The sequence below is a fragment of the Flavobacteriales bacterium genome, from assembly GCA_013214975.1.
Classification (GTDB): domain Bacteria; phylum Bacteroidota; class Bacteroidia; order DT-38; family DT-38; genus DT-38.
This window is the reverse complement of record JABSPR010000019.1, coordinates 1-48702: the sequence shown is the minus strand read 5'-3', so window position 1 is coordinate 48702 and position 48702 is coordinate 1. Positions and strand designations below refer to the sequence as shown.

At 35.9% G+C, this 48702-nt stretch carries 46 protein-coding genes, 1 tRNA gene and 1 pseudogene; 32 read left to right on the top strand and 16 right to left on the bottom strand.

What is annotated here, in order from left to right:
- A partial coding sequence (locus HRT72_01295) for a hypothetical protein (protein NQY66351.1) occupies positions 1-557 on the bottom strand: 557 nt, incomplete at its 3' end.
- A 97-nt stretch (positions 558-654) separates the two neighbouring features.
- On the opposite strand from HRT72_01295, the gene HRT72_01290 reads away from it, so the two are divergent.
- The gene (locus HRT72_01290) at positions 655-1665 is read left to right on the top strand and encodes an OmpA family protein (GenBank protein NQY66350.1); all 1011 of its coding nucleotides are present in this window, start codon (positions 655-657) and stop codon (positions 1663-1665) included.
- Here HRT72_01290 and radA read toward each other — a convergent pair.
- From radA to HRT72_01275, 3 genes are read right to left on the bottom strand one after another with little or no spacing between them, the layout of a single operon-like run.
- Positions 1662-3035, bottom strand: a complete 1374-nt coding sequence (gene radA, locus HRT72_01285; GenBank protein NQY66349.1) for a DNA repair protein RadA — start codon at positions 3033-3035, stop codon at positions 1662-1664. The two genes, HRT72_01290 and radA, sit on opposite strands and share 4 nt — an antisense overlap.
- The gene (locus HRT72_01280) at positions 3028-4059 is read right to left on the bottom strand and encodes a flippase-like domain-containing protein (protein ID NQY66348.1); all 1032 of its coding nucleotides are present in this window, start codon (positions 4057-4059) and stop codon (positions 3028-3030) included. Before HRT72_01280 ends, radA begins: the two co-directional genes overlap by 8 nt.
- A gap of 16 nt (positions 4060-4075) precedes the next feature.
- The gene (locus HRT72_01275) at positions 4076-4927 is read right to left on the bottom strand and encodes a pantoate--beta-alanine ligase (protein NQY66347.1); all 852 of its coding nucleotides are present in this window, start codon (positions 4925-4927) and stop codon (positions 4076-4078) included.
- A 143-nt stretch (positions 4928-5070) separates the two neighbouring features.
- Here HRT72_01275 and HRT72_01270 point away from each other — a divergent pair, with 143 nt between their 5' ends.
- The 3 genes from HRT72_01270 (at position 5071) to glmS (ending at position 9131) form a co-directional block, all read left to right on the top strand.
- Positions 5071-5892 (top strand): glycogen/starch synthase, encoded by an 822-nt coding sequence (locus HRT72_01270; protein ID NQY66346.1) that lies wholly within the window; start codon positions 5071-5073, stop codon positions 5890-5892.
- A gap of 92 nt (positions 5893-5984) precedes the next feature.
- Positions 5985-7289 (top strand): DUF4270 family protein, encoded by a 1305-nt coding sequence (locus HRT72_01265; protein ID NQY66345.1) that lies wholly within the window; start codon positions 5985-5987, stop codon positions 7287-7289.
- 3 nt (positions 7290-7292) lie between these two features.
- A complete protein-coding gene (gene glmS, locus HRT72_01260) occupies positions 7293-9131 on the top strand; it encodes a glutamine--fructose-6-phosphate transaminase (isomerizing) (protein NQY66344.1) in 1839 nt (612 codons plus the stop codon).
- 60 nt (positions 9132-9191) lie between these two features.
- Here the strand turns inward: glmS and HRT72_01255 are convergent, their stop codons facing one another.
- From HRT72_01255 to HRT72_01240, 4 genes are all read right to left on the bottom strand, one after another.
- Positions 9192-9803 (bottom strand): superoxide dismutase, encoded by a 612-nt coding sequence (locus tag HRT72_01255; protein ID NQY66343.1) that lies wholly within the window; start codon positions 9801-9803, stop codon positions 9192-9194.
- A gap of 61 nt (positions 9804-9864) precedes the next feature.
- Positions 9865-11328 (bottom strand): S41 family peptidase, encoded by a 1464-nt coding sequence (locus HRT72_01250; GenBank protein ID NQY66342.1) that lies wholly within the window; start codon positions 11326-11328, stop codon positions 9865-9867.
- A gap of 177 nt (positions 11329-11505) precedes the next feature.
- Complete coding sequence (locus HRT72_01245) at positions 11506-11949, bottom strand: dCMP deaminase family protein (protein NQY66341.1); 444 nt, start codon at positions 11947-11949, stop codon at positions 11506-11508.
- 87 nt (positions 11950-12036) lie between these two features.
- Positions 12037-12118 (bottom strand) — tRNA-Leu (locus tag HRT72_01240).
- A gap of 160 nt (positions 12119-12278) precedes the next feature.
- Here HRT72_01240 and HRT72_01235 point away from each other — a divergent pair.
- From HRT72_01235 to HRT72_01215, 5 genes are all read left to right on the top strand, one after another.
- Positions 12279-13217, top strand: a complete 939-nt coding sequence (locus tag HRT72_01235; protein ID NQY66340.1) for a ribose-phosphate pyrophosphokinase — start codon at positions 12279-12281, stop codon at positions 13215-13217.
- A 16-nt stretch (positions 13218-13233) separates the two neighbouring features.
- The gene (locus tag HRT72_01230; GenBank protein ID NQY66339.1) at positions 13234-13890 is read left to right on the top strand and encodes a 50S ribosomal protein L25/general stress protein Ctc; all 657 of its coding nucleotides are present in this window, start codon (positions 13234-13236) and stop codon (positions 13888-13890) included.
- A gap of 27 nt (positions 13891-13917) precedes the next feature.
- Entirely contained in the window at positions 13918-14481 is a 564-nt protein-coding gene (locus HRT72_01225; GenBank protein NQY66338.1) for an aminoacyl-tRNA hydrolase, read from the top strand.
- Between the two features lie 138 nt (positions 14482-14619).
- Positions 14620-15531: a T9SS type A sorting domain-containing protein gene (locus HRT72_01220; GenBank protein ID NQY66337.1), complete on the top strand. Its 912-nt coding sequence runs from the start codon at positions 14620-14622 to the stop codon at positions 15529-15531.
- 22 nt (positions 15532-15553) lie between these two features.
- A complete protein-coding gene (locus HRT72_01215; protein ID NQY66336.1) occupies positions 15554-16327 on the top strand; it encodes a methyltransferase domain-containing protein in 774 nt (257 codons plus the stop codon).
- Here HRT72_01215 and HRT72_01210 read toward each other — a convergent pair.
- Positions 16319-17854 (bottom strand): glycine--tRNA ligase, encoded by a 1536-nt coding sequence (locus HRT72_01210; protein NQY66335.1) that lies wholly within the window; start codon positions 17852-17854, stop codon positions 16319-16321. The genes HRT72_01215 and HRT72_01210 overlap by 9 nt on opposite strands.
- Before the next feature lie 45 nt (positions 17855-17899).
- Here HRT72_01210 and HRT72_01205 point away from each other — a divergent pair, with 45 nt between their 5' ends.
- The 12 genes from HRT72_01205 to HRT72_01150 all read left to right on the top strand — a co-directional run bounded on the left by HRT72_01205 (position 17900) and on the right by HRT72_01150 (position 29457).
- Positions 17900-18478 (top strand): DUF3109 family protein, encoded by a 579-nt coding sequence (locus HRT72_01205; GenBank protein NQY66334.1) that lies wholly within the window; start codon positions 17900-17902, stop codon positions 18476-18478.
- A 66-nt stretch (positions 18479-18544) separates the two neighbouring features.
- Positions 18545-19792: a glutamyl-tRNA reductase gene (hemA, locus tag HRT72_01200; protein ID NQY66333.1), complete on the top strand. Its 1248-nt coding sequence runs from the start codon at positions 18545-18547 to the stop codon at positions 19790-19792.
- Positions 19793-19810: 18 nt separating this feature from the next.
- Complete coding sequence (hemC, locus tag HRT72_01195; protein ID NQY66332.1) at positions 19811-21370, top strand: hydroxymethylbilane synthase; 1560 nt, start codon at positions 19811-19813, stop codon at positions 21368-21370.
- 1 nt (position 21371) lies between these two features.
- Positions 21372-22343: a porphobilinogen synthase gene (gene hemB, locus HRT72_01190; protein ID NQY66331.1), complete on the top strand. Its 972-nt coding sequence runs from the start codon at positions 21372-21374 to the stop codon at positions 22341-22343.
- 151 nt (positions 22344-22494) lie between these two features.
- Positions 22495-23046, top strand: a complete 552-nt coding sequence (locus HRT72_01185; GenBank protein ID NQY66330.1) for a YceI family protein — start codon at positions 22495-22497, stop codon at positions 23044-23046.
- A complete protein-coding gene (locus HRT72_01180; GenBank protein NQY66329.1) occupies positions 23043-23951 on the top strand; it encodes a hypothetical protein in 909 nt (302 codons plus the stop codon). The genes HRT72_01185 and HRT72_01180 overlap by 4 nt, the downstream gene beginning before the upstream one ends.
- A gap of 8 nt (positions 23952-23959) precedes the next feature.
- The gene (locus HRT72_01175; protein NQY66328.1) at positions 23960-24679 is read left to right on the top strand and encodes a DUF4271 domain-containing protein; all 720 of its coding nucleotides are present in this window, start codon (positions 23960-23962) and stop codon (positions 24677-24679) included.
- A 72-nt stretch (positions 24680-24751) separates the two neighbouring features.
- Complete coding sequence (locus HRT72_01170; GenBank protein ID NQY66327.1) at positions 24752-25498, top strand: uroporphyrinogen-III synthase; 747 nt, start codon at positions 24752-24754, stop codon at positions 25496-25498.
- A gap of 33 nt (positions 25499-25531) precedes the next feature.
- The gene (gene rnpA / locus HRT72_01165) at positions 25532-25936 is read left to right on the top strand and encodes a ribonuclease P protein component (GenBank protein ID NQY66326.1); all 405 of its coding nucleotides are present in this window, start codon (positions 25532-25534) and stop codon (positions 25934-25936) included.
- A complete protein-coding gene (gene yidD / locus HRT72_01160; GenBank protein ID NQY66325.1) occupies positions 25920-26141 on the top strand; it encodes a membrane protein insertion efficiency factor YidD in 222 nt (73 codons plus the stop codon). Before rnpA ends, yidD begins: the two co-directional genes overlap by 17 nt.
- A gap of 42 nt (positions 26142-26183) precedes the next feature.
- Positions 26184-27848 carry a S41 family peptidase gene (locus tag HRT72_01155; GenBank protein NQY66324.1) on the top strand — a complete coding sequence of 555 codons (1665 nt, stop codon included), beginning with the start codon at positions 26184-26186 and terminating at the stop codon, positions 27846-27848.
- Positions 27849-28182: 334 nt separating this feature from the next.
- Complete coding sequence (locus HRT72_01150) at positions 28183-29457, top strand: O-antigen ligase family protein (protein NQY66323.1); 1275 nt, start codon at positions 28183-28185, stop codon at positions 29455-29457.
- On the opposite strand, the gene HRT72_01145 is transcribed toward HRT72_01150, so the two are convergent.
- Together HRT72_01145 and HRT72_01140 are read right to left on the bottom strand one after the other, a co-directional pair.
- On the bottom strand, positions 29458-30204 hold the full coding sequence (locus HRT72_01145) for a glycosyltransferase family 2 protein (protein NQY66322.1): 747 nt from the start codon (positions 30202-30204) through the stop codon (positions 29458-29460).
- Positions 30205-30206: 2 nt separating this feature from the next.
- Positions 30207-32672, bottom strand: a complete 2466-nt coding sequence (locus tag HRT72_01140; protein NQY66321.1) for a bifunctional UDP-N-acetylmuramoyl-tripeptide:D-alanyl-D-alanine ligase/alanine racemase — start codon at positions 32670-32672, stop codon at positions 30207-30209.
- 144 nt (positions 32673-32816) lie between these two features.
- On the opposite strand from HRT72_01140, the gene HRT72_01135 reads away from it, so the two are divergent.
- From HRT72_01135 to recJ, 10 genes and pseudogenes are all read left to right on the top strand, one after another.
- Entirely contained in the window at positions 32817-33488 is a 672-nt protein-coding gene (locus tag HRT72_01135) for a hypothetical protein (GenBank protein ID NQY66320.1), read from the top strand.
- Between the two features lie 9 nt (positions 33489-33497).
- On the top strand, positions 33498-34175 hold the full coding sequence (gene rsmI / locus HRT72_01130) for a 16S rRNA (cytidine(1402)-2'-O)-methyltransferase (protein NQY66319.1): 678 nt from the start codon (positions 33498-33500) through the stop codon (positions 34173-34175).
- 200 nt (positions 34176-34375) lie between these two features.
- Positions 34376-35212: a hypothetical protein gene (locus tag HRT72_01125; GenBank protein NQY66318.1), complete on the top strand. Its 837-nt coding sequence runs from the start codon at positions 34376-34378 to the stop codon at positions 35210-35212.
- 62 nt (positions 35213-35274) lie between these two features.
- Positions 35275-35748, top strand: coding sequence for a glutathione peroxidase (locus tag HRT72_01120; GenBank protein ID NQY66317.1), 474 nt, complete (start codon positions 35275-35277; stop codon positions 35746-35748).
- Between the two features lie 61 nt (positions 35749-35809).
- Positions 35810-36256, top strand: coding sequence for a hypothetical protein (locus HRT72_01115; GenBank protein NQY66316.1), 447 nt, complete (start codon positions 35810-35812; stop codon positions 36254-36256).
- Positions 36257-36500: 244 nt separating this feature from the next.
- Positions 36501-37349 (top strand): prephenate dehydratase, encoded by an 849-nt coding sequence (locus tag HRT72_01110; protein NQY66315.1) that lies wholly within the window; start codon positions 36501-36503, stop codon positions 37347-37349.
- Positions 37346-38524 (top strand): aminotransferase class I/II-fold pyridoxal phosphate-dependent enzyme, encoded by a 1179-nt coding sequence (locus HRT72_01105; protein ID NQY66314.1) that lies wholly within the window; start codon positions 37346-37348, stop codon positions 38522-38524. Before HRT72_01110 ends, HRT72_01105 begins: the two co-directional genes overlap by 4 nt.
- Position 38525: 1 nt before the next feature.
- A complete protein-coding gene (locus HRT72_01100; protein NQY66313.1) occupies positions 38526-39383 on the top strand; it encodes a prephenate dehydrogenase in 858 nt (285 codons plus the stop codon).
- 5 nt (positions 39384-39388) lie between these two features.
- Positions 39389-40468, top strand: coding sequence for a bifunctional 3-deoxy-7-phosphoheptulonate synthase/chorismate mutase type II (locus HRT72_01095; GenBank protein NQY66312.1), 1080 nt, complete (start codon positions 39389-39391; stop codon positions 40466-40468).
- A gap of 134 nt (positions 40469-40602) precedes the next feature.
- Positions 40603-42323: pseudogene (recJ, locus tag HRT72_01090) on the top strand (single-stranded-DNA-specific exonuclease RecJ).
- Here the strand turns inward: recJ and dnaG are convergent.
- Together dnaG and HRT72_01080 are read right to left on the bottom strand one after the other, a co-directional pair.
- The gene (dnaG, locus tag HRT72_01085; GenBank protein NQY66311.1) at positions 42316-44274 is read right to left on the bottom strand and encodes a DNA primase; all 1959 of its coding nucleotides are present in this window, start codon (positions 44272-44274) and stop codon (positions 42316-42318) included. The pseudogene recJ and the gene dnaG sit on opposite strands and share 8 nt — an antisense overlap.
- Before the next feature lie 79 nt (positions 44275-44353).
- Positions 44354-45340: a polyprenyl synthetase family protein gene (locus HRT72_01080; GenBank protein ID NQY66310.1), complete on the bottom strand. Its 987-nt coding sequence runs from the start codon at positions 45338-45340 to the stop codon at positions 44354-44356.
- Between the two features lie 55 nt (positions 45341-45395).
- Between HRT72_01080 and HRT72_01075 the strand changes: the two genes are divergently transcribed.
- The gene (locus tag HRT72_01075; GenBank protein ID NQY66309.1) at positions 45396-46568 is read left to right on the top strand and encodes an amidohydrolase family protein; all 1173 of its coding nucleotides are present in this window, start codon (positions 45396-45398) and stop codon (positions 46566-46568) included.
- Here HRT72_01075 and HRT72_01070 read toward each other — a convergent pair.
- From HRT72_01070 to HRT72_01060, 3 genes are all read right to left on the bottom strand, one after another.
- Positions 46555-47223: a 2-C-methyl-D-erythritol 4-phosphate cytidylyltransferase gene (locus HRT72_01070; protein NQY66308.1), complete on the bottom strand. Its 669-nt coding sequence runs from the start codon at positions 47221-47223 to the stop codon at positions 46555-46557. The genes HRT72_01075 and HRT72_01070 overlap by 14 nt on opposite strands.
- A 7-nt stretch (positions 47224-47230) precedes the next feature.
- On the bottom strand, positions 47231-48277 hold the full coding sequence (gene queA, locus HRT72_01065) for a tRNA preQ1(34) S-adenosylmethionine ribosyltransferase-isomerase QueA (GenBank protein ID NQY66307.1): 1047 nt from the start codon (positions 48275-48277) through the stop codon (positions 47231-47233).
- Positions 48278-48375: 98 nt separating this feature from the next.
- Positions 48376-48702 (bottom strand): tRNA pseudouridine(55) synthase (locus tag HRT72_01060; GenBank protein ID NQY66306.1); only part of this gene is annotated, 327 nt, incomplete at its 5' end.

The window sequence follows — 48702 nt, the reverse complement described above, 5'->3', positions numbered from 1 at the left end:
TTTGAAATACTCAATGGATACCACGCAACATAGTTAGTTCTAATTCCTTTATACTTTACGGAAGAGTTTTCGAAAATAGTAATGGAGTATTCATAGACTTTTGTTTTCTTGATGGCATCGTCTTGTAAAAATAAATAGCCCTCATCTTTATAAAGTGGAAGTATCCCAATTGGTGATAAGTCTATTTTGCTTTCTAAGAGAGCACGAATTTCTTCGCCGTAAGAAATATATTCTGCAAATTTTGGAAGAGAGAAGTTGATGATTCGATCCATTTCCTTGAGAATATTTCCATCTTCGAATAGCCTTTTGTATTGCAAGATTAAATTGTGACTATCAACGTGCAATAGCCTTTTGGGAAATTGATTTTGAATATTGGCTTTAATCGATTTTATATCTTTTAGTTCTTTATAGAGAGCAAGTAAATCGTCAAGTACCGGGTAAAGTTTATTAGCTGTAAATTTCTTTTCGACATTTTGTAGATAACTAAGAAGAACATATTGTTTGTATTCAAAGTCAATGTGCTTTTCTGTTAACCATAATGAGTTAAGTGCTTTCATAAACTGGTGTTTAATAAAATTACGGTACGGATTTGAAATTGTTACTACCTTTGAACAGTTGTTATATTTAGTTTCACAAAAGCACAATTAAGAGGAAATGAATTTTAAAAATCACATTGTACTGTTATCGGCCATGGTATTGTTTTTTATTATTGGTTGTATTCCTGTGAAAAAATATGAAGAGTTAAAGGCAAAGTCTCAGGATGTTACGAGAGAATGGAGCGCCTTGAAAGCAGAAAATGAAGAACTGAATTCAGTTAGAAATGAGCAAAATGCTACAATTGAGAAACTAAAAAGGAAGAACAAAGCACTACAGACGGATACGGCAAATATAAGATCTGAGCAGCGAAAGATTACGGAGGAGAGTGGGGGGTATAAAAGTATTTATGCAGATTTATTAAAGAAGAATGCGCAACTAGTATCTGGGGATAAGGGCGAGAATAAAATGCTTTTAAAAGAATTGGATGGGAAAGAAAGAAGTCTTCAGGAGCAAGAAGATCGATTAAAAATTTTAGAAAGAGATCTTAATAGTAAGAAAATTGATCTAGAAAGAACCAAAATGGATTTGGAAGAACGGGAAATTAAGGTCGCAGAGCTGCAGCAAATATTGAATAGTAAAGATTCTACTGTAATTGCTTTAAAATCTAAAGTGTCGGCGGCCTTATTAGGTTTAGAGAATAATGGATTAACGATAACACAGAAAAATGGAAAGGTTTATGTTTCGTTAGATGAAAGCTTACTCTTCGCATCTGGAAGTATTAGCGTAGACCCAAAAGGTGTTGAGGCGTTGAGCAAGTTGGCCGTAGTATTGGGTAAGAATAAGGAAGTGAATGTACTGATCGAAGGACATACGGATAATGTCCCATTAAGCGGCAAAGGAGCTTATAAAGATAATTGGGATCTGAGTGTGATTAGGGCAACGTCGATTGTAAAAATTCTTTTGGCTAATGGTGAAATTGATGCGAATAGATTAACCCCTGCAGGTAGAGGAGAATTCCTTCCACTTGATATTACAAATACGGTTGAAGGGAGAAAAAAGAACAGAAGAACGGAGATAATATTAACTCCTAAATTAGATGAGCTGTTCGAAATCTTAGGAACGAATTAAGTCATTTTGAGAATAGAATTGTAGACAGTTTCAATTTTGTCTACTTCAACTATTTGAATTTTAAGTTTGGAAGCGGTTATTTCTGTTTGGTTATATTTTGAGATATAGATTTGCTCAAAACCCAATTTGTCAGCTTCCAATATTCTTAAATTCACCCTATTCACCGGTCTAACTTCACCAGATAATCCTACTTCACCTGCAAAGCATATTTTGTTTGATAGAGAAATGCTTTCTGCGGAGGAAAGTAAAGCACATACAACACCCAAATCGATAGCAGGGTCATGTACTGTAATTCCTCCCGTAATATTTAGAAATACATCCTTGTGACTCATATCAAAGCCACAACTTTTTTCTAATACGGCTAAAAGCATGTTCAATCTTTTCTGATCGAAACCATTTGCCGAACGCTGAGGAGAGCTATATGCCGTAGAGCTAACCAATGCTTGTGTTTCTATAAGCAACGGTCTCATCCCTTCTATGGTAACAGAAATAGAAGTTCCACTAACTGGATCATCCCGCTCACTTATAAGCATCCGAGAGGGATTATTTACTTCGTTTAAACCGGTGCTTACCATTTCGTAAATACCTAATTCGTTTGTTGAACCAAATCGGTTTTTTGTTGTTCTCAAAAGTCGGTAAATATGATTTTGATCTCCTTCAAAATGAAGAACTGTATCGACCATATGTTCTAAGATTTTAGGTCCAGCTATATTTCCTTCTTTGGTAATATGACCGATTAGGAATACAGCAGTGGAACAACTTTTGGCATATTTTAACAACTCTATAGCACAAGTCCGTATTTGAGAAACACTTCCAGACGATGCTTCAACCATAGTTGTATGCGTGGTTTGAATAGAATCGATAATTAATATATTGGGTTCAATATTTTCTATTTGCTTGAAGATGTTTTCGAGAGATGTTTCACACAGGATGTAACAGTTTGAATTAGTTTCTCCAACTCTTTCTGCTCTCATTTTTATTTGCTGCTCACTCTCTTCACCTGAGACATAAAGTATTTTGCTGTTCACGTTCTGAAGAGCTAGTTGCAAAAGCAAAGTTGATTTTCCTATTCCAGGTTCTCCTCCGAATAAAACGATAGAGCCTTCTACTAATCCTCCGCCAAGTACCCGGTTGAGTTCTTTGTCTTTCAGGATAATTCTACTGTCTCCAGTAATTGTAATATCGTCTAGAGGTTGGGCAATGTTTTTCTGACTGGCTTTAGAACCAAACACATTACTGTTTTCAGAAGTTTTTTCCATTACTTCTTCAACGTAAGTATTCCATTCGTTACATGATGTACATTTCCCAATCCATTTAGGAGACTGCGTTCCGCAATTCTGACAATAAAATGCGGTCTTTATTTTAGCCATTCTGATTCTTATTTCTTCCAAGAATAGTAAGTCTGGCTAAAGCTAGAAATCCAACAATGATCACCATTATTGTTTGAGAGAACCAAACAACGTTTGCAAATACCATTGCCGGTTCGGATTTGATACTATATAACTCTGTAAGCAAACTTTGTACTACCAATTGGTAAGCGCCAACGCCACCTGGTGTGGGAAACACAATTCCAAAACTACCTAAAACAAGAACGGTAAGTCCATCGATCCATTCCAAAACAGAAACGGCCGGAGTTGAAAAAAAACATACATATACCATCAGGTAGTATCCAAGCCAAATAAGTACTGTGTGTAGAAAAAAACCTGTTTTATTATCCATTTTTAAAATGGATAATAAACCAGATTTGAAACCATCGATAAGCACTTTTACTTTATTAGCATATTTGGCCCACTTTGAATCACCTGTTTTAATCTTTATATACAATATATATGCGGCCACCAAGATGCTGACGAGTATTCCCAGAGCAATAATTATAATGAAATAATTATTAGCTAACAATTTGGTTAATGGGTTAATTAGATTCTTGATAAATAAATCAGATACAAAAGAATAGAGAAGTTGAGATTGAATAATAATTGTGAAAATAGCTAAGAGTATCAGGCAGATTAGGTCAAATCCTCGTTCTACTATTACACTACCTAATACCTTATTTAAAGGGATATTTTCTTGCTTGCTCAATATACCACACCTGGTTACTTCTCCCATTCTTGGTAAAGCTAAATTGGCCAAGTAGCCAACCATTACGGCATAAAATGTAGTTGATGTCTTTGGCGAATAGCCCAGTGGCTTTAATAAGATATTCCATCTAATAGCTCGGCTCCAATGACTTGCGATAGCAATACTCAATGAGAGCAAGATCCAAGAAAAATCAGTTTTCGCAAGATCCTCTAGTTGTCTATCAATGTCTAGTTTTCTGGATATCCACCATAAAATACCCAGTCCAATTGAAAGCGATAGGGTAAATTTAAGAATGGATTTTATTGTTGAATTCAAGGATAATTATTTAAGCCTACAAGGTAATGTTATCTATCAATCTTATTCCTTTAAATTGAACGGCAATGCACCCAATTATTGTATTAGAATCTGTCCAATTTTTAAGAGGTTTAAAAGATTCGGAATCAACTATTTCAAAGTACTCACAGTTCAATTCAGATAATTGATTGATTCTATTTATTGCGAAGCTCTTGGTATCGCTTACAGATAGATTCTTTGAAATGGATTTGCACTCTACCAGCGAAGAATAAATTATTGCAGCTGTGTTTTTTTCCTCTAAACTTAGTTTCTCGTTACGTGAACTAATTGCCAAGCCATTTTGTTCTCTTACCGTATCGCAGCCAATAATTTTAACAGGAATATTATTCTCTTTTACATAGTACCTAATTATTTGGAGCTGTTGGAAATCTTTATTTCCAAAATAAGCTGAGTCTGGCTCAATTATTCTGAAAAATTTCTCTAAAATAAACGCTACTCCTTTAAAGTGTTTTGGTTTAATTGCTCCTTCTAGTGTCTCGTCTATTTTGTTTAATTCAATAGAATTCAGTTCAGCCTCAATATTTTCACTGTCGTATAAATCTTCTTGAAGCGGAGTGAACAGAATGTCACAATTGGCCTTAGAAAGTAATTCTGCATCGCGGTCTAGATTCCTCGGATATTTTTTAAGCTCGTCTTTATTTCCAAATTGAGTAGGGTTAACAAAAATAGAGCAAACGGTTATGTTATTTTCTCTTGAAGCCCTTTTAACAAGCCCTAGGTGCCCAAAGTGTATTGCGCCCATTGTTGGAATAAATCCGATTTTACGATCTTCATCTTTCAAGCTTTGAAGAAATTCAAAGAGCTCGACTTTAGATGAGATTATTTTCATAGCAACTGAGAATGAAAATTAGTATTAGTTTTTCGATGAAAATAGCTCGACTTCAAAGCCTACCAACGAAACAAAGCTAGTGGATTTATTGAAAATGTGGCCATTTTTCAGTACTTTTGTACACTAAATATCATACTATTATTATGGATAAGCCTAAAGTGTTATTTGTATCGCAAGAAATCTCTCCATATGTTCCGGAATCGAATATTTCTAACATTGCTAGAAATCTTCCGCAAGGAATAAAAAAGAAGGGTAAGGAAATAAGAATTTTCATGCCAAGATATGGGTGTATTAACGAGCGAAGACATCAATTGCATGAAGTAATTCGATTGTCAGGTATGAATATCATTATTGATGATATGGATCACCCATTAATTATCAAGGTGGCGTCTATACAGCCAGAAAGAATTCAAGTGTACTTTATTGATAATGAAGATTACTTTCAGAGAAAATTCACTTTGCAAGATGATAAAGGAAAGTTTTTTAAGGATAATGATGAAAGAGCAATATTTTTCTGTAGAGGAGTAGCCGAGTCTATGAGAAAGTTGGGATGGGCTCCAGATATCATTCACTGTCAAGGTTGGATGACAGCACTTCTTCCTTTATACATTAAGAAAGTATATAAAGATGATCCTATTTTTGAAAACTCAAAAGTGATATTCTCCGATTATAATGATGGCTTTGATGGTTCATTGAATAAAAAGTTTGCAGAGAAAGCTTTAGTCGATGAAGTGAAAATAGAAGACTTGAAATTGGTTGAGGATCCATCTTTTGAGAACTTAAATAGAATTGGAGTCGAGATGTCGGATGCTGTTATTAAGGGTAATGATGATCTCGGAAAGGACATGGATAAGTTTATTTCTGGATTGAGCAAACCCGTATTAGATCATCAGGGTGATGATTATATTGATGCGTATTCTGATTTTTACGATCGAGTAATGTCATCGGAAGAAGTCTTATCTTAATCCATAGATAAATTTTCATAATAGCTTACGTTCATCTTTTCGTTTGAAGTGCAAATATTGCGAACATGATTAATACAAGCGTTAGGAGTTAGATGATAAATAAAATTTTCACAATATTTTTTATTGCAGTACTATTTACTGGTTGTACAGAAGATGATCCTGCATCAATAGGAGCTGCTATTCTGGATGAACAAAGCAAGCCAATAGGTAATTACGATGAATCTTTAGTTCCTTTAGCGTATACCGTTAAAACAGGAGGGATCAAAACGAGCAATCAGGAAGTTGAAATCCTAGGCAGCTATGAGGATCCAATATTTGGCAATGTAAGTGCATCTTTTGTTGCTCAATTTCAATTACCAGCAGACCCATTTCCACAAGGGGAATTCTCGTCAATAGACTTGAAAATAACATATAAAGGCGATGCATATCCCAACAATACGACCTCGTTAAGTGCCCAAACATTTGAAGTATTTGAGTACAAAGACACCATAAACCCCAAGCTAAGTATAGATAATGATTATTATTCTGATGATGATATTTCAACTAAAATAAATTTGTCTAACGTTCTAGGAACAACTACAATAGTTCCAAATATTGGGGAGGGTAACATATTATCCATAGTATTAGATCCTCTTTTTGGTCAAGCCCTGCTTGATAGCCTGACTGTCCAAAATAATGCAGGAAACCTCAATAATTCGAGGCTCAGAGTTGTGTTGGAAGGACTTTATGTTAAATCAAATAATGTAAATCAGTTGAATGGAGAAGGAACACTGATGTATTTAGATATGACGGATTTTGAATCTAAGCTAACATTATACAGTTCATATATGGATGAGAATGGAAGTGTTGTGGAAGAAGAATATCGGCTAAGGGCTGGAAATCAATCGGCAAGATATAATGTATTCGAACACGATTATTCGACATCATCTATCGCTTTTGGGAGCACTGTAGCGACAAATGATAATTTATTTATTCAACCTCTTGATGGTTCAAATGTTTTAATAAAATTCGGAGATAGCTTGAGTTCTTATCCGTGGGCACAAGGAACAATCAACAATGTTACTCTTGCTTTAAAGGTAAATACAGTGTTAAGTGCAGGTTATGAAAAGCCATCCACTTTTGAAGCATTAGAGCTAAATAATGAAGGAGAATTGGGTGTGCGATATGAAGATGAAAGTTCTACTCTTTTTTACACGACCTCGGGGCCTATTATTAACGGAGAGTACAGACTTAATATCACCAAGTATATTGATAAATTAGTAAAAGGTGAAAGCGAGAATAACGGATTACTAATTACCCCAATTGATAGAAGGATTGCTGGAGATCGCGTAGTATTTAATGGTTTTAATAGTATACTTGATAGGTCGAGAGTAATAATCACATACACAACTCCTTAATTTATGTGCGGAATAGTTGGCTACATAGGCCCAAAAGATGCGTATCCAATTTTAATGAAGGGATTAAGGCGATTGGAATATCGTGGATATGATAGTGCCGGTGTTGCCTTATTAAATGGTAAGGTTAATCTATACAAGTGTAAAGGCCGTGTAGATGATTTAGAAGCTCATATAGGTGATAGATCAGTAGACGGTACTATTGGGATTGGGCATACACGATGGGCCACCCACGGTGTCCCGAATGACGTAAATGCCCATCCTCATTGTTCAGACGAAACGGAACTTAGTATTATTCATAACGGAATTATTGAAAACTATCTAACTCTTAGAAAGGAATTAGAAAATAGAGGACACGTATTTAAGAGTGATACGGATACGGAGGTGCTAGTTCATCTTATTCAGAATGTGAAAAATTCGGAAAAGCTAGAACTCGTAGAAGCTGTTAGGATTGCACTGTCACAGGTAGTAGGTGCCTATGCTGTCGTTATTATGTCTAAGGATGATTCAGATACTTTGGTTGTCGCGAAGAAGAGTAGTCCATTAGTTATAGGAATAGGAGAGGATGAATTTTATATTGCCTCTGATGCAACACCAATTGTTGAGTACACTAGAAACGTGGTTTACTTGGAGGATGGGGATATTGCAGTAGTACCGAGAAATGGGGAGCTTAAGATTAAAAATATTAAGAATAAAGAGGTTATTCCTTATGTGCAGGAGTTACAGTTACAACTGGAAGAGCTAGAGAAAGGTGGATACCCACACTTTATGTTAAAGGAGATTTACGAGCAACCAAGGTCTATTAGAGATAGTATGCGGGGTAGAGCGAGTATTTCAAGAGGCACTGTTCGACTAGGTGGTATAGTCGATTTTGAGCAAAAATTTATAAAGGCGCAACGAATAATAATAGTTGGATGTGGAACATCTTGGCACGCAGGACTAGTAGGAGAATATCTTTTTGAAGAACTTGCTAGAATTCCTGTTGAGGTTGAATATGCTTCAGAATTTAGATATAGGAATCCAATCATTAATGAGAACGATATTGTAATTGCAATTTCACAATCTGGAGAAACTGCGGATACATTAGCTGCAATAAATTTGGCGAAATCCAAAGGAGCAACGATCATTGGAATATGTAATGTGGTAGGCTCATCGATAGCTAGAGCTACTGATGCGGGATCATATACACATGCAGGACCAGAAATAGGTGTTGCTTCAACAAAAGCATTTACTGCTCAAGTAACTATACTTACGTTGATGGCTATGCAAATAGGCAAAATGAAAGGTCATATTCCAAAAGCACGTTTCAATCAGCTGCTTACAGAAATTAAAAATGTACCCAAAAAGGTTAAAGAGGTATTAAAAACAAACGATCAGATAGAGAAGATAGCCGAGATATTTAAAGATGCTAGCAATTTCTTATATCTAGGAAGAGGGTTGAATTTTCCTGTCGCTTTAGAAGGTGCTCTTAAATTGAAAGAAATATCTTACATACATGCCGAAGGATATCCAGCCGCTGAAATGAAGCATGGTCCAATTGCATTGATTGACGCTGAAATGCCCGTTGTTGTTATTGCAACTAAAATGAGCAACTACGAAAAAACTGTTAGTAATATTCAGGAGGTTAAAGCTAGAGGAGGGAAACTAATTGCTCTGGTTACCAAAGGAGATACTATGGTTAGTAAAATGGCAGATTATGTTATTGAAATTCCAGAAGTAGATGAGATTTTTGTCCCAATGGTTTCAGTCGTTCCGTTGCAATTACTTTCGTATCACATCGCATTAAAAAGAGGTTGTAATGTTGATCAACCTCGGAACTTGGCAAAGTCCGTTACAGTAGAATAGTTAAGGCGAAAAAATACCCCAAAGAATAAATCTTTGAGGTATTTGCTAATTCGGTATAGACTATTTAGCCGCTTCAAATCTTTCTGAAACTTCTTTCCAGTTAACTACATTCCAAAAAGCTGCAATGTAATCTGGTCTTCTGTTTTGATAGTTCAAATAGTAAGCATGTTCCCAAACGTCTAATCCTAAAATTGGAGTACCAGGACATTCCGCTATATCCATTAAAGGATTATCTTGATTTGCACTAGAGCACACACATAATGAGCCATCTGCGTTTACACATAACCAAGCCCATCCAGAACCAAATCTTGTTGCGCCAGCTGTTGCAAATTTTTCTTTAAATGCATCTAAAGATCCAAATGCACTATTAATTGCATCTGCAAGGGCACCAGTTGGTTCGCCACCTCCGTTTGGAGAAAGGGTAGACCAGAATAATGAATGATTGAAATAACCTCCACCGTTATTTCTAACAGCAGGTGAATGCTTTGAAATATTCGCAAGGATATCTTCTATCGATTGTCCTTCTATATCCGTTCCGGCAATAGCGTTGTTCAGATTGGTTGTATACGCATTGTGGTGTTTGCCATGATGAATCTCCATGGTTTCTTTGTCAATATGAGGCTCTAAGGCATCAGTTGCATATGGTAATTCAGGTAGTTCAAAAGCCATAATTATTTGTTTTAAATGTTAATTGGGTCCTAAATGTATAAAATTAGCCAGTAATAAAATCAAATTATTGAGCTTCTTCTCTTACTGTCTCTATTGCTTTAATTAATATTTTATCAATCGAATGAACAATAGGATAATAGGCGGCACTATTCCATAAGTTTCGACCGATGTTCGCTTTAATATGTGTTTTAAGATAAGAGTATAATTTTTTGTCTTTTTCTTGAGGAATGGGACCTTCATGTTCGGCGATAAATTCTTGGAACTTTCTAAACGTCTCATCCGAAACTTGGTATTCTGTGATAAATTTATTTAAATCATATTCATCTAGAATAGCAGATCTGTCTCTGTCAATTACTTCGAAAGCAAATCGAATTACCAGCCCAGAATGCATCGCAAAATTAACGTAGCTGTTATTAATTTTAGATGTGTCTAGCGGAATATAAATATCAGGCATTATTCCACCTCCACCATATACAGTACGGCCTCCTACAGTTTTATAAATCAAGGAATCTGGGAAGTTGATGCTATCTTTATTAACTAGTTCGCCATTTTTATATCTATCGTGATAATCTTCATAATATTCTTTGTTCCCTTTTCCATATGGTTTTTGAATACATCTACCAGAAGGGGTATAGTAGCGTTGTGTTGTAAGTCGTACAACCGATCCGTCGTGTAATTTGTGTTGTTCGTTTACTAATCCTTTTCCAAACGATCTTCTGCCAATTATGATTCCTTTATCATTGTCTTGCACTGCTCCAGTTACAATTTCACTTGCAGACGCTGACCCTTCATCAATTAATATGGCCAGTTGTTTACCTTGAAATGAAGTTGCTCTTTGTGCAAAAAATTGATTTTCTGAACGTGCTCTACCTTTTGTGCTCACAATTAAAGTATTCTCAGGTAGGAACTCATCCGCGATATTAATTGCGGCATCAAGATAACCTCCACCATTACCTCTTAAATCGATGATTAAATTCTGAAGATCATTCTCATTTAATTCTTCCATAGCTTTAATTACCTCTTCGTAAGTGGTAGCAGCAAATTTGGAGATTTTTATATATCCAGTGTTGATGTTGAGCATGTAGCTTATTTCTACACTAGTTAATGGAATCTTTCTTCTTCTAATGTCGAATATGAGAAGATCTCTTACTCCTTTACGTTTAATACCTACTTGTACAAGTGTACCACTTTCGCCTTTAAGTTTAGAGATAACATCTTTTGTGGTAACTCCATTTCCTGCAACAAGTTGCGTGTCGATTTCTATAATTCGATCTCCTGCCATCAAGCCGAGCATCTCAGAAGGGCCACCTGTTATTGGCCAGATAACCAATATGGTATCGTTGATAATATTGAACTCAATTCCAATGCCTTCATAGTTTCCTTTTAAGGACTCGTCCATAGATTTAAACCGATTCGCATTGATATACATGGAATGCGGATCAAGTTTTTCAAGAACAGAATTTATTGCTACATCCGAAAGCTGACTCATGTTAACTGTGTCAACATATTCATCTTCTATATAAGACATGACCTTATTTAGCTTTCGAAGACCATCGGGAGGTTTGGCGAAAAAGGTGACAGGTTTCTCGTTAGGAAAATTTAGCATGCCATTTAATAACCATCCCAGTATAAAGGCAATAGATAGCAGAATAGGAAAATAGATAATCCTTTTTAACACGTTCAGATGATATTCAAATTCGAACTCTTAATCAATATTTATTTGGTCTACTTCAATTTCAGACTGTTTTAAAAAAGCTAATCCGGCATCGTCTTTATATGCATTAATAAAAACAACTCTTGTAATTCCTGCCTGAAGAATTAGTTTACTACACTCCTTACATGGAGACAAGGTTAAATATAACGTACTCCCGTGAGAATTGTTCGTCGATTTGGCAACTTTCATAATTGCATTTGCTTCCGCATGCAATACGTACCACAATGTTTTTCCGTCACTGCTTTCACAACTATTGTCGAATCCACCAGGAGTACCGTTGTATCCATCGGATATAATCATCCCGTTTTTGACAATAATTGCACCTACTTTTTTACGCGTGCAATGAGATAACTTCCCCCATTCGAGAGCTAAACGGAGATATGCCTTGTCATATCTTTCTTGTTTTGCTTTATCCTCGAATTTAACAGCACTCATTTCTGAAAAGATTTAGATTAGAATCACCAAAGAATTATTAAAAACAGAAAGAAGCGAAAAGCTAAATTTTCACTTCTTTCTGTTTAGTACCCAGAGCCGGGATCGAACCGGCATGGGTTGCCCCACTGGTGTTTGAGACCAGCGCGTCTACCAATTCCGCCATCTGGGCAAGTCTAATTTCATACCTGAAATAGAGCTTACAAAAGTAGATAATTGTTTCCAATCAAGAAAGACAAATTGTAACATCTTATTATCTTGGTTAAATAGGTGGATTTTATTAGCTTTGCAGCCCGTTTTTATTCGGGTGAATAGAAAGTTATTAAAGAAGTATGGATACAATAGTTAAATTTTTTCCAGGAAGAGCTACCAAAGACCTTGCGTTTAGCATAGCGTCTGATTATGGAAGTGAGCTAGGAAATGTATCTATTTTCAATTTTAGTGATGGTGAGTTTCAGCCTTCTTACGAAGAAACAATCCGTGGTGCGAATGTTTTCATTATTCAATCAACACCTCCTCCACATGAAAATATTTTTGAACTATTAATGATGATTGATGCTGCTAAAAGAGCATCAGCGAAAGAAATTATTGCCGTAGTTCCTTTTTTGGGCTATGCAAGACAGGATAGGAAAGATAAATCTAGAGTTGGGATTACCTCTAAGTTGGTTGCAAACTTGTTGCAAACGGCAGGTATGACTAGACTAATCACAATGGACCTACATGCCGATCAGATTCAAGGATTTTTTGAAGTACCTGTAGATCATCTATATGCATCTACTTTGTTTATTCCATATATACAGAGTCTTAATCTCGATCCTGATAATTTAGTAATAGCGGCACCAGATACTGGTGGAACTAAGAGAGCTAATGTATATGCTAAGTATTTGGGAGCAGGATTAGCAGTAGGGTATAAAGAAAGAAAAGTTGCCAATCAAGTTCAAGATTTGATGTTAATTGGTGATGTTGAAGGAAAAGATGTCATTCTCGTTGATGATATGGTTGATACGGCTGGAACTCTTATGAAAGCTGTGGATGTGATATTTGAAAAAGGAGCTAAATCGGTAAGAGCGTTATGTACACATGCGGTTCTTTCTGGAGAAGCATATGAGAGAATAGAGGCATCGAGAATAACAGAATTGGTGGTAACGGATTCTTTACCATTAAAAAAAGAATGTAGTAAGATCAAAGTACTTTCTGTGAGCGATTTGTTTGCCAAGGTTATAACTAACGTGGTAAAACTAGAATCAATAAGTTCACACTTTGTAGTATAATTAAATAAACAATAAGATGAAATCAGTAGAGGTAAGTGCATCACCAAGAAAAGAAGTTGGTAAGAAAGATTCTAAGCAATTAAGAATAGATAATAGAGTTCCTTGTGTTCTTTATGGTGGAAAAGATCTTAGACACTTCTCTATCCACGAAAATGATTTTAGAAAAGTTGTTTATACTCCAGAAGTATTTAGGATGGATATTGACGTTGAAGGAACGAAAGTGAAAGCTGTAATGCAGGATATTCAGTTTCATCCTGTTACGGATAGAATTATCCACGTAGATTTTATCGAACTTTTTGATGATATTAAAGTGAAAGTAGATCTTCCTGTAAGACTGAACGGTATATCTAAAGGTGTGCTTAACGGTGGTAAGAGAAGATTTAAACTGAAAAAGTTAAGAACATTAGGTCTACACAAAGATTTCCCTGAATTCATCGATATAGATGTTACGAAGTTGAGAATTGGTCAATCGATAAAAGTTGAGGATATTGTTATCAATGGTCTTGAGTTTTTAGATCCACCTAACCGCGTTATCGTTGCTATTAAAACTGCTCGTGCTCTAATTGAAGAATTAGAAGAGGAAGAAGAGGAAGAAGAAGGTGAAGAAGGAGCAGAGGGATCTGAAGGAGGAGATGCACCTGCAGAAGGCGGAGACGCACCTGCTGCTGAATAAGCTTATTCTTAAATAACACAATCTTTTGTGAAATTTCTAATCGTAGGTTTAGGGAATATTGGAGATGAATATCTCGAAACTAGACACAACGTTGGATTTAAAGTACTTGATGCTCTCGTAAAGGATACTTTAGAGGATTTTGAGACGGATAAGCTGGGAGATGTTGCTAGAGTTAAGTTTAAGGGAAGAAAATTAGTTCTACTTAAACCCTCTACTTACATGAACCTTAGTGGTAAGGCTGTCAACTATTGGTTGCAAAAGGAAAAAATACACCCAAGTAAACTTTTGGTAATTGTTGATGATATCGCACTTCCATTTGGATCGTTACGTATGCGAGACAAAGGAAGTGACGGAGGTCACAACGGGTTAAAGAGTATCGATGAAACTCTTGGCGGTAATCGTTATTCCCGTCTAAGGTTTGGTGTTGGGAACGAATTTTCTAGAGGTAAGCAGGTTGAGTATGTTCTTGGAGAGTGGAGTGCCGAACAGCAAGACCTACTAAAAGAACGTTTGGATCAAGCCTGTAAAATGCTTCAAAGTTTTTCTGTAATTGGTACCGAGAAAACAATGTCGGCTTTCAATAATAAATAAAATAACGATCACGTATTCTGCTTGTTATGCAAATCTTGTTTATTTTTGCCAGCGTAAGAAAACGCTACAGTTCGTATTAATAACTAATACAAAACATGATTTACAACAATGTATTTTCCTCATCTCAGAAGGTGGGCTTTGATTATCACAATCATTGGCACCACGAATATTACAAAAGCACAACTAATTCTTAATTCAGTATCTACGCCGGAAACCATTTCATTTATAGACTTCAACGCAACTGGCTTTTCACCTAATCCTATACAAGGTCAATTAAATTCAAATACATGGTCAATTAATGGCTTAAGCGATGGAGATTTGGATTTCTCATTTCTTGGAACCACAGGCGACTATGCTAGAGGCATAAGTGGTGGAGGAGTTACAACTGGTGGCGTGTATAGTTTTAATACGGGAACGTCTAATGTTTTAGGTGTTCAATCTATCGGATCGGACATGACCCCAGGTGAAGTGATCTTAAAAGTTGAAAATGGATCTTCGACCGAGTTGAATAGTTTGAATATTACTTATAAACTATGGGAGTATAACGACCAAGATCGATCAAATTCTATATCTTTTTCTTATTCCATAGACAACCAAACATATATTTCGGTACCTAGTTTGGATTTTTTGTCAAATGAGTTGGGTGATGGGTCACCAACTTGGGACTCAACCGAATTTACAATTACGTTACTTTCAAATTTTCCAATTGGGGATTATATATACCTTAAATGGTCTTTTGATGATAACAACGGAACAGGAAGTAGAGATGAATTAGGGATAGGAGATATAAGTATTTTGGGAGAAATTATTACTTCACAAATAAGTATACCAACAAAAATGAACATCTTCCCTAATCCTACAAGAGGCAGTGTAACTGTATCATCGGAGTATTATATTAACTCCATTGATTTATTTAATGAGAAAGGTACATTTCTTAACCGTTTCTATGGTGTTATCTTAGATTTGAATAAATATGAAAATGGGCTATATTTTATTACGATTAATGCAAATAACACTCAGGTAATTAAAAGAATTGTAAAAATGGACTAGCTTTATAGATAGTATAAGATTTATGACGCATATAGACGAATATAACGATACAATGATTCAAGTCCTCGAATTGATATGGGGATCTGGATATATGTCGCCTGGTGGTGAAGGAAATGTATTAAATCTATTTGAAGGTCTTGATTTAAAGGATAAAAGAATACTGGATATAGGTTGTGGCTTGGGAGGTCCTGCTTGTTATTTGGCAGAGAAATTTGGTGCTTCTGTTACAGGAATTGATATTGAAAAACGATTAATAGAGCATTCAAAAGCTTATTCTTTGAAAAAAGGAACTGCGGATAAAACTAATTTTATTCTCGTTGAGCCAGGTTCTTTGGATTTTCCGGATGAAGAATTTGATTATGTTTTTAGTATTGGTGCCTTCACTCAAATTGAAGGAAAAAGCAGCATGTATCTCGAATGTCTTCGGGTACTTAAGAATGGCGGATGTTTTACTAGTTATGAATGGTTAAAATCCATTGACTATATCAGTGAAGAAATGCAAAATTTCTACCAGTTAGATGGATTGACTTATGCCATGCAAACATTTGAGGAGCAGGTTTTTGTGCTAAAGCAAAGTGGATTTAGTAAAGTAGATCAGTTTGATTGTTCGCAATGGTATAAAAAACAAGCGCACAATGAAATTGCTGATATTAATTACGTTTATAAGGACACACTGATAGATCTAATAGGCGAAGAAACAACAGATCACTACATCGAAGCTTGGAATGCTATGTTAACTGTAATTGACAATGATGAACTTGTGCAGAGTTATTGCAAAGCTTACAAACTAGCCTAGCAATTTAGAGAAGCTTATCTCTTCCATCAATTTCCCTTCCAAAGTATCAATCGGAATTCTCTCTTGTTTCATTGTATCTCTATATCTAATTGTAACAGAATTATCGTTCAATGAATCGTGATCTACAGTAACCGAAAAAGGTGTCCCGATCGAATCTTGTCTTCTATATCTTTTGCCGATAGAATCTTTTTCATCGTATTGACAATTCATTTCAAATTTCAATCTATCGATAATCTCACGAGCTTTTTCAGGCAACCCATCTTTTTTAACTAGAGGCATTACTGCAACTTTAACAGGAGCCAAAGCTGCAGGTAACTTCAAAACAATTCTTGAGCTTCCATCTTCCAATTGTTCTTCTGTAAACGAGTTAGATAATACGGCCAAGAACATTCGATCTAATCCAATTGACGTTTCAACGACATATGGCACATAGTTCTCATTATCCTCCGAATCAAAGTACTGTAATTTCTTACCAGAGAATTTTTCATGTTGCTTCAAATCAAAATCGGTCCTAGAATGAATTCCTTCTAATTCTTTGAATCCAAAAGGAAATTCAAATTCGATATCACATGCTGCATTTGCGTAGTGGGCCACTTTAAGATGATCATGAAACCGATACGATTCAGCTGGTATGCCAAGCCTTTCGTGCCATTTCTGACGAGCTTCCTTCCAGTAGTCATACCATTTCATTTCTTCTCCTGGCTTCACGAAAAATTGCATTTCCATTTGCTCAAACTCTCGCATTCTGAATATAAACTGACGAGCGATAATTTCATTTCTAAATGCTTTTCCGATTTGAGCTATTCCAAATGGGAGTTTCATTCTACCCGATTTGTAAACGTTTAAGAAATTCACGAAGATGCCCTGAGCAGTTTCTGGTCTTAAATGTATTTTGCTTGCATCTTCAGCCACAGCTCCCATATCTGTTGAGAACATTAGATTGAATTGTTTAACGTCGCTCCAGTTCTTAGATCCGCTCACTGGATCTGCAATCTCTAAATCGATAATTAAGTCGCGAAGTGCGTCTAAATTATTTTCATCTAGGGCAGACTTCATACGGTCGTTTACATCATCAATCTTTTTCTGATTGTCAAGTACTCTTCCATTAGTAGATCTAAACTCGGATTCGTTAAAAGAGTCTCCAAAACGTTTAGCTGCCTTTTTAACTTCTTTGATGATTTTGCCGTTTATTTTTTCGATGTAGTCTTCTAATAATACATCAGCGCGGTATCTTTTTTTAGAATCTTTATTATCGATTAATGGATCGTTAAACGCATCAACATGGCCAGAGGCTTCCCAAACTCGCGGGTGCATAAATATTGCAGAATCAATTCCTACTATATTTTCGTGCATTTGCACCATCGATTTCCACCAATAACTTTTAATGTTGTTTTTCAATTCAACACCCATTTGGCCGTAATCGTAAACGGCTCCTAATCCATCGTAAATATCGCTGGACTGAAAGATAAACCCATACTCTTTAGAATGAGCTACTATCTTTTTCATCATATTTTCATCTGCTGCCATGGCGCAAATGTAAGATAAACCCAAATCATTCTTTATCTTTGCATTATGATAATTGTAGAAGATACGCTGGTTTCAGAAGACATCCTGGATGTGAAATTTGTATGCGACTTGAAGGCCTGTAAAGGCAAATGTTGCGTAGCTGGTGATGAAGGTGCACCTTTAGAGGAGGATGAGATCGAAATCCTGGAGGAGATTAGAGATAAGGTAGAGCCTTATATGACAGAGGAGGGCAAGGCTGCAATTGCAAAGCAAGGCGTTTATGTTGTTACAGACGACAATGAATTGGCAACCCCGTTAGTGGGGGATGAACAATGTGCATATGTATTTTTTGAAAAAGGGACTGCCAAGTGTGCTATTGAAAGAGCTGAATCAGAGGGGAAAATTGACTTCAAAAAACCAATTTCATGTCACTTATATCCTATTCGGATAACCAAGAATGAAAATTTCGATGCGGTGAATTATCACAAGTGGGTAGTTTGTGAATGGGCATGTGTTTATGGAGATAAATTGGATGTTCCTGTGTATGAATTCCTTAAAGAACCATTGATTCGAAAATTCGGTCAAGATTGGTATACACAGATCGAAATTGCCGCTGAGCTTAAGAAGCAGAGCAAACAAGAATAGAAAGTTTTACATTTCTGTGACAAAAGTCACATTTTAAGATTTTAATCTTGTCTCAAGAAGACAAATTTGAATTTAGAACATTTACATATAATTGCTTTCACGCATAAGGACATTTCTCTGGATGAAATCAGTCGATTTCACTTGGAAGAAAAGACTTACGATAAACTTCTTGTTGATCTAAAAGAGAAAACAGGAGTAGAGGAGTTGATGTATTTATGTACTTGCAATCGAGTTGAATTCCTGGTTGTTACGAAAAAAAAAACGGATAGTGAATTTGTAAAAAACTTTTTTGAATCATTTGAGCCCACCTCGAAACTAGAAAGTATAGAAACTATTTTATCTAGAATAAATGTTATCAGTGGTGAGGGAGCTGTGAAACATTTGTTAAAAGTCGCTTCTTCTTTGGAATCGTTAGTGGTAGGTGAGCGTGAGATAATATCGCAAGTGAGAAAAGCCTTTGAGCATTGTAAGGCTATTGGAATTACGGGCGAGTTAATAAAGCTTACAATCAATCATGCTGTTACGACTGCAAAAGAGATTTATACCAAAACCGATATTTCGAGGAATCCAGTGTCTGTAGTTTCATTGGCCTATCGAAAGTTAAAAGAATATAACATCCAACCAGATGCCCGTTTTCTAATTATTGGTGCTGGGGAGACAAATGAGAAGATGGCGAGTTACCTAAAGAAACATCACTTTGGGAATATGAGCGTGTTTAATAGAACTTTTAAAAATGCGGAAAGACTTGCAGTAAAATTGAAGGGGAAGGCCTTTGGACTGGAAGATCTGAAAATCTATTCGAAAGGATTTGATGTAATTATTACTTGCACCGGTTCTACAGATCCGATTATCACCCCAGAAATATATACTTCTTTACTTGCTGGGGAATCAAATAAAAAAACGGTTGTAGATCTTGCTTTGCCGAACGATTTAGATCGGGATGTATTGAAAGATAATTCTATAAATCTTATTGATATAGATACGTTGAAGGTTTTGGCCGAAAGTAATCTTCAGAAGAGGAAGAAAGAGTTATTGAAATGTGAAGGGATATTGAACGAGAATTTAGACTCGTTTAAAATGTTATTTGACTTTAGAAATGTGGAGTTAGCCATGAAAGGGGTGCCAGCTAAAGTGAAAGAAATTAAAGAAAAAGCATTATCAGAAGTATTTCAAAAAGAAATAGAAGGCTTAGATGACAATGCAAAAGAGGTGCTTGATAGAGTAATGGAGTATATGGAGAAGAAATATATTTCTGTTCCCATGAAAATGGCTAAAGACATCCTTGTTAAACCTAACGACAAAAAGCTTTCCTGAAAACGAAAGATCCTTAAGATGGAGAAGAAAATTATTATCGGATCACGGGGTAGTGATTTAGCCCTTTGGCAAGCCAATCATGTGCAAGGTCAGCTAAAAGCCTTAGGCTTAGATTCTGATATTAAGATTATTAAGACGCAAGGGGACAAGATTCAACATTTGAGTTTTGATAAGATGGAAGGTAAAGGATTCTTTACCAAAGAGATTGAAGAAGCATTGTTGAATAAATCAATTGATCTTGCAGTTCACTCACACAAAGATTTAGAAACAACAAATTCAGAAGGACTAATCATTGGTGCTGTATCGCGAAGAGAAGATCCCAGAGAGTATCTCATCGTAAAAAAGGAATCGGTAGACATTACGAAGAAGTTTTTCTTAAAGGGAGGTGCCGTGGTTGGAACCTCATCGGCAAGAAGGAAAACACAACTTTTGTCTTTTAGAAATGATATAAAAATTAAAGATTTGAGAGGTAATGTGCCTACTCGAATTAAGAAACTTAGAATAGAGGATTACGATGCCATTATGCTTGCGGTGGCCGGAGTTGAGAGATTGGAGATTAATCTGGATGAGTTTCATGTTGAAAAATTGAATCCAAAAGAATTTATTCCTTCACCAGCCCAAGGAGTGTTGGGTTTACAGATTAGAGAAGAAGATGAGGATTTATTGGCTGCATTAAGCCCTATGAATGATTCGTTGGTTCAAGATAAAATAGGTATTGAAAGAGGCGTACTTCGTTTAATGGACGGAGGTTGCCAGTTACCACTTGGCGTTTACTGCGAGAAGGAAGAAGGCACATATAAAATATGGGCAGTTTTATCTCAAAAGTTTAGTGANTTTCCTAAGAGAGTATATTGGGAAACCAAGAAGGTAGAGGGCGCATCGCAAAAAGTACATGATCTATTAATGGCTAAGACTGATCTTAAGGTTTTTATCACAAGAGATATTGACGAGAAAGGATATTTGGCAAAATCAATGACAGCAAATGGTGTTGAATTGATTGGAAAGTCAATGATCGAAATAGCTAGGGTGGAATTCTATGAAAATGCCCGAACGGACTGGGTGTTCTTTAGTAGTTCAAATGCAGTCAATCATTTCTTTAGTCAAGATCCAAAAATGAAGGACAATATGAAATTTGGAGCAATAGGTTCTGCCACTGCAAAGACCTTAAATGAGAAAGGTTTTCGGGTAGATTTTATTGGTGACTCACCAAATACTGAATTGGTTGGAGATCAATTTTCTAACATTGTTGAAGGGCAGTCTATACTTTTTCCTGGAGCAGTACAATCTTTGAGAACAGTTCAGAAGCAACTTAAAGGATCGAGTGAGATATTGGATCTGTCTGTTTATGAAACAATGCTTAAAAAGGAGGAGGCTCCAGATGCGGATGTGTATATATTTACAAGTCCATCTAATGTAGAAGCATTCTTTAGTACAAATAGAATCCCCTTAGATAAGAGAGTAATTGCTATAGGACCAAGCACAAAGAAAAGATTGGAGAACTACACAACCGATTCATTATATCTCCCGTATGTTCCTTCCGAACTTGCGATTGTTGATACCATTTTTAGCCTTAATTAGTATGGAAATTAGACCAAGAAGATTACGAAAGAATAGCATCATTAGAGATTTAGTTGCGGAGACTAGATTATCTAGAGATATGTTTATCTATCCTTATTTCGTTTGTAAAGGAACCAAAGTAGTTAGTGAAATTAAGTCGATGCCAGGTATAAATCATTACTCGGTAGATACCTTGATTGAAGATGTAGCAGAGGGTTTGAAAATCGGGATTAACAAAATTCTTCTTTTTGGCGCCAACGAAATGAAAACGGATAATGGCTCCTCGTCATACGACAAGAATAATGTAATAGGTCAGTCTATTCGAGAATTAAAAAAGCGGTTTGGAGATGATATCTATATAGTAACAGACGTGTGCCTTTGTGGCTATACATCACATGGTCATTGTGGTTTGCTAAATGATGGATATGTGGATAACGATAGTTCTTTAAATGCATTGACTGCTATGGCGTTGATGCATGCGGAAGCAGGTGCAGATATGGTATCGCCTTCAGATATGATGGATGGAAGGGTAGAGGCGATTAGAGAGGTGCTAGATGAAAATAAGTATAGCGACGTTGCTATAATGTCTTATGCAGTTAAGTACGCATCCTCTTATTATGGACCATTTAGAGATGCCGCAGATTGTACACCGCAAGGAGGAGATCGGAAATCCTATCAGATGGATGTTAGAAATAAAAACGAGGGATTAAAAGAAGCCGATTTAGATGAGCTCGAAGGCGCAGATATACTTATGGTAAAACCGGCATTAGCTTATTTAGATATAATAAAGTCGGTTAAAGAAAATACCAACCTGCCCGTAGCATGCTATAATGTTTCGGGAGAATATAGTATGCTAAAGAATGCCGCAATAAACGGATTAGTGGATGAAGAACAAATGGTGATGGAAAACATGTATGCTTTTGCAAGAGCTGGGGCCGATATTATTATTAGCTATCATACAAAAGACATTCTAAAGAACAATTGGATAAAATAGGATTTTAAATAGCTGTATAAGTCACATACTAAAATAGTTGAGAATAGTATTTTAAGCATCGAATTATCTGGTAAAATAGAATCACCAGTTAACTTTCATATTTTTGTGTATCTTCTGGAATGATTTTGGACGATTAGTGGAAAACAGGCATATGAAATATTTATTTCTTCTATTATTAAGCTTAGGCTTAACATCTTCGTCGTATTGCGAAGAATATTTTTCCTCTAATACCTCCGAAGTGAAGTTCTTTTCTTGGGCTCCTATGGAAGACATTGAAGCGGTAAATACTGAGTCTAAATCTTTCCTTAAAAGAGAAGATAATTCGATAGTAGTAAGAGTTCCGATTAAAGATTTCGTTTTCCATAAAGCGTTGATGCAAGAGCATTTTAATGAGAACTACATGGAAAGTGACGAGTTCCCAAATGCTAGTTTTTCTGGTGTTATTGTTGGAGAGTACAATCCATCCAAAGATGGTGTGTACCCAATTAAGGCAAAAGGTGAGTTTACTTTACATGGAGTGAAAGTAGAGCGAGAATTTGAAGGGACCTTTACCGTAAAAGGATCTGATTTAATATTGAATAGTAAATTTGATGTTTTGTTGGAAGACCATGATATTGAAGTCCCTAAAGTTGTATTTCAAAAAATTGCTGAGAAAATAGAAATAACCTTAGAAATAGTATATCTCCCTTACATTAAGAAATGAGAAGTAAGTTTATTATCGCTTTAGCGACAATCACGATATTTTGTTCTCAAGCCTATTCACAAGATGATTTAATGGACCTCCTAAATGAGGTGAATCCGGAAGAGGATAGCGAGGTAACAGCTACCTTCAAAGCAATTAAAATTATTAATGCCCAGTCTATCGAGACTACAAAAAAGAATAATCTAGATTTTCGAATTACTCATCGATTTGGAAGTATGGGTGTTGGTGGGCATACTTTGTATGGCTTGGATGAGGCACGAGATATTCGATTTTCTTTTGATTATGGATTGTCGGATAGAATTGCCATTGGCATTGGAAGGAGTAAGATTAAAGAGCACATAGATGGTTCTTTCAAATATGCTTTTTTAAAGCAGTCAAAAGATAAAATTCCATTTACCGCAGTATTATATACTGATGCTGCTTTATCGGCTGTTAAATCAGATACAAATAACTTGAATAATTATTATCCCGAATTTGTTCATCGCTTAACATACACTACTCAGATTCTACTTGCCCGAAAATTTTCTAAAAGTTTCTCGTTCGAATTACTCCCAACCTGGGTACATCGAAATAGAATTATTGAGGCAACAAATGAAAAAACAAATGCATCGGATGTGCACGGCATATTTGCATTAGGCTTTGCTGCTAGGGTTAAGATAACGAGTAGAACGGCAATTGTGGCCGACTATTTTTTGGTGATGTCTGATTATAGAAATGACAACCCTTCTTTTGCAAACCCGCTAGCTATAGGTGTTGAGCTGGAAACGGGTGGTCATGTATTCCATATAAACTTAACAAACTCAAATAGTATTATTGAAAATGACTTTATTCCTAATACCTCTGATAGTTGGCTAGATGGAGGGTATAAATTGGGATTCAATATTTCTAGAGTATTTGATTTGTAATTTTTAGTATGAGTATACTTCTAGTAAAATCAATTTCCCATTTAGTTCTTCTACTTAATATTATTCCTATAGAGCGATTAGAAAGAAATCATACTTGGGAAATAGTTCTAGTCGTTGTTCTGATGTTTGCTTTAGCGGTCATCAATATCTTTTGGAATAAAAAAGTGTCTCAGATTATAAGAGCTTTTGCAAGTATTACCCAAACTAATCTTCTTATGAAGGAAGAGAATATCTTGTATCGATCGGGGATTATTATCATTAACATTCTTTTTCTTTTCTGTATTTCTTTCTTTCTTTTTAAGTCGGCACTTCATTTCGAAATGCATTTTGTACACGATAATTTATTATCCTATATAGAAATACTGGTAATTGTAACGCTAGTTTTTAGTGTCAAAACGTTAACATTAAGAGTCACAGGTATAATATTTAAGTCGGAAGAGCTTTTCGAAAAGTGCAACTTCAACCTGTTTTTATTAAACAATGTTTTAGGATTGGCGATGTTACCTGTATTGGTGGGTATATCATTCTTTAATCTTTTCAATCCAGTTCTTTTCATTTACCTCGGAATAGGAATTATAGTCTTCTTTTACTTTTACCTTCTTTTTCGGGGATATAGTATAAGTAGAGTAGACCATCGTGTGTCTCTATTATATATTATTTTGTATATTTGCACCCTCGAAATTTTACCCTTAGTGGTTCTTTCTAAAGTGATTAAGGACAGCGTTTAGAAAGGGATAAGGAGAAAGTAACAAATTCGAGAATTAGTAGAAAAAGAGAAACCAACAAAGTATATCTGCATTTTGAAAGTAAAAACTATACTGGTATCGCAACCAAAGCCCGAAGGAGACAAATCACCTTATTTTGATTTAGGCGATAAGCACAAGCTGAAAATCGATTTCAGACCTTTTATTCACATTGAAGGTGTTTCAATCAAAGAGTTTAGACAAACAAAGCTGAATATTTCGGATTACACCGCAATTATATTTACAAGCCGTAACGCTGTTGATCATTTCTTTAGAGTATCTGAGGAGATGAGAATTCCTATTCCGAGTACGCTCAAATACTTTTGTATATCTGAATCTACCGCATTCTACTTGCAGAAGTACGTTGTATATAGAAAGAGAAAAATATTTTATGGCAAATCATCTTTCAATGATTTGATAGACATAATTAAAAAGCACAAGGATAATAAGTTCCTTATGCCTTGTTCGGACATTCATAAGCAAGAGTATCAAGACATATTAAAAGCGAATGAAATAGATTACAGCAATACTATTCTTTATAGAACTGTAGCGAGTGATTTATCAGACTTGGCAGATCTTAAGTATGATATGCTTGTTTTCTTTAGTCCATCTGGAGTGAAATCGTTGTTTAAGAATTTTCCAGAGTTCGAACAGAAGAAAACGTGTATTGCAACCTTTGGAGCAACAACTGCAAAAGCGGCTAAGGATGCAGGTCTTACTCTAAATGTTGAGGCACCTATGCCAAATGCTCCTTCAATGACTATGGCGATAGATAAATTTGTAGTCGCTTCTAATAAGAAGTAATTAGACTTCTTAATTAGTACAAATCTGGCAGCTATGTTAGATAAACGAAAAAGGGCAACCTTTAAAAAATCAGAAAGGCTTAAAAGCAAGAAGCTTATATCCGAAGTTTTTAAAAAAAACCAGACTTTTAGACAAGACTCAGTTCGGTTATTTTGGATGAATGCGGAGATCGATTCGGATTATCCTGTGCAAATATGCATCAGCATTCCGAAAAGGAATGTAAAGAAGGCTGTTCATAGAAACACAATCAAAAGAAAAATTAAAGAGGCATATAGAAAGAATAAATCGATTCTATATGATTATCTTGAACCAAAGGGTGTCAAGTGTGCCTTAATGTTGATTTATTTAGATAATAATGTCCCAACTTACGAGCACGTTGAACGTAAAATAGTTTTAACTTTAGAACGTTTAGTGGTGGAGCATGAGAAAAATACTTAGTATTCTTTTAATCTTAATCGTGAGGGCTTATCAGTTTTTAATATCTCCTTTTTTTGCTCCCTCTTGTAGATTTAGTCCTACATGTTCGGTATATAGCATTGATGCCATTAATAAACATGGTCCGATTAAAGGTTTAGGATTAACAATAAAAAGATTCAGTTCTTGTCATCCATGGGGAGGCAGTGGTTACGATCCGGTTAAGTAAGATTTAGGAATAAAAATTGCAATCAGGATATAAAATTTTAAAATGAAGAACATTAAAAACAAGCTAGTAGTACTTTTTATCTTTTGCGCATCGGTTTTTTCATATTCGTTTGTAGATGTGTATTTCGAAGCCTCTAAGAACTTAGATATATTCGCCACCCTTTTTAGAGAACTCAATATTTATTACGTCGACGAGACCAATCCTGGAGACTTAATGAAGAAGGGAATCGACGCAATGCTGAAGTCTTTGGATCCCTATACAAGTTATATACCCGAATCAGATATTGAAGATTATAAGATTGCTACCACTGGACAGTATGGAGGGATTGGGGCACTAATTCGGAAGAAAGATGAATACATTATGATTGCTGATCCTTATGAAGGGTTTGCTGCAGATAAAGCAGGTTTAAAAGCAGGTGATGTTATAGTGGAGGTAGATGGAGAATCGATAAAATCTAAGAATAGCACTATTGTTAGTTCAATGTTAAAAGGACAACCGGGCACGGATGTTAAAGTTAGGGTTGAGAGATTTGGTCAGAAAGAGTTGCTAGAGCTTAAGATTACTCGAGAAGAAATTAAAATAGGATCGGTACCGCATTCTGGTGTTATGGATGGGGATGTAGGTTATATTAAATTGAACAGTTTCACACCCGAAGCGTCGGATGATATTGTTGCCGCGTTCACTAAGTTACAAGAGCAAGATATTAAGTACATGATTCTTGATTTAAGAGATAATCCAGGTGGCTTGTTAAGAGAGGCCATCGATGTATGCAATATTTTCATTGAGAAGGGAGAAGAAATTCTCAATACTAGAAGTAAAGTTAAAGAATGGGATAAGTCATATCGTGCGTTAAATATGGCAATGGACGTTGAAATCCCATTGGTAGTACTAATAAGTAGAGGTTCTGCTTCAGCATCTGAAATTGTTGCTGGAACTGTTCAGGATTTAGATAGAGGAATAGTAATTGGACAAAGAAGTTTTGGAAAAGGACTAGTTCAAACAACAAGACCTCTTAGTTATAATAGCCAACTTAAAGTAACTACTGCCAAATATTATACCCCAAGTGGAAGATGTATACAGGCTCTAGATTACTCAAATAGAAATGACGATGGAAGTGCTGGGCGTATTGCAGATTCTTTGATGACAGAATTTAAAACCGTTGGAGGTAGATCTGTTTTTGATGGAGGAGGAATAGAACCAGATATTAATATTGTGGTCCCGAAGTATAGCAATGTTATAAAGAGTATAGTTGGTAATCAATTAATCTTTGATTTTGCAACAGAGTATTATTACGGACATCAGAATGATAATATGAAAAGTAATTTTACTATATCGGATGAAGATTACAAGGCGTTCGAAAAATTTCTTGAGGATAAAGAGTATGATTATGATTCGGAGAGCGCTGATTTGATTGAAGAATTGGAGGAATTAGCGAAAAAGGAAGAAGCTTATGAAGCTGTTAAAACAGAATTTGAAGGTCTTCGAAAAATTTTGATCAGAGATAAGTCTCAAGATTTACTAATACATAAGGAAGAAATTTCTGAGTTTATAAATCAAGAAATTGTTTCGAGGTACTTGTATCAAAAGGGTAGGATTCAATCTACCTTGTTAGTAGATAATGAGATTGAAGTAGCGATTGCTACATTAAAGAATAAAAAGAAGTACTCTGATATTCTTACAGTTTCAAACACAGAAGAGAAGAAGTAATATCCCTTCTATAAAATCGTTTTAAAGAGACGATAAATTCGTGTACCAATTGTTAAGTAAGCAAAACATCCATCGAAAGACATACTTACTAGGCCTATTTATAGTAATAATAGGCCTGCCTTCCTCTAAATTTTTAATGAGTGTAGGCCAGATATTACTGTTGGCTAATTGGATTCTGGAATTTAATTATCTAGAAAGATTATCAAAGTTCTGGAATAGACAGGGAGCTAAATACCTGGCAGCTATTTTCTGTATTTGTTTTCTCGGTTTTCTTCACACCGAAGATATAGGTAGGGGAGTAAACATCATGCGGACAATGTTACCGGTTTTTCTGATGTCAATAATTATAGGTTCTTCAATCCCTTTGGATAAAAAGGAGTTCAACTTTTTGTCAGGTATATCTATTGCAACTGTTGTTTTTGTTACCATGCTTGGAATGTTTTCTTACTTGGGAATATTATTTGATCAGGCTGTGGGGGCACGTAAGATATCGTTGTTCATTTCGCATATCCGATTGAGTTTGATGATCATTACCGCAATATCAATGTTGGTTTATTATTTAGTTAAGTCAAAAATGGCTTTGTACAAATCGTTGTATTTCGGATGTATTATTTGGCTGCTGTATTTCTTAACTCTGCTTGAGTCCGTAACAGGGTTTCTAATGATAGGAGTTGGATTGGTTTCGGCGGGATTATTCTATTCTAAGGTTATTAAGAACCAACAATTGCGAATTGTAGCTATAAGTTTAGTAGTTATGATTCCCGTTTCTGCGTTAATATTTGCCGGAATCCAGTATAACAGCTTTAAGTTTAAAACAGGCATTGACTGGGATAAATTAGATAAGTATTCAGAGTCGGGAGAACGGTATATGCATAATAAAAAAACAGCCATATTCGAGAATGGAGCTTTTGTAGGGAATTATATTGCGATGGGTGAATTGCAAAAAGAATGGGGACAAAAAAGCAAGCTTGATATCAACGACTTGTCTTCTTCTGGATCTCGAATTAGGCCTGTGTTGATTCGATATTTATCCTCTAGAGGATTAAGAAAGGATTCTATTGGGGTTTCTAAATTATCTGATCTTGATATAAAGAATATAGAAGCTGGCTTCACAAATTATCTGTTTACCGAAAATGGAGGTTTCAGGAAAAGGTGGTACAATATAAAATGGCAGTTTGAAGCGTATTTGAATGGAGGTAACCCAAGTGGACATTCATTAACCCAAAGACTTGAATACTGGAGAAATGCTCTTCATGTAGTGAAAAAGAATCCATTTTTTGGGGTAGGAGTAGGAGATGCGCATCATGAAATACTTGATCAATATGAGTTGGATAATTCAGTGCTGAAGAGTAGATGGCAATTGCCAGCGCACAACCAATATTTAACAATAGCTATCCAAATAGGTTTGGTTGGTTTAATGTTGGTTACTTTCTGTTTTATACAATTATTTAAGATTGGAATACGAGAAAGGGCACCTCTGTTTACATTTCTAATTATTACTGTTTGTGTCTCTATGTTATTTGAAGATACTTTCTCAGTCCAGGCTGGATCTACCTATTTTGGTTTCTTAGCTAGCTTTCTTCTTCTAGGGTACAAGAAACCGGTATAATTATTTCTGTGCTCGGGAAAATTTATATTTCAGATATGTTCCTTTTGCAGCATAAAATGAAATAAGAAACCCTTTATAGCCATCCATGAATCCTAGCTTAACGATATAGGATTTAAAGAATTTGGAAAGAGGATTGAGGATTAATTTGAGTGTATGTGTTCTCTTCCCTTTTTTAATAATTTCTTTTGCCGCAATTTGGGCAAAGTATTGTATCCTTTCTTTATGGTCTTCGACTGTGTGGTAAGTGTAGTGCAATAGATCGCCTTGCAACCAACCCGCTTTTTTGTTATCGTGTAACTTAAAGCTATCGTGGGGATTTGTTCCTTGCCAACAACCTTTCCATTTTTTGAAAAGTCTCAATTTGGTATCCGGATACCAGCCACAAGTCTTTATCCATGTTCCACAGTAATTGTTCAGGCGATTTATTTCATATCCTTCTTCGGTCCAGTAATTTTTAACTTCAGCGATAGATTTTCGCAACATTGGAGTTACGGCTTCATCCGCATCGATAGATAATATGTGATCGAATTCGGTTTGGGTCCATGCGAAATTCTTTTGCTCTATGTGGCCTTCAAACTTGTTTTGAAGAAAACGAACTCCCTTTGCTTCACATATTTCTTTTGTCTTATCGGTAGAAAAGGAATCAATAATTAAGATTTCATCGGCGATATTTATAACCGAGTCAATACATCTTTCAATGTTCCTCTCCTCGTTATAAGTTATTATTACTACCGAAAGTTTAATCATAATTATTCTTGGTAATATACGCGTTTCACTCTTCTCGAAATATCGGTTAATACTTCATAAGGTATTGTATCCATTGCACTAGAATATTTTAGTATAGATAAGTTGGGTCCGAAAATTTCTACTTCATCACCTTCATTGGCGTCTATTTCTGTTATATCAATCATGGTCATGTCCATGCAAACATCACCTATACTTGGAGCTAGTTTGCCGTTCACAAACATATTACCTTTTCCTTTTCCAAAACTTCTGCGCAGCCCGTCGGCATAACCAATAGGAATCGTTGCAAGTGTAGTATCTCTTTTTAATAATCCATTTGTGCCATAACCAACTTTATCAGCAGACGAGACTCGTTTAATTTGAGAGATGGAGCTCTTTAAACTACTTGTTGGCAAGAGGTTTTTCTTTGCAATTGGATGGTTAGAAATACCATGTAATCCCATCCCGAGTCGGACCATGTCAAGTTGATATTCTGGAAAACGAACGATGCCATTCGTATTCAAAATGTGTCTAATAATTTCGCCACCCAGATGCTTCTTCAATTGAGAAGACATTTTGTCGAATAACTCATATTGTGTTTTGGAATGATCGTCTAATTTTTCATCGTCGCTTCCACTTAGGTGAGAGAATATTGATTTCACTTCTAGCTCCGGATGATTTTGAAGTATTGCTATCAATTCAGCGGTATCTTTTTCTTCAAACCCCAGGCGGTGCATACCCGAATCAATCTTTATATGAATTGGGATAGAGAAAGTGACACTGTTCGTTGAGTATGTAATCAGTTCATTCAATGTTTTTAAGCTGTAAATCTCTGGCTCAAGATTGTAATTTACCATTACGTTTATACTGTCATTTGCAGGATTCATCACCATAATGGGAATTCTAATTCCTGCTTTTCTGAGTTCTACTCCCTCGTCAACATATGCCACGGCGAGATAATCCACATTGTGATACTGAAGAATATTAGCAATCTCGAAACTGCCGCTTCCATATGAGAATGCCTTTACCACAACCATTAATTTGATCTTTGGTTTAAGTGATGCCTTGAAGTAGTTAAGATTGTTTGTTACGGCATTAAGGTCTATTTCAAGAATGGTGTTATGGGTTTTCTGCTGAAGGACTTTTTCTATTTTACTAAATGAAAAATTGAAAGCGCCTTTGAGCAAAATGGTTTCATTATTAAAAATATTGAGATCAATATCTTTTAAGAACTGTGTTGTGCTTGTATGAAATTCACAAGGACAGTTAAACAGGTTCTCATAACGAGAAATTGCTACACCTATTCCAATTAATCTGTCGATTCCCTTTCCATTAAGCAACGAAGCCACCTCTTTATATATTTGTTCTTCATCTTTGGATGTACACCTTATATCACTCAGAATAGCGACTTTTTTTGGATGTTGGTTCTGTTGATTTAGAAAATCTAACGCGATGTTGAGGGAGTTAATATCCAGATTGTAACTGTCGTTTACGATAGAACAATTATTAATACCCTCCTTCAATTGTAACCTCATCGCAACAGAAGGAAGAGAAATCATCCTTTCTTTTATTGTTGAGGAGTCCAAATTCAAATAAATTGCGACACACCAAGAATGAATTGCGTTTTCTATTGAACTTGGATCGATAAAGGGAACAGTGATTTCAATGGCTTGCTCATCGTATATTCCTGATATAATAGTCTTGTTTTCACCAATGCTCGTGTTAACGAATGATAGAGTGGCCTCTCCTAAAGTACTCCATGAAAAAGTATTTTTTCTATTTGAAATTGCTTTCTCTATTTCGATATGATCTTTACAATAGATTACTGTTTCAGTATTCTTAAAAAGTTGGAGCTTCTCCTGAATTTGTTGCGAAGTATTAGAGAAATTTTCTTCATGCATTTTACCGACGTTGGTGAAAACACCAATTGTAGGTCGAATTATTCTTTCCAAGAGATCCATCTCATTTGACTGAGAAATACCTGCTTCGAATATTCCAATTTGATGCGCTTCAGAAATATTCCAAATCGAGATGGGTACACCTATTTGCGAGTTGTAGCTTTTGGGACTTCTTACCGTGTTTAGAGCAGTATCTAATAAGTGATTTATCCACTCTTTAACAATCGTTTTACCATAGCTTCCGGTAACACCAACTACAGGTAAATTAAAATTATCCCGATGGACTTGAGTTAGCTTATGAAGCGCTTCTAATGTATTATCAACTTTTAGAAAAACACTGTTGGGATAATTCTCTAAATCCTTTGGTAGAGAGGAAACCACAAATCCGCGGACTCCTTTTATATATGAACTTTCAATGTAATTGTGTCCATTGCTTTTCGCCGTTTCTAATGCAAAAAAGAGTGAGGCGGAGGGAAGAACAACTTTTCTACTATCAAACGTGAGATTGACAATGTCAATTTTTTCTTCTCCATGACATACCGCATCCATCATCTTTGCGACATCAAAAATGGAATAAGGTTTAGTACGATTCATTAGTAAGAAAAAACTTTCTGAGAGTATATAGACTAATTGTTAATTACTTCTCGTTTGGTAATTTAATTAATACCAAATTAGACTTTAAATTTAACGAAAATAGCGTAAGGCTATTGTAATCTGTCCCTTTCTGAATCGAATAAAATGAGTAATAAAGAGCTAATTCAAGAGCTTTATGTAGCATCCAATAAAATGGGTGAACTGTGTAGCGAAATTATTGTTAAAGATCTGAATATTGATGCGAATGTTCTTGCTGAAATTAAAGCAAGGATGGATATGATAATTCAGAAGTCAGATGAACTTCAGCCTAAAGTTGAAATTGTAACAGATTCTATAATTGAAAATATTCTGGACGTTATCGCGGAGACAGATCAAAAAGAAATAAATGAAGAAGCTGGAGAAGCATTAGAGGAAGTTGTAGAAAGTAAAGAAGAGCCAACTCAAGATGTAGTAAAAGAGGCGTTAAGTGAGATTATTTCTGAAGTTGAAAAAGAGGTCAGCTCCAATGGTAAGTCTCTTCATGAAAAAATACAAGGTGATAACTCTTCTAATTCGGTTGTAGATAAGCTACAGAGTAAGTCCATTTTGAGTATAGCTAAGAGTATCGACTTAAATGATTCCTTTGTTTTTATTAGTGAATTATTTAGCGGAGATAAAGAAAAATACAATAACTCAATAGAGCATTTAGATAGCTTGGCCGAGAAGAGGGAAGCAATTGATTACGTGAATACTTATTTAGCAACCGAACACAATTGGGATTCAGAAGCCGAATCAACAATCAAGTTTAAAGGTTTAATAGATCGTCGTTACGTTTAATCTATAGCAATGGGAAAATTATTTATTATTCCAACTCCCATCGGAAATCTTGACGATATCACCCTTCGTGCGATAAAAACGCTTAAGGAGGTAGATTACATTTTAGCTGAGGATACTCGGCATAGTGGAAAATTGCTAAAGCATTTGGATATTAAGAAGAGGATGGTTGCGCATCACATGCATAACGAACACCACACAGCAGAGAATTTAGTTGAGGCTATTAAGTCTGGAGATGTAATAGGATTAATTACGGATGCCGGAACGCCAATAATATCAGATCCAGGATTTTCATTGGCAAAAGCATGTGTAGATGCAGGTGTAGAGGTAGAATGTTTACCTGGCCCCACAGCTCTTATTCCGGCTTTAGTAAATTCTGGTTTGCCTGCAGATAAGTTTTGTTTTGAAGGCTTTTTGCCGGTGAAAAAAGGTCGACAAACCCGTTTAAAATTTCTTGCCGAGGAAACGCGAACAATGGTATTTTATGAATCTCCACATAGACTAATTAAATCGCTAACTCAATTTATTGAATACTTTGGGGAGGAACGAAAAGCTTGTGTATGTAGAGAGTTGTCTAAATTGTATGAAGAGAAAGTAACGGATACTCTGCCAAATTTACTAGCTCATTTTGAAGTCAAGAAGGTTAAGGGTGAAATCGTTTTGGTTGTTGAAGGAAAGAAAAATTCTTAAAATATTATCTGTTGAATTCTCAACGCGTTGAAGTACTAAATCTCAGTTTGATGATTGCCTCATTGGTTGTAGCATTCATCGTGCCTTTTCACTTATTCTTACTTACCTATGCTGTTCTAGGTCCTATACATTATATCACAGAAATAAGTTGGCTTAACGAACACGATTACTTTATCAAAGACCGAAAATAGATCCGGTATATGGCAGCCGTTACTTTCGCGATTGCATTTCCAGCTTTCCTATTTCTCCCAATTTTTGAAGAAGTTAGGAGTATACCTATGGTGGCTCTTTTAATTAATGGGCTAAAGCAAAACACCGATATTTTATTGCTAAGTACTTTCTTTTTCGCTATTGGATTAATCTATTTTAAAAAGCTTAAATATCTTATTGCTTTCTTAATTATTAGTGTGGTGTTAAGTAAATTGATCACGAAATATGTTCTGTTTTCCTACTTAATGGTGGGTATTTTTCTTCCTACAATAATACATGTCTATTTATTTACCATGTTGTTTATGATAGCTGGTACAATTAAATCAAAGAGTAAATTAGGTATGGTTGCAATCGGCGTATTGCTGTTGATCCCAATTATTATTTGGTTGTTTCCTATAGATCCAACTAATTATCTAGGAGAAAAAACGGTAGAAGCAATGTCGACAGTTCGCAATTTTCAGTTCATCACATTTATCGGAGAGAGATTGAGTGTTATGCAGAATGCTCAATTTATTCCATTAACGTCAGGTGCAGTTAAACTTCAAATTTTTATTGCTTTTAGTTACACCTACCATTACCTCAATTGGTTTTCAAAAACCTCTTTAATTGGCTGGAATCGTAATATCTCAAGGTCTAAAATTGCGCTGATAGTTTTGCTGTGGGTATCGTTAGTTGGGTTGTCGATCTATGATTATGAAGTAGGCTATTTGGTTCTTTATGGTTTTGCTATGTTGCATATTATATTTCCATTAAACATAGCTTGTATGAAAGAGGTTGGTAGTTACATCATCGGTAGAAGTTCGATAATAAAAAAGCCATCAGTATGAAATTATTATTAGTATTGCTGTTAGCTGTAATTTCTAGTTGTAATACGATAACAAAACAAAATATGGATGCTAGTGAATGGTATAAGCTGGATGTAGCCTCAGCGGAAGGAGACAATCTTAAGATGATTGACTTTCAAGGGAAAGTTGTTTTGATCGTCAATACGGCTTCAAAGTGTGGGTATACGAAACAGCTGAATGCGTTTGAAGAACTTAATACAAAATATAAGGAGCGAGGATTAGTAATACTTGGTTTCCCATGTAATCAATTTGGAGAACAGGAACCTGAATCTAATGCGACAGTGGCAAAATGTTATTTTGATAACAATGGTGTTACTTTTCAACTCATGGAAAAAATTGAGGTGAATGGGGAAAATGCCCATCCAATTTATAATCTATTAACAAATAATGGGGAGGAGCCCATCAAATGGAATTTTACAAAGTTTTTAATTTCATTAGATGGCACGATTTTTAATCGCTTCTCATCAGTAATTGAACCGAAAGAATTAGAGACAACTATTGAAAAGTTACTGAACTAATCTTCACGACTTATTCTAAGCGTGATTAATCATTATCTTTATAGAGATTTAAAAAAGCAGTATGAAATATTTTTTTCCAGTAGTAGCGATATTAGGGTTACTTATTTTTTTTGGATGTAAAAAGAAGAAATCAGAAGGGCCAGAAACAATTACGGTATTTGATACAATTACAATTAGAGACACAGTTGTACAGATAGATACTATTTTACTTCAGCCAATAAAGGCAGGTGTAGTTGTATCTGGTACGCAGCAGGCTTATACTACAGAATGGGCAAAATTCCTTACGGTAAACTACGATTTTCATAATGTGGGTGAAATACATATCACCTTTGCTGCTGTTGATTTCAGTGTTACAACAATGGATGGATCTATTTATGAAGGTGCAGCTTACCCGGTAGATTCTGAGACAGGCCTTTTTGCTTATACAAGTGTTTCTAACACTACATACATTGATGTTGAAAATAAGGAAGTAGAATCTATCTCAATATCTTCTTATCATGTGGAATAGGACGATCCTAATAAATTAACAGAAACACGATTCTGTTGGATTTGTAAGCAATTTGTTTAATAAAATTAAAAGGTGTTTCTTTGCGAGCTCTCAATTAAAAAGAGAAATGATGAATAACGGTAACACTTTTTACTTCTTTTATTACTACGGAACCCAAACCGGGATCTGAAGGAGAAGTAGTACCAACTAATCATCCAGATGTTCCCGGTCGCATACAGCGAGTGGGATTTTTTTTTATAAGTAAGTGAGTAAGAAAATTAAAATAGCGATACAAGGAGTAAAGGCGTCATTTCACGATATCGTTGCTAGAAGATATTTTGGTAACGACATTGAAGTAGATGAATGCGATACGTTTCGCGACGTATGTGAATCCTTAAAGAACGATGATTGCGATGCCGCTGTTATGGCAATTGAGAATACATTGGCTGGAACTCTTTTGCCTAATTATAGCTTGCTTCAGGAATATGGATTGCATGTTATTGGAGAGATGAACCACCACATTCAAATGTGCTTAATGGCACAAGAAAATGTAGAGATTAAGGATTTGAAGTTTGTGATGTCGCATCCGATTGCAATAGCACAATGTGCTAAATTCTTAAATGGCTTTAAGCACTTTAAGGTTATGGATGTTCAAGATACTGCTGGATCTGCAAAGGCTATTAAAGAGGATAACTTGATGGACTCCGCTGCTATTGCTAGTGAGCAAGCTGCAAAGGCTTATGGCCTTTCTATTATTCAAAGGAATATAGAGACGAATAAGCTCAATTATACTCGTTTCCTTGTGTTGAAGAAGGATAAACAAGGTAAGATTGATGGAGCAAATAAGACGTCATTGCATTTCGAATTATTACATGAAGTTGGAAGTCTTGCTAGTGTGTTAAGCATCTTCAACGACAATGGAATAAACCTTAGTAAAATTCAGTCAATTCCGATTATTGGGAAACCATTTGAATTCACTTTTATTTTGGATTTGCTTTGGGATGATGAAGAAAACTACAGACAAACGATAAATAAATTGGAAGGCATGGTGGCCAATTTAAGTGTGTTGGGAGAATATGTGCATGCAGATTTTAAAATAGATGCAACGTCATGATTATTAATCAAGCAAATAGGCTAAACGATGTGAAGGAGTACTACTTCTCTACAAAGTTGCAAGAGATAGCTAAGATGCGCTCAAGTGGATTGAACGTTTTGAATCTAGGGATTGGAAGTCCAGATTTGGCTCCTTCCGAAGCAACCGTTAATGCACTTATTGATGCGGCTAAGGATTCTAAGAATCATGCATACCAACCTTATAGAGGTATAAATGAATTAAGAGAAGGCATAGCGAACTGGTATAAATTAACATTTGGAGCGGAGATTAATCTAGTTAATGAGATACTTCCACTCATTGGATCCAAAGAAGGAATCATGCACATTTCAATGGCATTTTTGAATGATGGAGATGAGGTATTAATACCTAATCCGGGTTATCCGACTTACTCTTCGGTGAGTAAATTGGTGGGAGCAGAGATTATTGAATACGCTCTTAATGAGGACGACAATTGGGCTCCAGATTTTGAGGCATTAGAGCAATTGGATTTATCGAAAGTGAAAATAATGTGGGTTAACTACCCTAATATGCCAACTGGAGCGGCAGCATCTGATGAGGTTTTTGAAAAACTGATTGACTTCGGTGCTAAGCATCAAATATTAATCTGTAATGATAATCCTTACAGTTTGGTACTTAATGTTGACCCACCAAAAAGCATTTTATCTTTTACAGGAGCAAAAGAAGTTGCTATTGAATTGAATTCATTAAGCAAGTCGCACAACATGGCAGGCTGGAGAATAGGATGGGTTTCTGGTAATTCAGAGTACATTAATACGATTGTAAAGGTTAAATCAAATATGGATTCGGGCATGTTTCTTCCGTTACAAAAAGCAGCTGTGGAGGCTTTGAATAATAGTGAAGCTTGGCATTCTGACAGAAATGACGTTTACCGTGAGAGACGAGAAACAGCTTGGGAAATATTAGAGACTATTGGTTGCTCTTTTGATAAAGATCAAGTTGGGATGTTTGTTTGGGCTAAAGTAGGAGTAGATGTAAAAGATGTTGAAGAGTTTGTAGATGTATTTTTACAAGAGGCAAATGTGTTTATTACGCCTGGATTTATATTCGGATCGAAAGGAGAAGGGTATGTAAGAATTTCGCTTTGTAGTAGTACTGTAGTATTACAAGAAGCGCTTGGAAGAATAAAAAAAGTAATGGAAAGTAAACTACTGTAGCATGAAAGTAGGAGTTATTGGTTTAGGTTTAATAGGCGGTTCGCTTGCAATAAGTTTGAAAAAGAACGGTGTTGCTTCGAGTGTAATTGGTATGGATTCCAATGACACGAATGCAAATAGAGCACTTGAACTAGGACTCATATCCAAAGTATCTTCTTTAAATGAAATGGTTACTTCTTGTGATCTTGTGATATTAGCTATTCCGGTAGACGCAGCTCGAATAGTTTTAAAAGATGCGCTGGATACTATTTCGGGAGAAACAGTAATCATGGATATGGGATCTACCAAAGCAGGAATTTGTGAATCGATATCTAATCATCCAAACAGAAAGAATTACGTTGCAGCTCATCCAATTGCAGGTACAGAATTCTCTGGTCCAGATGCGGCAATCCCGAATCTCTTTAACGAAAAAGTAACGATTATCTGCGAGGCGGAGAAAGCTGACCAAACCTTACTCTCACGGGTAGAGTCAATGTACTCTTCTCTTAATATGCGTGTTGTGCACATGTCGGCCGAGGAGCACGACTTACACATGGCTTATGTATCGCATTTGTCGCACATTAGCTCGTTTGCATTGAGTACTACGGTTTTGGACAAAGAGAAGGATGAAAAGACTATTTTTGACCTCGCTGGTAGCGGATTTGAGTCTACCGTGAGGCTAGCAAAGAGTTCACCCGAGATGTGGGGGCCTATTTTCAGGCAAAATGCGAAGAATGTTTCTCAAGCATTAGGAACTTACATTGAGCACCTTACTAGAGTAAAAGAAATGATGGACAATGGCGAGGAGGAGAAGTTGAAAGAAATGATGGAGGATGCGAATGGCATCAAGAAAATATTAAACGGAATAAATAACAATTAGAAAGAATGGAATTGAATATTACACCAATGAGCGAATGGCTTCCAAATGTAAAGGAGCCTCTAATTATCGCAGGACCATGTAGCGCAGAACATGAAGAACAAGTATTATCTACTTGTCGTGAAATAGCAGCTTTAGGAAAAGTAGATGTTTTAAGAGCTGGAATCTGGAAACCAAGAACTCGACCAAATTGTTTTGAAGGAATTGGTGAAATAGGTTTAGAATGGTTAGCGAAAGCTAAAAAAGAAACGGGTTTGTTAACTACTACAGAGGTAGCAACTCCAGAGCATGTTGAGCTTTGTTTAAAGCATGGTGTAGATATCCTTTGGATTGGTGCAAGAACAACGGTTAATCCTTTTTCTGTACAAGCAATTGCTGATGCATTGAAAGGTGTTGATATTCCTGTATTGATTAAGAACCCGATTAATCCTGATTACCAGTTGTGGTTAGGTGCTATGGAAAGAATCAACTTAGCTGGTATTACTAAGATAGGTGCTATACACAGAGGGTTCTCATCTGCAGAGAAGTCTCCGTTCAGAAACATCCCAGGATGGAACATGGCAATTGAGTTGAAGAGAAATTATCCACAAATTCCTATTATCAACGATCCAAGTCACATTGCTGGTAACAGAGATTTGATTCCTTACGTTTCGCAAAAAGCGTTGGATTTAGATCTAGATGGTTTGATGATAGAAACTCATATTCAACCAAGTGTTGCATTGAGTGATGCTGCTCAGCAAGTAACTCCAGAGAGATTAGGTGAAATTTTGAATGAATTGAAAGTAAGAGAAACGTCTTCAGACAATCAAGAATTTACAGATCAATTGGCGATTCTTAGAAAAGACATTGATGAGTTAGATGAAGAGATCGTGCAAAAACTTTCTACTAGAATGAAAATCGCTCAGAAAATTGGCGAATTCAAGAGAGACAATGAAGTAACAATTCTTCAAATGAGTAGATGGGAAGAGATCGTTGAGAAAAGAGTTTCTTTAGGAAAGGCTCTTGGATTAGATGAGAAATTCACCAAAGAGATGTATCAAAAAATACATAGCGAGTCTATCAGAATGCAAGAAGAGATTAAGAAATAATTGATTCTGAAATCAACAAAAAAAGCGTGATCTAGAAATAGATCACGCTTTTTTTGTTGATGGATTATAGGTAACATGACTAAATCGTTGAGTCACTTGTTCTATTTTTATAGATCACATCTCAAAAGAATATTATGGCTAAACGTTGGACAATAAAGGAACCTGGTAATCAAGAAACCATTGATTTACTAAAGACTGAATTAGGGATTGATTCGGTGTTGGCTAACCTTTTGGTACAACGAGGGTAAATTCATTTGAAGAGGCCAAGAATTTTTTTCGCCCTAGCATTAACGATCTTCATGATCCGTTCTTGATGAAGGATATGGATATTGCGGTAGAGAGATTGCAAACAGCCATTCAGAGTAATGAGAAAATTTTAGTCTATGGAGATTACGATGTGGATGGTACCACTGCTGTTTCTATGATGTATTCCTTTTTGAGATCTGTTTATTCGGATAATTTAGCACAACTCAATTATTACATTCCAGATCGATATAAAGAAGGCTATGGCATTTCTCAAATAGGCATAGACTATGCAAGAGATAATGGCTATACATTAATTGTCTGTTTAGATTGTGGAATTAAAAGCATCAAAGAAATCGCTTATGCTAAAGAGCAGGGAGTAGAATTTATTGTTTGTGACCATCATTTGGCTGGAGAAGAACTTCCTGTAGCAGTTGCATTGTTAGACCCCAAGAGACCGCAATGTAATTATCCATTTGAAGAATTATGCGGGGCTGGTGTCGGATTTAAACTGATACAGGCTTATGCAATCAAGAATGATATCTCTTTTGAGAAACTACATGTCTATTTGGATTTGGTATCGATAGCGATAGCAGCCGACATTGTGCCAATTGTTGATGAGAATAGAATTTTGTGCTTTCATGGTTTGAAAGAAATAAACGACAATACCCGAATTGGAGTTAAGGCAATATTGAATACGAATAATGTTCGTCGACCTATTAATGTGGGGAATGTTGTTTTTGTAATAGCACCTCGGATTAATGCAGCAGGAAGAATAACAAGCGGAAGATTAGCAGTTCAATTAATGACTTCTACGACGATGGAGGAGGCCGAGGGCTATTGTGCTCAAATCAATATTAATAATACTGATCGAAGGGATTTAGATAAGTCGATTACGGCTGAAGCACTAGCAATGATTGCGGAAGAGGGGAAGGTTGACAATAGATCGACGGTATTATTTCAAGAGAATTGGCATAAAGGAGTTGTTGGTATCGTTGCATCTAGGGTAATCGAAAAGCATTACAAGCCAACGATTATCTTAACCGAGTCAAATGGATTTTGTGTTGGATCTGCAAGGAGTGTAAAAGGCTTTGATGTCCACGAGGCAATTAGTTCTTGTTCGGAATTGCTAGAGCAATATGGCGGTCACAAGTATGCTGCTGGCTTATCTCTTAAGCGAGAAAACTTGGATGCTTTTATCGCCAAGTTTGAAAATGAGGTAAGCTCTAAAATCGAAGAACATATGTTAACCGAAGAGGTTGTTATCGATTCTGAAATAAATCTAGAAAAGATATCAGAGAAGTTTTATCGCATATTAAAACAGTTTGCTCCTTTTGGACCAGGGAATGCTAGTCCGGTTTTTAAAACGGCTGGCGTTAAAGATAGTGGCGATGCACGAAAAGTAGGGGAGATACATTTAAAGATGAATTTGTTTGAACCCGACAATAAGAAGAATTCTTTTGGGGCAATTGGGTTCAACCAAGGTCTACATCTAAATAAAGTTAGGAGTCAGAAACCATTTGATGTATGTTATAATATTGAAGAAAACGAATGGTTAGGCAAGGTTACCCTGCAAATGAATGTAAAGGATATGCAGTTTGAGACTACTTAATTATCACCCTAGTGAGCTCAGCAGATATTTGCTTTTGGGCTTCTGATAAGAGGATTTGGGTTTTCAGGAGGTCTTCAATATTTTCAGAACTAGATGGTTCTTTCATTTTTTCTTGATTGGCTAATATCAGAGCTTCAACCTGTTTCATCTTAAGCGAATTAATCGAGTTAACAACGGCTTTCTTAAGTGCTATTTCCTCTGTACTCACAACGATTTGATGACGTTCTTCCCAGTTTTTACTTAATGCGTATGCCGAAGACAATAAGTCCACGATAGTAGATGCTACATCCTTGTTTTTATGTTGAATAAAGAATTGTTCGGTTGGTAGGTCTTTACCTTCCGCTAATGCCTTTTCGTATTCTTGGATAATCATCTGATAGCCTTTAGGCTTAAAAATGATACCATCTTCTTGTAGGTCATTTATGATGTAATCGGCAATTCGATAAACAGTTTCTTCTTCTTCGCCGTCCTCGTTCAAGTCGAAGAAATGGATGTGTTTATCTCCGTAGTTAACCAATATTCTCATTAAATCTTTTTCTTGATACTCGGATGAAAATGAGCTTTCTTTTGCTTGTGGCGCTCTCTTAGGACGTAAGTCTACAACTTCTTCGTAGTGATCTCTTTCATTCGACTGTCGAGAGGACATGAACTTGTTACGTCTTATTTTTGCTACTTCCGTGAAAAGGGTTTCCTGTTCAACGTCTAAAACGTTCCAGCACATTTTAATGTACTCTTCCCTAATAATCCTATCCGGTATAATGGAAATTGTACTAGCAATGTCCTTTATCACTCCAGCTTTAGCAACAGGATCATTTTCGTTTCCTTCTAATAATAATTTCGATTTGAAAAGAACAAAATCCTTGCTGTTACTAGAAATGAAGTCTTTCATTCCTTCATTGCCTAATTTTTTTGCCTGAGAATCAGGATCTTCACCTTCTGGGAAAGTCACCACTTTCACATTTAGACCTTGCTCTAAGATCATATCAATTCCTCTAAATGAAGCTTTTATTCCCGCTGTATCTCCATCAAAAAGCATTGTGATATTATTAGAAAATCTCTTTATAAGGCCAATTTGTTCCACTGTTAGAGAAGTACCAGAGGAAGCAACTACATTTTCAATACCTACTTGGTGAAGAGAGATAACATCTGTATATCCTTCTACCAAATAACATAAATCGTTATTTATAATTGACTTTTTTGCGAAGTACATTCCATAAAGGACCTTGCTCTTAGAATAGATATCACTCTCAGGAGAGTTTACATATTTCGCGGCCTTTTTATCATTTTTTAGAGTTCTTCCCCCGAACCCTAATACCTTTCCGGTTAGATTATGGATAGGGAACATCACCCTTCCTTTAAATCTATCGAAGCTCCTTTCTTCTTTAGAGATGGTGAGACCTGTCTTAACCATGTTATCTAAGTTGTAACCGGCCTTAAGAGCAGTCTTAGTAAAAGCGTCAAAAGAGTCCATGCAATAACCAAGCTCGAACTTTTCGATCATCTCATCGTTCAGTTTTCTTTCTTTGAAGTAGCTTAAGCCAATAGACTTGCCTTCTATTGTTTTGTGAAGGTTTTCTTGAAAATTGGTATTCGCAAAATTTGTTACGATGAAAAGGCCTTCACGTTCAGTCTGTTTAAGAACCTCTTCAGGAGTCTGGTCTCTATCTTCTACTTCGATGTTGTATTTTTTAGCGAGGTGTCGAAGTGCTTCTGGGTAAGTGCAGTTTTCATGGTTCATGATGAAATTGACCGAATTTCCACCTTCGCCACAACCAAAACATTTATAAATACCTTTCGCTACAGAAACCGTAAAGGATGGAGTTTTCTCATCATGAAAAGGACAGTTTCCAATCATGTTAACACCTCTTTTCTTCAATTGAACAAAATCACCAACTACCTCTTCAATCCGTGAGGTATTAAAGATTTTATCAATGGTTTCCTTTGGTATCATTAAGTTCTGTTAAAATAAATTGGGGGTTTCTAAGATAATCAATTACCAAACTAGTTGGTTGTTGATCGAGCAATTAGATTTATTTTTTTCTATTTACTGTATAGCGTACGAGTTTTTCCAGAGATGTTCTGGACTCGCTCTCAGGGAAGGAAGAAAGAACTTCAAGAGCTTTGTCCTTATACTCGTGCATCTTCTTTTCTGCGTAAGCAATTCCACCACTCTCATTTACAAAATCTATGGCTTCTTTAACTTTAGTTCTGTTCGTGTTGTAGTTCTTAATAATATTGATGATTCTCTTTTTGTCCGCTTTGTTGGCTGTGTTTAAAGCATGGATTAATGGAAGGGTCATTTTTCTTTCTTTAATGTCGATCCCAGTTGGCTTACCAATATCCTCGTAAGAACCGTAGTCGAATAAGTCATCTTTTATCTGAAAAGCGATACCAGTTAGTAAACCAAATTCTTGCATTCGTTCTACGTCTTCTCTTTTTCCACTTGAGGATGATGCTCCACATGCGCAACAAGATGCGATCAAGGAAGCGGTTTTCTTTGTGATGATATCAAAATAAACTGGTTCTTTGATATCTAAATTTCTGGCTTTTTCAATCTGTAATAATTCGCCCTCACTCATTTCTCTAACTGCTGTAGATACTATTTTTAACAATTCGAAATCTTCGTTATCCACTGATAGAAGGAGACCTCTCGAAAGTAAATAGTCACCAACTAGAACGGCGATTTTGTTTTTCCATAGCGCATTTATAGAGAAAAATCCACGTCGCTCGTTGGAGTCGTCGATTACATCGTCGTGAACTAGTGTGGCCGTATGAAGTAATTCTATTAGAGATGCTGCGCGATAAGTAGAGTCGTTGATTGACCCGACAGTTTTCGCGCAAAGAAATACAAAAATGGGTCGAAGCTGCTTGCCTTTCCTCTTTACAATATAATGTGTGATTTTGTCGAGTAATGCTACATTACTTTTCATGGAGTCTTTGAATTTTACTTCAAATTCCTTCATGTGCTCCACAACGGGTGCCTTTATTTCTTTAACTGTATTCTTACTGTCGGACATCGGTCAAAAGTACGATTTTATCGATTTCTAAAGTACATGTCTTACTTTTGAAACAATGAGGAAATTATCAGCCAATTACATTTATACTTTAACCGGTAATCCTATTTCTGAAGGGGTTGTAGTTGTGCATGAAGATGGATCAATAAACGATATTCTTAACAATAGAGAAGGGGTTGATGATATAGAGGTTTTCGATGGAGTTATTACGCCGGGGTTTATTAATACACATTGTCATTTGGAATTATCTTACCTCAAAGGTAAAGTTGAGGAGGGTCTGGGAATTGCTGAATTTATCTTGTCAGTGGAGGAATTTAAACAAGCATCTGATGAGGTAAAGTTAGATGCTATTAAAATGGCTAATATTGAGATGATAGAGAACGGTATTGTTGCCGTTGGTGATATTTCGAACACAAATATTTCTTTTTCAGAAAAGCAGAAGAGCAAGATTAGCTTCCATACTTTTATTGAGTTGTATGGATTTAATCCAGATTACGCGAAGGCTATTATCGATGGAGCTAAGGTTTTATCCAGAGAATTAATGACTCTAGATCTAGGTTGGTCGATAGCCCCACATTCACCCTATTCGGTTTCAAAAGCATTATTTGAGGAAATTATGGACATTGCGAATGGTGCTTATTTCCCTATGACTATTCATAATCAAGAGAGTGATGCTGAAAACGAAATGTTCTTAGAAGGTACAGGTAATTTGATGGAGATGAAGAAGAAGTTAGGTGCTGAGGTGTCATCATGGAAGAGTACAGGTAAGAGATCCATAGAGACTTCAATCAGGAATATGGCTTCAGAGAATAATCTACTTCTGGTTCACAATACATTTACCAATTTAGAAGATCTTCAATTTGCTGAGAGCAAGTCGGATTATTTATACTGGTGCATGTGTGTGAATGCAAATTGGTATATAGAAAGGGCGCTTCCGGATATATATATGTTCGAAGATGCTGGGGTAAGAATTACTTTGGGAACAGATAGTATAGCATCTAATTATTCGCTTTCGATATTGGATGAAATGAAGACAATATCTAAATACTACAAGGATGTATCTATCGAGAGCCTTCTTAATTGGGGATGTAAAAATGGGGCAGAATATCTTGGTTTAGAAAATCAACTGGGCACTTTAGAAGTTGGTAAAACTCCTGGTATTAATTTGATTTCGGGGCTAGAGGAAGACAATAAATTGAATTCGAAGAGTAAGGTAACTAAGCTCTATTAAGCAAAGCATTAGCGATCAGAAAGTCTTTTGGTAGTGTTATCTTGATGTTCTCATAATTTCCATCAACGAGGTTAATAGCATGTCCTTTAGCCTCTACAACACTTGCATCATCCGTAAACTCTTCCTGTGGAATTACATCGTATGCATTAAGCAGTTGATCGCTTTTAAAACATTGAGGTGTTTGAATTAATACAAATGACGAGCGATCTTTTGCCTCATTTCCATCTTTATCTTGTATTCGAATAGAGTCGTTTAAGGGAATACAAGGAACTGCATTTCCTTTTTCTACTGCCGTGTCAAATACAGATGATATAGTTTCTTGAGAAACCAATGGACGAACAGAATCATGAATGGCAATTAAAACATCCCCTTTTATAGCTGCCAATCCATTCTTTACTGATTCGAATCTGCTGGCACCACCAAAAATAATTTCGTGTTTGACGTTGAATACATGCCCTTGACAGAGCGTTTGCCAATGCGCATCGTATTTTCGATTTAATACAAGTATGATTCTAATACTGGAATCGTATGTATCGAATGCATTAATAGAATGCATCAGTATAGGTAAACCCTGTAATTCTTGAAATTGTTTTGGGATAGAAGAGTTCATGCGTTGCCCTTCACCTCCAGCAACTATAAGAACTACTTTCTCCATATTTTAATTAAATGATTAACATAGCATCTCCATAAGAGAACATGCCATATTTTTCTTTAATTGCTAGCTTGTAAGCTTTCATAGCAAAATCATAACCAGCAAATGCCGATACCATCATCAATAGAGTAGATTCTGGCATATGGAAGTTAGTGATCATTGCATTCGCAATACTGAATTCATAAGGAGGGAAAATGAATTTATGAGTCCAACCATCGTAAGGTTTTAAAGTACCTTCTGTAGATACTGAACTTTCGACAGCTCGCATTGTAGTTGTACCTACTGCACAAACTCTATGAGTTCGTTTATCGACAGAGTTAATAAGATCCGCATTTTCTTGTGTTATCTGCACTTCTTCCGATTCCATTTTATGCTTGGTAAGATCTTCCACCTCAACATTTCTAAAAGAACCTAATCCTGGGTGTAAAGTAACTTTTGCAAAGTCAACACCTTTAATCTCTAATTTCTTTAATAACTGCTTACTGAAATGTAATCCTGCAGTTGGTGCCGCCACAGCTCCTTCTACTTCTGCATAAACAGTTTGATATCTTTCCACATCTTCAGGCTCAGATTCTCTTTTGATATATTTTGGAAGAGGTGTTTCACCTAATTCATTGATTCTTTCTTTGAACTCTTCGTACGGTCCGTCAAATAAGAATCTTAAAGTTCTACCTCTTGATGTCGTATTATCGATTACCTCCGCTACTAATAAATCATCGCCGAAGTATAATTTATTACCAATTCTAATCTTTCTAGCTGGATCAACTAAAACGTCCCAAAGCTTACTTTCTCTGTTTAGTTCTCGAAGTAAGAAAACTTCAATTTTAGCTCCGGTTTTCTCTTTGTTACCATACAATCGAGCAGGAAATACTTTCGTATTGTTTAAAACCATTACGTCTCCTTCGTTGAAATAGTCTAGAACATCTTCAAACTTCTTGTGTTCAATAGTTTGCTCTTTTCTATTTAATACCATCAATCTTGATTGATCTCTGTCAGGATTAGGATATTCTGAGATTAGTTTTTCAGGGAAAGTGTATTTAAACTTCGATAACTTCATTAGGTCTTATTTTATTAACCAATTAGTGCCAAAATAGCGAGGCGCGAATATAAGGATTTTATTAATAATTAACCATTGAAATCCCGTATCTAAAGCTTCTACTCTGCCTCGATTTCTGGAAATTGTTTATCCAACATCGATTCAAATGTTTGAACGGAAATAGCGTCTTCAAGTTTCGATTTGTTAATCGCTGTTCGACAGAGGGATGTAAGATGTGAACCGCTTTTTAGCTTCTCTCCAAAATCGTTTGCAATCGACCGGATATATGTGCCCTTACTGCATTCGATTCTGAAAAAAACATTAGGCATTTCGATTTTCTCTACTATAAAAGATAAAATCTCTATTGATTTAGTTCCAGCATCAATCATTTCTCCTTTATGCGCTTTTTTATAAGCCCGCTCGCCATTTACCCATTTTGCAGAATA

Excerpts from the sequence above, each read along its gene's own strand:
- HRT72_01290 (NQY66350.1), top strand. The coding sequence starts at position 655 with ATGAATTTTAAAAATCACATTGTACTGTTATCGGCCATGGTATTGTTT.
- radA (NQY66349.1), bottom strand. The coding sequence starts at position 3,035 with ATGGCTAAAATAAAGACCGCATTTTATTGTCAGAATTGCGGAACGCAG.
- HRT72_01275 (NQY66347.1), bottom strand. The coding sequence starts at position 4,927 with ATGAAAATAATCTCATCTAAAGTCGAGCTCTTTGAATTTCTTCAAAGC.
- HRT72_01270 (NQY66346.1), top strand. The coding sequence starts at position 5,071 with ATGGATAAGCCTAAAGTGTTATTTGTATCGCAAGAAATCTCTCCATAT.
- HRT72_01265 (NQY66345.1), top strand. The coding sequence starts at position 5,985 with ATGATAAATAAAATTTTCACAATATTTTTTATTGCAGTACTATTTACT.
- glmS (NQY66344.1), top strand. The coding sequence starts at position 7,293 with ATGTGCGGAATAGTTGGCTACATAGGCCCAAAAGATGCGTATCCAATT.
- HRT72_01250 (NQY66342.1), bottom strand. The coding sequence starts at position 11,328 with ATGTCTTATATAGAAGATGAATATGTTGACACAGTTAACATGAGTCAG.
- HRT72_01245 (NQY66341.1), bottom strand. The coding sequence starts at position 11,949 with ATGAGTGCTGTTAAATTCGAGGATAAAGCAAAACAAGAAAGATATGAC.
- HRT72_01235 (NQY66340.1), top strand. The coding sequence starts at position 12,279 with ATGGATACAATAGTTAAATTTTTTCCAGGAAGAGCTACCAAAGACCTT.
- HRT72_01230 (NQY66339.1), top strand. The coding sequence starts at position 13,234 with ATGAAATCAGTAGAGGTAAGTGCATCACCAAGAAAAGAAGTTGGTAAG.
- HRT72_01215 (NQY66336.1), top strand. The coding sequence starts at position 15,554 with ATGACGCATATAGACGAATATAACGATACAATGATTCAAGTCCTCGAA.
- HRT72_01210 (NQY66335.1), bottom strand. The coding sequence starts at position 17,854 with ATGGCAGCAGATGAAAATATGATGAAAAAGATAGTAGCTCATTCTAAA.
- HRT72_01205 (NQY66334.1), top strand. The coding sequence starts at position 17,900 with ATGATAATTGTAGAAGATACGCTGGTTTCAGAAGACATCCTGGATGTG.
- hemB (NQY66331.1), top strand. The coding sequence starts at position 21,372 with ATGGAAATTAGACCAAGAAGATTACGAAAGAATAGCATCATTAGAGAT.
- HRT72_01185 (NQY66330.1), top strand. The coding sequence starts at position 22,495 with ATGAAATATTTATTTCTTCTATTATTAAGCTTAGGCTTAACATCTTCG.
- HRT72_01180 (NQY66329.1), top strand. The coding sequence starts at position 23,043 with ATGAGAAGTAAGTTTATTATCGCTTTAGCGACAATCACGATATTTTGT.
- HRT72_01175 (NQY66328.1), top strand. The coding sequence starts at position 23,960 with ATGAGTATACTTCTAGTAAAATCAATTTCCCATTTAGTTCTTCTACTT.
- rnpA (NQY66326.1), top strand. The coding sequence starts at position 25,532 with ATGTTAGATAAACGAAAAAGGGCAACCTTTAAAAAATCAGAAAGGCTT.
- yidD (NQY66325.1), top strand. The coding sequence starts at position 25,920 with ATGAGAAAAATACTTAGTATTCTTTTAATCTTAATCGTGAGGGCTTAT.
- HRT72_01155 (NQY66324.1), top strand. The coding sequence starts at position 26,184 with ATGAAGAACATTAAAAACAAGCTAGTAGTACTTTTTATCTTTTGCGCA.
- HRT72_01150 (NQY66323.1), top strand. The coding sequence starts at position 28,183 with ATGTCAATAATTATAGGTTCTTCAATCCCTTTGGATAAAAAGGAGTTC.
- HRT72_01145 (NQY66322.1), bottom strand. The coding sequence starts at position 30,204 with ATGATTAAACTTTCGGTAGTAATAATAACTTATAACGAGGAGAGGAAC.
- HRT72_01140 (NQY66321.1), bottom strand. The coding sequence starts at position 32,672 with ATGAATCGTACTAAACCTTATTCCATTTTTGATGTCGCAAAGATGATG.
- HRT72_01135 (NQY66320.1), top strand. The coding sequence starts at position 32,817 with ATGAGTAATAAAGAGCTAATTCAAGAGCTTTATGTAGCATCCAATAAA.
- rsmI (NQY66319.1), top strand. The coding sequence starts at position 33,498 with ATGGGAAAATTATTTATTATTCCAACTCCCATCGGAAATCTTGACGAT.
- HRT72_01125 (NQY66318.1), top strand. The coding sequence starts at position 34,376 with ATGGCAGCCGTTACTTTCGCGATTGCATTTCCAGCTTTCCTATTTCTC.
- HRT72_01120 (NQY66317.1), top strand. The coding sequence starts at position 35,275 with ATGGATGCTAGTGAATGGTATAAGCTGGATGTAGCCTCAGCGGAAGGA.
- HRT72_01115 (NQY66316.1), top strand. The coding sequence starts at position 35,810 with ATGAAATATTTTTTTCCAGTAGTAGCGATATTAGGGTTACTTATTTTT.
- HRT72_01105 (NQY66314.1), top strand. The coding sequence starts at position 37,346 with ATGATTATTAATCAAGCAAATAGGCTAAACGATGTGAAGGAGTACTAC.
- HRT72_01100 (NQY66313.1), top strand. The coding sequence starts at position 38,526 with ATGAAAGTAGGAGTTATTGGTTTAGGTTTAATAGGCGGTTCGCTTGCA.
- HRT72_01095 (NQY66312.1), top strand. The coding sequence starts at position 39,389 with ATGGAATTGAATATTACACCAATGAGCGAATGGCTTCCAAATGTAAAG.
- dnaG (NQY66311.1), bottom strand. The coding sequence starts at position 44,274 with ATGATACCAAAGGAAACCATTGATAAAATCTTTAATACCTCACGGATT.
- HRT72_01080 (NQY66310.1), bottom strand. The coding sequence starts at position 45,340 with ATGTCCGACAGTAAGAATACAGTTAAAGAAATAAAGGCACCCGTTGTG.
- HRT72_01075 (NQY66309.1), top strand. The coding sequence starts at position 45,396 with ATGAGGAAATTATCAGCCAATTACATTTATACTTTAACCGGTAATCCT.
- HRT72_01070 (NQY66308.1), bottom strand. The coding sequence starts at position 47,223 with ATGGAGAAAGTAGTTCTTATAGTTGCTGGAGGTGAAGGGCAACGCATG.
- queA (NQY66307.1), bottom strand. The coding sequence starts at position 48,277 with ATGAAGTTATCGAAGTTTAAATACACTTTCCCTGAAAAACTAATCTCA.